Genomic DNA, 40,632 nt, shown 5'->3' on the forward strand with positions numbered 1-40,632 from the left:
CTAAGGGTGGTTACATCCTGAAAGATTGTGAAGGCAAACCAGAGCTTATCCTTATCGCTACAGGTTCTGAAGTTGAACTAGCGGTTAGCGCTGCTGCTGAACTAACAGCTGAAGGCAAGAAAGTACGCGTAGTATCTATGCCTGCTACTGACGCGTTCGATAAGCAAGACGCTGAGTACCGTGAGTCTGTACTGCCATCTGACGTTACAGCTCGTATCGCTGTAGAAGCTGGCATCGCTGATTTCTGGTACAAGTACGTTGGCTTTGGTGGCAAGATCATCGGTATGACAACGTTTGGCGAATCTGCACCAGCAGGCGAACTATTCAAGATGTTCGGTTTCACTACTGAAAACGTAGTAAACACAGCGAAAGAGCTTCTTGCTTAATCATTGATTGCTAGCCTAGTGTTAACAGTAAAATGAAAGAAAAAACCGAGCGTAGAGCTCGGTTTTTTGTATCTGGGATTTGTTTTCTCCTAGACTAATCCTTACAAGCAGCAGATCAATTTGTCCTAAGTAGACTGAGTTATTCAAGTAATGCCTTTTTGGTAGGATTCAGTTATCATCTGTTGCACGAAATTTTGGTTAGATGTACGGAACTATGCTAAAAGTCGCGATAAATGGATTTGGACGAATAGGGCGCAATGTATTGCGCGCTGTCTATGAAAGTGGCAAAAGCCAACAAATCAAAGTAGTAGCGGTCAATGAGCTTGCTCAACCTGACGCTATGGCTCACCTATTGCAGTACGACACCAGTCACGGCCGCTTCGGCAAGAAAATCTCTAATGATCAAGAGCACATTTATGTTCATCATGGCATTGGTGCTGAAGATAAAGGCGAGTTTGATACCATTCGTATCTTACACCTGGCTGATATTGAACTGTTGCCTTGGCGTGATCTTGAAGTCGATATTGTTCTCGATTGTACCGGTGTTTACGGTTGCCGAGATGATGGCCTAGCGCACATCGCTGCTGGAGCTAAAAAGGTACTGTTTTCACACCCTGGTGCTAACGACCTTGATAACACCATTATCTATGGTGTAAATCACGATACTATCGAAGCTGACCACCGAATCGTTTCCAATGGTTCATGCACCACTAACTGTATTGTCCCTATCATTAAAGTACTTGATGATGCCTTTGGTATTGAGTCAGGTACCATTACGACCATTCACTCTTCAATGAATGATCAGCAAGTTATTGATGCATACCATAGCGACTTGCGTCGTACTCGAGCAGCAAGCCAATCTATCATTCCTGTCGACACTAAATTGCATAAAGGTATTGAAAGAATCTTCCCGAAATTTTCTAACAAGTTCGAAGCGATATCTGTGCGTGTGCCGACGGTAAACGTCACTGCGATGGATTTAAGTGTCACAATTAATACAAATGTGAAAGTTAATGACGTAAATCAAACCATTGTTAATGCTTCCCAGTGTACATTACACAATATAGTTGACTATACTGAAGCGCCGCTCGTTTCCATCGATTTTAATCACGATCCCCATAGCGCAATTGTTGATGGTTCACAAACTCGAGTGAGCAACGGCCACTTAGTGAAAATGCTGGTGTGGTGCGATAATGAATGGGGCTTTGCAAACCGAATGCTGGATACGGTTCTTGCAATGGAAGCTTCTGAAGGCAAGAAGTAAGACCTGGAAGCAAATGTGCGGATTATTTATTTTTTAGCTTGAATTAAATGCTAAGCGTCCACATATTACTAGTAGTGAAAGAATTACCAGTTGAATAATTTATAGGCTTAGCAGGGTTGCTGAGTTTCCAAAACTTTATTTTTATTTAAATTTGAGAGGACAAATCATGTCTGTGATCAAGATGACTGACCTGGAACTTGCAGGTAAACGCGTATTTATCCGTGCTGACCTAAACGTACCAGTAAAAGACGGTAAAGTAACTTCAGATGCACGTATCCTAGCATCTCTACCAACTATCAAACTTTGCCTAGAAGCTGGCGCAAAAGTTATGGTTACTTCTCACCTTGGTCGTCCTACTGAAGGCGAATACAACGAAGAGTTCTCTCTAGCTCCTGTAGTTAACTACCTAAACGACGCATTAGACTGCGAAGTTAAGCTAGCGAAAGATTACGTAAATGGCCTAGAGCTAAACGCTGGCGAACTAACTGTTCTTGAAAACGTTCGTTTTAACAAAGGCGAGAAGAAGAACGAAGAAGCACTTTCTAAGCAATACGCTGCACTATGTGACATCTTCGTGATGGACGCATTCGGTACAGCTCACCGTGCTCAAGCTTCTACACACGGCGTTGGTACTTACGCTCCTGTAGCATGTGCTGGTCCTCTTCTAGCTGCTGAGCTTGAAGCTCTTGGTAAAGCAATGGACAACCCAGCTCGCCCACTAGTGGCTATCGTTGGTGGTTCTAAAGTTTCTACTAAACTAACCGTTCTAGAATCTCTTTCTAAAATCGCTGACCAACTTGTTGTTGGTGGTGGTATCGCGAACACGTTCATTGCTGCTGAAGGCCACAACGTAGGTAAGTCTCTATACGAAGCTGACCTAGTTGAAACTGCTAAGAAGCTAATGAAAGAGTGTGCTATCCCAGTAGCGACTGACGTTGCATGTGCTAAAGCATTCGACGAAAACGCAGAAGCTGAAATTAAGCACGTTTCTGAAGTTCAAGACGACGACATGATCTTCGACCTTGGCCCAGATTCAACTGCAGCTCTAGCTGAAATCATCGGCAACGCAAAAACGATTCTTTGGAACGGCCCTGTAGGCGTATTCGAATTCAAAAACTTCGAAGCGGGTACTGCTGGTATTTCTAAAGCAATCGCGGACTCTGAAGGTTTCTCTGTAGCAGGCGGTGGTGACACGCTAGCGGCTATCGACAAGTTCGGTATCAAAGCAGATGTTTCTTACATCTCTACTGGTGGCGGTGCTTTCCTTGAGTTTGTTGAAGGCAAAGTACTTCCTGCAGTAGCTATGCTTGAAGAGCGTGCTAAAGCGTAATTGATTTAGAAAGGCGAGATGTGAATCTCGCCTTTTAACGTTTGCTGCATATCACACTTATTTGCTAGAATAGCGGGAGTTGTGAGCAAACGATTGCAAATTTTTAAACTTAAGTTTTTTATCTTAAAACGAATAGAATAAATAGGACTATTTCCATGTCTAAGATCTTCGATTTTGTAAAACCTGGTGTAATTTCTGGCGATGACGTACAGAAAGTATTTGAAGTAGCAAAAGAAAACAAATTTGCTCTTCCTGCAGTAAACGTTGTTGGTACTGACTCTATTAACGCAGTACTAGAAGCGGCTGCTAAAGTTAAGTCTCCAGTTGTTGTTCAGTTCTCTAACGGCGGCGCTGCATTCTTCGCAGGTAAAGGCGTTAAACTTGAAGGTCAAGGCGCACAAGTTCTTGGTGCTGTAGCTGGTGCAAAATACGTACACGCTGTCGCTGAGTCTTACGGTGTTCCAGTTATCCTGCACACTGACCACGCTGCTAAGAAACTTCTACCATGGATCGACGGTCTACTAGACGCTGGTGAAGAGTTCTTCGCACAAACTGGTAAGCCTCTATTCTCTTCTCACATGCTAGACCTTTCTGAAGAGTCTCTAGAAGAGAACATCGAAACATGTGCTACTTACCTAGCTCGCATGGCTAAAATGGACATGACAATCGAGATCGAACTTGGTTGTACTGGTGGTGAAGAAGACGGCGTTGATAACTCTGATATGGACGCATCTGAGCTTTACACTTCTCCAGAAGACGTAGCATACGCATACGAGAAGCTAATGGCTGTTAGCCCACGTTTCACTATCGCTGCATCTTTCGGTAACGTACACGGTGTTTACCAAGCTGGTAACGTTGTACTTACTCCAACTATCCTACGTGACTCTCAAGCATACTGTGCAGAGAAGTTCGGTATTGCACCTAACGCTCTAAACTTCGTATTCCACGGTGGTTCTGGTTCTTCTGAAGCAGAAATCCAAGAGTCTATCGGCTACGGTGTTATCAAAATGAACATCGATACTGATACACAGTGGGCAACTTGGGATGGTATCCGTCAGTACTCTGCTGATAACTTCGATTTCCTACAAGGTCAAATCGGTAACCCAACTGGCGAAGCTGCGCCAAACAAGAAGTACTACGATCCACGCGTATGGCTACGTGCTGCTCAGTCTTCAATGGTTACTCGTCTTGAGAAAGCATTCGCTGACCTTAATGCTGTAGACGTACTATAATTCTTTGAATTAAGTACTCTTTAAGTTTTAAAAACCCGCTCATTGAGCGGGTTTTTTTATGTCTGATAAAAACTTGTATTAAATATGTGAAAAACCTAGCCTACGGTGAATAAATTTCGTAGTCTTTTAGTTATCGGTATTTGCGTTTATTGGTAAGTTTTATTAATTCAAAAGCTTACATAAATATGACTTTGCAATCGGTCAAAGATAGGATATCGTGCCGAAAAACTGGACCTGGTTCAGTTTATAAAAAGGACTTGGCTTTAATTTACTTTTAACACAGTGACTTAACAGGAGTTAAACTGTTTATTATTGTAAAAGTAAGTTTAGCTCATAGCATATTATATAGAGGATGCACATTATGGCTGATAGTTCGACAGCGCTTGAGACTCCAATTGTGGATGGTTTATCTCAGGCCGAGCAGTGGTTAACAAATAATTCAGATCTATTTATCCAATACGGTGTAAACATTATCTCTGCACTGATAATTCTATTTTTTGGTAACTTGATTGTTAAAGCAGTCGCGAATAGCGTATCTAAGGTTCTTGAGAAGAAGAAGATGGATCGAGCTGTTGTGGAGTTTATCCACGGTTTAGTTCGTTACTTTTTGTTTGTTATTGTTCTTATCGCTGCACTTGGTCGTTTAGGCGTTCAAACTGCGTCTGTAGTTGCTGTTATTGGTGCGGCTGGTTTAGCCGTTGGTCTTGCGCTGCAAGGCTCACTATCTAACTTTGCAGCGGGTGTACTTATCGTTGCATTCCGTCCATTCAAGTCTGGTGACTACGTGGAAATTGGTGGTGTAGCGGGTTCAGTTGATTCAATTCAGATCTTCCAAACTGTTTTAACAACACCAGACAACAAAATGGTTGTAGTACCTAACGGAAGCGTTATCGGTAGCCCAATCACTAACTATTCTCGTCATGCGACGCGCCGTATTGACCTAATGATTGGTGTTTCTTACAACGCTGATCTTCAGAAGACAAAAGCGCTACTGACTAAGATCTGTGAATCTGATGAGCGCGTATTGAAAGATCCAGGTGTTCAAGTAGGTGTTCACACGCTAGCTGATTCTTCAGTTAATTTTGTTGTTCGTCCATGGGTTAGCACTGCTGACTACTGGAATGTTTATTTCGACCTTATGCAAGCTATCAAAGAAGGCTTGGATAACGAAGGTATCGAAATCCCATTCCCGCAAATGGATGTACACATGAATAAAGTAGAAGCTTAATCTCCAATTAGTTTTTATAGCTATAAGCTTTTATAAGAAAAGGCGGGTAACTTAGGTTATCCGCCTTTTTGTTGGTTTTATGAAGCTAAATAGATTTACCAGTATTGCTCAATTAGTCCATTGGTAAGCACTGCTGCAATGGCAAACATCATAGTCGCGACTGCGATATCGATGCCTTTCTTAACCTTCGGCTTAGATAGCGTTGGGCCTAGCTTTGCAGCGCCCAATGACAAAGAGTAAAACCACACGAACGAAGCCAAGATCGTCCCCATAGCAAAAGCGATTCTGTCGTTGCCTTCAAACTGTCCGCCAATGGATCCTAGAATCACCACGGTATCCAAATAGAGATGCGGGTTTAATACAGTTACTGCTAATGCACCTAAAATAACGGTGCGCTTACCGCGAGCTAATATCTCACCTTTTGATTCATCACTGGCACGTGTTCTGAACGCACTGCGCAGTGATAGCAAGCCATAAACTGTAAGAAAGGCGATACCCCCCAATGTCACTGAGGTGAGCAATAATTCATTCTGTGACAAGATCGCTCCGCCACCAAAAATACCCAATGAGATGAACAAGGTATCGAGCAGGCTGCAAATCGTCGCTGTGGTTAGGTGGTGATTGCGTTTTATCCCTTGATTTAAGACGTACGCATTCTGAGCGCCAATAGGGATAATCATGCTTGCCCCTAGACCAAAACCTTGTAATAAAACCCAAAAATTCATTTTAACCTCCACTTAATTAACGATATTTACGTGCTATATGGCGAAGATACTCCGACCTTTTAAATAAGTATAATTAATGATTTTAATCTATTATTAGAGTTGCTAATGTTGATGGTGATTAGGTTAAAAAGGAAGCAAGTTGATGCGTGGATTGGATTATAAATGGATAGAAGCACTGGATGCTGTGGTGAAACAACGCAGTTTTGAAAGGGCTGCCGAGCAGTTATATATCTCCCAATCGGCGGTGTCTCAACGCATCAAACAACTGGAAAAATGGTTAGCCCAACCCGCGCTTGTGAGAGAAAGTCCGCCAAGGCCAACACCGGCAGGGAAAAAACTGTTGGGTTTGTATCGTCGTGTTCGTTTGTTAGAGCATGAGCTTGTCCCTGAATTGATGAATGAAGAGGGTACTCAACCTCTTTCCCTGTCCATTGCGACCAATGCTGATAGCTTGGCGACATGGCTGTTACCCGCGTTATCTGATGTGATGAACTCACGTCAAGTGGAGTTGAACCTTGCGATTCATGGTGAGTCTAGAACGATAGAAAAAATTAAGAGTGGGGAAGTCGCAGGGGCGATCAGTCTGGAATCACAGCCTATTCCTGGGTGCAGCGCTGACTATCTCGGTCGTATGGACTACGTGTGTGTGGCGAGTCCTAGCTTTCATCAACGCTACTTCTCTGATGGAGTGAACTATTCGACATTAACCAAAGCTCCTGCGGTTTCGTATGACCAATACGATGATCTGCATAAGAAGTTTTTGCATGATCATTTTAATGTTCCGAGAGACAGCGTTATCAATCATACGGTGGGAAGTTCAGAAGCTTTTGTGCGACTCGCTCTCTCTGGTGTCGCCTATTGTTTGATCCCTCGACTGCAGATTGTTGAAGAGTTGGAATCAGGGACACTGATTGATGTCACGCCCGGCTTCTTGCTGTCTTATCGTATCTATTGGCACCATTGGCAGCTTGAGAGTGGGGTGTTGAAGGAAATCTCTCAAGCCATATTAAGTTATGCTCACAATCACTTACCTCAGTAAGCTGTTGGTTTTTTCATCGTCAAAGTTCTGTTAGAAGTTGGGTATCAGGATTGGCTATGCGACAAATTGCTCTATGATAAAAGAACATTTGTTCAGCGTGGGTTTTCCTAATGAAGTTTGTACCAAAAATCTTAGCAACGTCTCTTACTCTTACTGCAGCGTTGAGTGCTGTGAGCTTTCCATCATTGGCAAACTCTCCCTCTTTTCCGCATATTTCAACGACGGGCTATGGTGAAGTGATCGCGACACCGGATATGGCAACATTCTCTGTTAGGGTTGTAGAATCAACAATGACGGCTGAACAAGCTAAAAATACTGTCGATAAAGTCGTGACAGGCTTTCTCAACAAGCTGCAAAAAGCAGGAGTTGATGAGGCTAGCGTACACAGCTCTAACCTGTATTTATCGCCTCAATACCATTACCCGAAAGATGGTAAGCCTGAACTGGTTGGCTACCGTGCTTCACGTAATGTGACAGTTCAAGTTAATGATTTAGCTAACCTAAATGATTATATGGATATTGCTATTGGTCAGGGCATTAATCAGATCGATAACATTCAACTACAAGTTCGCGACCAAGCCAAATATCAAGAACAGGCTCGCTTAGAAGCAATCAAGGATGCAAGAGCGAAAGCCAAATCATTGGCGAGTGGTTTTGAGCGTGATCTAGGTGATGTGTGGCGTGTGGATTATAACGCACAGTCTTCACAGCCTGTACTCATGCGTTCAATGGCGATGGATGCAAGAACAGAATCGAACTCTTATGAAGATTCAACGATCACCATTCGTGATCGTGTCAACGTGATCTACCAATTAGAAGAGTAGTGAACGCACCTTAAGAAGGTTTTGGATCATCATGATCTTTTTACCTACCATAGGCCAAATACTAAAAAGGCTCTCATTGCGAGAGCCTTTTCTATTTTTACTTATGATCTAATTCGATGATTAGTGAAGAAGACGAGCACGGATAGTGCCTTCGATTTCTTTCAATTTAAGCAGAGCTTCTTGTGAACGATCAGCTTCCACATCGATAACCACATAACCCATATCTGCGGCAGTTTGTAGATACTGACCTGCAATGTTGATCCCTTCTTCAGCGAAGATGGTGTTGATCTGAGTAAGAATACCTGGACGGTTCTCGTGGATGTGCAGCAAACGAGAAGTGCCTGTATGCAATGGCAGTGAAACCTCAGGGAAGTTAACACTTGATAGCGTAGAGCCATTATCAGAGTACTTAGCAAGCTTACCTGCTACTTCAACACCGATGTTCTCTTGTGCTTCCTGAGTTGAACCACCCACGTGAGGCGTTAGGATCACGTTATCGAACTGCATCAATGGTGACTCAAATGGGTCAGCATTGGTTTTTGGTTCCGTTGGGAATACATCGATTGCTGCACCTGAAAGGTGACCAGAATCTAGAGCGCCGCACAGAGCTGGGATATCGACTACCGTGCCACGTGCTGCATTGATAAAGATAGAACCAGGCTTCATGCGCTCGAACTCTTCTTTACCCATCATGTTCTTGGTTTCATTGGTTTCAGGTACGTGCAAAGAGATCACGTCACACTTGTTCAGCAAGTCAGTCATAGTGTGAACTTGAGTTGCGTTACCCAAAGACAGCTTGTTTTCGATATCGTAAAAGTAAACACGCATACCAAGGTTTTCAGCAATAATACCCAGCTGAGTACCAATGTGACCGTAACCGATGATACCTAAACGCTTACCGCGAGCCTCGTAAGAGTTGTCAGCACTCTTTTTCCAGATACCACGGTGAGCAAGAGCATTCTTCTCTGGGATACCGCGTAGTAGCAATAAAACTTGACCAAGAACCAGCTCAGCAACGCTTCGAGTATTTGAGAACGGTGCATTGAAAACAGGGATACCGCGTTTTGCTGCCGCTTGAAGGTTAACTTGGTTAGTACCAATACAGAAACAACCGACTGCAACTAGCTTTTCTGCTGCATCAATAACTTCTTGGGAGATGTTGGTGCGAGAACGGATACCAATGAAATGAGCATCTTTCACTGCTTCAAGAAGTTCATCTTCAGGTAGTGAGCCTTTATGGTACTCAATATTGGTGTAACCAGCGGCTTGCAGTACTTCTACAGAAGAAGGGTGAAGACCCTCTAGAAGTAGAATTTTAATTTTTTCTTTTTCCAGTGAAACTTTGGCCATTGTTCTCGTCCTTAAAATGGAAAGGTTGGGCAAATGCGGCGCACGTGCTACAAAACGGCTAAAAGAGGAACTTATTCACCATTTTGTCAGGAGACAAACGTTTTCCCTGTGCGTCTTCTGAACAATAAAGTAACAAAAAAAAAATGTTTTGGGTAAGAAAATTACGGAATAAGACATAATTTTACAGGCGAAAAGCAAAAAAAACGGCGCCCTTGGGCACCGTATGTAATGAAGTAACAGAAAAACTCAATCTTCTATTATTTATTCTTCAATTTTTGCCCCTTCAGGTGTGCCTGTGATAACCACATCAGCACCACGGTGAGCAAATAGACCAACCGTAACTACGCCAGCAATACCGTTGATGATATCTTCTAGTTGTTTCGGGTTTTCGATTGCCATGCCGTACACATCTAGGATTACGTTGCCGTTATCGGTTGTGCAACCTTCGCGGTAAACTGGGTCACCACCAAGCTTTACTAGTTCACGTGCAACATATGAACGTGCCATTGGGATAACTTCAACAGGCAGTGGGAATTTACCCAACACATCAACTGTTTTAGTACCGTCAACAATACAAATAAACTTATCAGAGATAGCCGCTACGATTTTTTCACGAGTCAACGCAGCACCGCCGCCTTTGATCATGTCGCGTGAACCGTTGATCTCATCTGCGCCATCAACATAGATGTCTAACTTGAATACGTCATTACACTCAAATACTTTGATTTCCAGCGCTTCTAGTTTTTCAGTAGAGGCTACAGAGCTTGAAACCGCACCTTTGATTTTTTCTTTCATTGTGCCTAGTGCGTCGATGAAGTGATTTACTGTAGAGCCTGTACCTACACCTACAATGCTGCCTTCTTCAACATATTGAAGTGCTGCCCAGCCAGCTGCTTTTTTCATTTCATCTTGAGTCATGCCATTCTCCTGAATAAGGTCTTGTACTTTGAATTAATCGTTTGCGTAATGATGAAGTTAACGTTTAGATATTGGGTTAGCGTTTGCATATCGAGGTTAACGTTTGCGGCGGGATTATAGCGCTTTAATGGTTGTTTTCCCATTGCCAAGTCTTACTCGGAGTCACGATTTTAGGTAACGGAATGTCCCATTCTTCAATTGGCAGTGTATCGACATGCTGGCAATCATGAGCCAAACCAATTGGCGTTGCGCCTTCACCAGTCTCAAACCATCGAGCCAAGGTACGATCGTAATATCCGCCGCCCATGCCTAAGCGATGCCCTTGAGAGTCAAAGCCTACAAGGGGAGTCAGAATGAGATCGAGTTGCTGACAAGGTTTGACCAGCATCTGATTGAGCTGAGGTTCGACAATGCCGTACTTATTCAAAACAGTGGATGTGGTTGGTGAGTAATGTAGAAACAGCAGATGTCCGGCAGAGAAGGGGTGTAATACCGGTAAATAAGTTTGTTTACCTTGCGCCCATAACCATTCAATTAAAGGCTGGGTATTGAGTTCGCCATCAATGGAAATATAGAGGGCGATATGTTGAGCTGACTGAATCTCATCAAGCTGAGAGCACTGCTTAACTAAGTCTATACCGGATTGAGTTTGTTGGTCGCCAGATAAGGTATTGCGTTTGATACGGATCTGTTTGCGAAATTCGCTGCGTGTGAGCGTCTTCATAAGAAGGGATACCCCAAAGTGCCGTTGAGAATAGATGGCCCTTGAACCAGCGAGTTCAAGGCGGATCAGCAATGATTACCGTAGGCTTCTCGGCGGGCCGAGCATGCTCAATAGCACTCAAGTACTAACCCTTAGGGATTGCTTATCGGCTCGGGGACGTGAATCCTCTGACAAACACTCCAGGGTAAATTTTGTGTACGCTATTGCTGTCCGTGCTTAACTTTACTGAGGACATCTGAAAGTGATGTCGTGAGCTGTTCCATTCGCTCGGTCAGTGCGTTTTGTTCATCATTCGCTTCAAACTTCTTGGTTTGTAATTCATAGCAAATGTTCAGAGCCGCGATCGTTAGCAGCTTCACTTCATTGGTTACCTTAGTACGTTCAGCCATCTCTTTCAATCGATTATCAAGATCGGCCGCCGCTGCAATTAATGACTCCTCTTGCCCTGGAGGACAATTAACTCGAGTCAGTTTTCCTAATATTTCAACGTCTACCGCTTGATTACTCATGATGGATGAACTCTTTAACGCGCTATTTTTAAGGCTGTTGCACTTTCTCATTTTTGAAAAAGAAAAAGAGCAAACACCGCTGAGGAAGCAATCTCCTCTGAGGGAGAAACTATAGGTAAACCGCTATTAAGATTCAAGCTTTTCAGAGTGACTGTTTGTAAATGAGAGCTTGAGCACACAGTAATTCAGCAAATTGAACATTTGGTAGTCAGTCATCCTTCAATTGCTGGGGATCGATGCTTACCAGAATTGGGGTGAAGTGGTACGATTATACTATCGATATAAAGAATAACTGAGCGAGCTACTGATGAGCGAAACTACTTTACCTGACTACCTAACGGTTGCGACTGAACTTCAATCGGCAAGCCTAGCCGTAACACCTGCTGAAATGCATGGTCTGTTAACGGGTATGTTAAGTGGAGGTTTAAACCTTACAGATAAAAGCTGGCAACCACTGATCTTTGATTACACCAATGAAGGCATGGGTTGGCCTGATCGTGTCTTAACGTTAGCAGAAGCTACATTAAAGGTGACGACCAGCGAAATTACTGGTTCTGGTATGGAATTATCTATGTTGTTGCCTGATGAAGACGCAAGTGCGAGCCTATTTGACCTTGCTGATGGTGTTTCTGATTGGATTAACCACTTTATTTCTGGTTTGGGTTTAGTGGGCGCTCCGTTAAACAAAGCGTCTGATGGTACCAAAGAAGCCTTGGCTGATCTGGAAGAGATGGCGAAGCTGGGTATTGATGAAGAAGACGACTTAGAAGAGCAAGCACAGCTTCTAGAACACGTTATCGAGCATGTTAAAGCGTGTGCATTAACGATTCATGCTGAGTTTGGTGCTCGTCCATCTGAAGATGCCGCTCCAACCATTCACTAATTCGTTTGCTCGTTTGAGGTTATGATGGCTCAGTATGATGTTGTAATTGCTGGTGGTGCAATGGCGGGGGCAACTTTGGCCCTTGCTCTGAATCACTTAAGTCAAGGCTCTCTGTCTATTGCGGTAGTGGAGCCTTATCAGGTTGATCATCAAGCTCACCCTGGATTCGATTCTCGTTCTATTGCTTTGTCTTATGGCACTGTGCAGATCCTTGACTCTTTGCAGTTGTGGCAATCTATCGCTCCCGTTGCAACCCCGATCAAAGATATTCATGTATCAGATCGAGGTCATGCTGGAATGACGGACATCTACAGTGAAGATCTTGCTGTTGATGCGCTTGGCTACGTGGTGGAGTTGGCGGATGTTGGTCGGATCTATCAGCAGAAATTAGAATCAGAAGCTGCAATTACGATGCTTTGCCCTGAGTCTGTTAGAACCGTTGAACGTGATGAATCGTTAACGACGATTGAGCTGACAAGTGGGCAAACAGTAACCACTAAGTTATTGGTTGCAGCTGACGGTGCTATCTCAACCTGTTGTCAGCAACTGAATATCCCATTGAGTGAACATGACTTTGAACAAGTTGCTGTGATTGCCAATATCGTTGCTAGTGAACCTCATCAAGGCCGAGCCTTTGAGCGTTTTACTCATCATGGGCCAGTTGCTCTGTTACCGATGAGCGACAACCGTTTATCGCTGGTTTGGTGTTTACCACCAGAGCAAGCGCAGCAAGTCACCGCTTTAAGCGATGATGAATTTCTTGAGCAGCTGCAGAAAGATTTTGGTTGGCGATTGGGTCGATTAGATAAAGTGGGCAAGCGTGCGAGTTACCCATTAATTCTTCGTCATCGCCAGCAGAATATTTCTCATCGTTTTGCGATCGTAGGCAATGCTGCTCAAACGCTTCACCCCATTGCGGGCCAAGGTTTTAACCTCGGCATTCGTGATGTCGCTTCTTTGGCTGAAGAGTTATGTAACCAACTGGATGATGTTGGGTGTTACACTGGTCTTGTTAACTTTAGAAAGCGTAGAGAACAAGACCGAGACACTACGATTACGTTGACTTCAAGCCTCGTTCATCTGTTCTCAAATGATTTTATGACCGCTCGTATTGGGCGTAATCTTGGGTTAGCCGTAATCGATAACCTCCCATCTCTTAAAGGTCCACTTTTGCGTCATACGCTTGGCCTAGTAGATAGATAAGGTAAAAAATAATGATGCAAAGTGTTGATATCGCTATTGTTGGCGGTGGCATGGTTGGCTTAGCGCTCGCGGCCGCATTGAAAGACAGTGACTTAAGAGTTGCGGTGATTGAAGGCAAAGCTCCCAGTGAAGGGCTTAGTGAATTACCCGATGTGCGAGTGTCGGCACTGAGCCGTTCGAGTGAAGTCATTCTGCGTAACCTAGGGGCATGGCAAGGTATCGAACAAAGACGTGCTGCGCCCTACCAAGCGATGGAAGTATGGGAACAAGACAGTTTTGCTCGCATCGAGTTTGACTCGACACGCTTAGCACAGCCTAACCTAGGCCATATTGTAGAGAACCGCGTAATTCAATTAGCGTTGCTTGATCAGGTTAAGAAGCAAGATAATGTCAGCCTATACATGCCAGCTACGTGCAAAACGATGGCGATTGGTGAGAGCGAAGCATGGTTAACGCTAGACAATGGCCAAGCGCTGACCGCTAAATTAGTTGTTGGAGCTGACGGTGCAAACTCTTGGGTTCGCAAACAGCAAGATATTCCGCTAACACATTGGGATTACGGCCACAATGCGATTGTCGCGAACATCAAAACAACAGAGCCTCACCACAGTGTCGCTCGTCAAATATTCACACCGCAAGGACCGTTGGCGTTCCTGCCAATGCAACCAACGAATATGAGCTCTATCGTTTGGTCTACGGAACCAAATCGTGCCGAGAAGCTTGTATCCATGTCGGATGCTGATTTCAATAAACAGCTCACGGCTGAATTTGATACCAAGCTTGGATTATGCGAAGTGGTTGGTGAGCGTTTCGCCTTCCCGCTACGTATGCGATATGCGCGAGATTTCGCGGTAGAGCGTGTAGCTTTGGTTGGTGATGCTGCTCATACGATTCACCCGTTAGCGGGGCAGGGTGTCAACTTAGGGCTATTAGATGCTGCAAGCTTAGCGCAAGAGCTGTTAACGCTGTGGGCTGCTGGCGAGGACATTGGTACCAAGCGTAACCTTCGTGGCTACGAGCGCTGGAGAAAAGCAGAGGCGGCGAAGATGATTGCGTCTATGCAGGGCTTTAAAGATCTGTTTGAAGGCGACAATCCAGCCAAGAAGCTGATTCGTGGCATCGGTATGAAGCTTGCGGGTCAACTGCCTGGTGCGAAAGATGAAATCATGAAAAGAGCACTTGGTTTATCTGGGAACCTTCCTGATTTAGCAAAACGTCCTGTGACTCACCGATAGTGATTTAATGGTTAAGTTGTTGAGCATTCATAACGAATAACTCGCGACAGAACAGGTTTTCAGAATCATAAGTACTAAAAAAGGGTTGGCATTAATATGCCAACCCTTTTTATTTCGAATTCTTTAGATAATCAGATTAGGCGTATGCACAACGCAGCTTCATGATTTCACTGTTGATCTCTTTCACGGTTTGAAAATGACGTTTCTCTGCTCGCTCCGGTAGTACGAGCTTGCCATTATCAAACTCAAATTTGCCGACGCCGTAAATGTAGATTCGTCCTTTGAAAAGTCGACTTACATGTTTAGCAATCATACCCGGTGTATAGCGCTTAAACAGTCTCATTCTTAATTATCCTTATATTTACCTAGCCTGCATATTATAGAAAAAATCCGTGATAATAATTGTGATAAGCGTGGATTAATATGCAGCAGAGTTGACGTTTATTAGATATTTGTGCTGTTCTAAGCACTTCCTGTAGTAAATATCTATTTTTACGTGAGCTTCTCCTCAAAATAATAGTGAGTAGGGAAACTGCCATGAACTTTCCTGTTCGGTATTAAGCAGTAGAGATGTTACAAGTATAAGAATAGGCGGGATTTTTTTATTTGTGTAATCAAATTGTAAATTTTAGACATAAAAAAAGCCCGTCTAAAACGGGCGAATAGTCACAGATGCATTACACAAAAGTGGATACTGATGTTACTCAGTGGATTCACTTGTACTGATTTACCTAAAGGCTAGTCAGTAAATTAACAATAACGCAGATTTAACATCATGACTACTTATGCTTTTAATTTGATTAAATATTTACTATTAATGTGTTTTTCTTATGACGAACTTCACACAAAATATGTATTTAATGAAAACTTTAAGTGAGGTTTGCGATCAATTGCGCCTTAGAGTGGATCATCGACAGATCTCTGCGACGATAGGGGCACACAAAGCCATAAGATCATCGAGATCCAATGCGACGCCAGCCATTCGATCACCAGAGCTGATCGTCACGAAGGCGTTGTTCTGCAGGGAAGGATCAAAAATGATCGGCATGTGTCTCTTCAGAGCAAGCGGCCCGACACATCCAGCCTTAAAGCCAGTGATGGCTTCAACATCTTTCAGTGATACGCAGGTCATTCGACGGCAATTCAGTACCGAGCGTACTTTCTTAGGGTCGACAGAGCGATCACCAGCAATACAGGCTAACGCATACTGGTTTCCCATATCCTTGAGCAGGATGCACTTGACCATTTGAGAGGCATCGATGCCTCGTTCTTGCGCTGTCTCTTCGATGCTGGTGGTTGGTTTGCTTTGCATCAGCAGGCGATAATCCACCTGCTGTTGATCCAACCATTGTGTAATCAGAGTTTCCAAGTGGTTACTCTTCGTCAAGGCTGTAAGGCAGTGGCAGAATGTTCCACACTTGATCAGGCTGCGCAGTCAATCGAAGCTGAACATCGTCATCAAGGTTGTTTGGCAACACCATCAAACCCATCGCGTGGTTATCAGCAAATTGATACACGTTTAATAGTCGGCCTGCGCCACGCCAGTTTTCACCCACGCTGCGTTCTAGTTCAATCGTATTTTCAAGAGACAGTACATCTGAAGTCGTTCCTGAAACAATGCGCATTTCACGCTTGTTCATGCCACGATACTTAGCGCGAGCAACCGTTTCTTGACCTGTGTAGCAGCCTTTTGAAAAGCTGATACCGCCAATCGCTTGCAGGTTAAGTGCTTGAGGAATGTGCTCGTTTTGCTCTGCTTTCGATAGGTTCGGCTGAGCATCAAGAATTTCATGATACTGCCAAAGTGCTTCCGATACTTTTTCTGCAGTGCTGCTTGAAACCAAGGCTTCAGCGGCTTCTTCTGTCACAAGTAGAGCCCAACGGTTGTCAGAGACTTGAACAGCGGTGCCACCAGAGATTACACGCACTTTACCTTGGCTTTCTGAAATTGAGTCAATGTATTGATCAGCTGACGAGCCCATCACACCGATAACAACGTCAGACGTTTGCTCGATATCAACCTTAGAGAATACGGCGTATTTCTTGATTTCAACTAGCTCGACTTCAATTGCCGATTTAGGCTGCATGAGTGCGTAGCCACCGTTGTGGTGGAACAAGCGAAAGATACTCCATACCTTTCCTTTCGCATCACAATGCGCACCTAATGTAGATTCATCATTAGGAAGAGTGACGACATCGCACGTAACTTGACCTTGTAGGTACGACTTTTTGTCATCGCCTATCATGGTAATTGCGCTCCAATCTGACACGTGTGTCATCATTAGTTCTGGAAGCGATTCATTTTGCGTATGAGCGAGCGGCTGAAATGTGTTTTTCCAATCCATTTTATCTTTCCTAAGAATTTTATTTGGCTCTATGTTAATCCGGTTCTGTTTCTTTGTCAGCCTAGGTTTTTTTGTGAGCTTAGATAGGGACTGTGACTCACATAGTAGTTGCAGAGCGTATGACTTGTTACACTCCGAGAAAGAAAAATTATAGGTGAGGATAGCCAATGTACACTGCAGAGCAGAAAGCACGAATTAAATGGGGTTGCCGTCGCGGCATGTTAGAACTTGATGTCGTCATCATGCCATTTTTTGAAGAGTGTTTTGATTCGTTGCAAGAGCAGGAACAGCGCGAGTTTGTTTCTCTATTAGAGTGTGATGACCCAGATTTGTTTACTTGGGTGATGGGACACGGGCGTAGTGAAAACCTAGGTCATGCATCAATGGTTGATAAAATTGTCGCGCATAACCTCAGCAAGGTTCGTTAGGCTTCAGCTTAACCCTTCATATTCCGCATTATTTGCAAAAGGCACTATTTTTGGGTGCCTTTTGTTTTTCATCGTATTCTCCTCCATCCCTCTTGTTGCCAGTCTCTACTGTTTGTACCTCATGATCTCTTTATTCAAAACTGATACGGTTGTGGTTAATGCGGCTCAAGGTTGTTTCGATTACAAGCACGATGGGGAAGTTAGGTTGAATGACCAACCTTATGTTCTCAAGACCGTCAATAAGGTTTGGGCGCAATTTTTCGTTAAGCTGAGTTTTGAATGTGGGCATTCGGTACTGTTATGGCGAGACAGTTGTGATGAGCGTGAGTATCGACATTTTCTGGCAAACCTACAACGAGCCCGCGAGATAAGCTAGAGCATCAAATAAAAGAAAGCGTAGATAAAAAAAAGAGAGCACTTGGCTCCCTTTCATCTAATTGCTTTTAGTTAACGCACTAAGCCGCTAATAACTTTTAACCAATGGTTATGATTGGTTTCTCTCTGGTGTGAGAATGGTTGGGCCGCTGTCTTCTGCAAGCTCTGGGTAATCCAACGTATAGTGCAGGCCTCGGCTCTCTTTACGTTGCATCGCACAACGCACCATCAGTTCAGCCACTTGCAATAAGTTACGCAGTTCAAGCAGGTTGTTCGAAACCTTAAAGTAGCTGTAGTACTCATGAGTTTCTTGCTGCAGCATCTGAATACGGCGCATTGCACGTTCTAGACGTTTATCCGTTCGAACAATACCCATGTAATCCCACATGAACAGTCTTAGCTCGTGCCAGTTGTGCTGAATGATCACCTCTTCATCACTGTTGGTGACTTGGCTTTCATCCCATGCTGGAAGTTCTGCACACAGTTGAGATTGGTCGATGTTCTCAACGATATCTTTCGCTGCTGCCCATGCGTATACAACACACTCAAGCAATGAGTTTGAAGCCATACGGTTCGCACCGTGCAGGCCGGTGTAGCTCACTTCGCCAATCGCATATAAGTTAGTTAAGTCGGTTTGACCTTGCTTATTCACCATGACACCACCACAAGTGTAGTGGGCAGCCGGTACGATAGGGATCGGCTCTTTGGTCATGTCGATACCCAAATCCATCAAACGCGTATGGATCATTGGGAAATGCGCGGTAATGAATTCTTCAGGCTTGTGGCTGATGTCAACATACATGCAGTCTGCGCCTAAACGCTTCATTTCGAAGTCAATCGCACGAGCAACCACATCACGAGGAGCCAGTTCACCACGCTCGTCGAAGTCCTTCATGAATCTTGAACCATCAGGACGACGTAAATAAGCGCCTTCGCCACGCAATGCTTCTGTCAGAAGGAAGTTACGCGCCTCTGGGTGGAATAGACATGTTGGGTGGAATTGGTTGAATTCGAGGTTTGCGACACGACAACCCGCACGCCAAGCGATAGCAATACCATCACCTGAAGAGACATCCGGGTTTGAAGTGTATTGGTAAACCTTGGAAGCGCCGCCAGTTGCAAGTACCACAAATTTAGCACGCACGGTTTCTACGTGTTCTTGGTTACGGTTCCAGATGTAGGCACCGATAACTTTGTCTTTCGAACCACCGACTTTATCTTCTGTGATCAAATCAAGCGCATTGTGACGCTCAAAGATCTCGATGTTGGGGTGATTATTGACGTTGTCTTGTAATGAGGTTTGCATCGCCATGCCAGTTGCATCGGCAGCGTGCAAAATTCGGCGGTGGCTGTGTCCACCCTCACGGGTGAGGTGATATTTAGGTTGGCCTTCGGTGCTGTTCTCATCTTTATCAAATGGAACACCGCCATCAATTAGCCACTGCACACACTCTTTTGCGTTTTCAGCAATGAATTGAACTGTATCTTCTTCACATAGCCCAGCACCAGCAATTTGAGTATCTTCTACGTGAGACTCAATACTGTCTGATTCATCGAATACCGCGGCAATACCACCTTGTGCGTAATACGTCGATCCTTCGCTACGTGGTCCTTTGCTTAATACAATTACTTTTGCATGTTCTGCTACACGTAAGGCTAATGACAAGCCTGCCGCACCACTTCCTACCACTAATACATCACACTGATGTTCACGGTTTGCGTTCATAAAACTTATTCAATCCCGGGCTATAGTCGAGTTGCCCACTCTCAATTGACCTTGTCTTGTTTTAGGAGTTGCGGTAAGACTGTTATAATCTCCCAAGTCATCCTAAAACGTTACGCAGAATCAAGATATAGACAGCTATCTAGAAATATTTAATTGCTCAATACCATTGCTTTTGCTCAAGTTTCCCCAAATTGATAGGGATAACTATTTTTATTACATCACATTGTGAAACAATAATGGCAAATAATTTTAAGAAAGTTGGAACTTTCAGTATTTGGCTTAGTCACAATAGTGCTCTTGTAGACGGTGGTGTCAATACTACATTTCGCATAATTAGTACCCATATCTGTGAAGGTAAGGGCTATAACAATAGGAGTACCCGCTCGAATGAACGAGCAGCTAACCGATCAAGTGTTGATTGAGCGAGTTCAGAGTGGAGATAAGCAGGCATTTAACTTATTAGTAGTTAAGTATCAAAACAAAGTCTGTAATCTTATCTCTCGATACGTGAATAATTCCGGTGATGTACCAGATGTAGCACAAGAAGCTTTTATTAAAGCTTACCGCGCGATACCTAACTTTCGTGGCGAGAGTGCCTTCTATACATGGTTGTACCGAATTGCCGTGAACACCGCTAAAAATCATATCGTTGCCCAGAGCCGTAGGCCGCCAGCAACAGATGTAGATGCAGAAGATGCAGAATATTACGAAACAGGCAGCGCGTTAAAAGAAATATCGAACCCTGAGAACTTAACGCTGTCAAACGAATTGAAACAAGTCGTTTTTGGAGCGATTGAAGCGCTACCAGAAGACTTAAAAACTGCAATGACGTTGCGTGAGCTCGAAGGTTTGAGCTACGAAGAGATTGCAGAAGTAATGGATTGCCCTGTAGGAACCGTACGTTCGCGTATTTTCCGAGCTCGTGAAGCAGTGGAAAAGAAAATTAAACCTCTTTTACAACGCTAGAACTTGTAATAATTATGGTGAAAATAATGGCTGATAAAGAAAAGCTTTCGACACTCATGGATGGAGAAATGATCGACAAAGCTCTGATTGCAGAGTTGGAGTCTGATCAAGAAAGCATGGATACCTGGCAGAATTACCATTTAATTGGTGATGTAATGCGTGGGGATGCGCCAGAAAGTCAAGGTTGGAACATTGCTAACAGTGTTGGCGCTGCGCTTGAAAGCGAGCCAGCACACGGTTCAATGTCGAACTTGCACCAAGTGAATGTAGAACCTGTTGTTGCTCCAATTGAAGAACAACCGAAACCTCAACAAGCGAAGCGCCAGCTTCCAGCTTGGTTACAACAGTTTGGACAAGTTGCCGTTGCAGCCTGTGTTTCTCTAGCTGTTGTGTTAGGTGTTCAACAATATGGTGGCAGTGACCCAGCAGCACCAGAACAGCTGCCTGTACTCCAGACGATTCCGTTTGCGGGTTCTGCTGAACCAGTAAGCTTAACGCGTGACTCTGTTGAGAAACCAGCATCTGAAGCTAACTTGCAAGAGCAGCGCAAACGTGTTCATGCATTGTTAGAAGATTATGAGTTACAGCTAAGATTAAACAGTGATGCATCGCCAATGCAAGATGCACATCTAGAATCGGACATTGAATGAAGAAAATCCTGGTCAGTGCACTGACACTGTTCAGCTTGATGTCTCCAACGGCCTTTGCAGAGGAAATTACTGCAAAGGCGTTATTGCATCAAATGAACGAGGCCAGTCAGCATCTAAATTACGAACTCTCCTATATTTTGATAAAGAAGAGCAGTATTGAACCTCTGCTTTATCGTCATGCAGTTAACGACGACCAACAACTCGCACACCTTGTTTACTTAAGCGGGCCCGTTCGCGAAGTCATTCGACGTGGCGACGAAGTTAGCTATATAGAACCGGGTACAGAACCATTCACTATCCAGTCTGGCAGTATGGTTGCACCTGTCATTCCTATGATTAACCGAGGTATTGACGCGCTCAACGATTACTACGATTTCGTGAAAGTGGGTCGAGCTCGTGAAGCTGGAAGTACTACACAAGTATTGCGAGTGGTTCCGAAAGATGGGCTTCGCTATTCTTATGTCGTTTGGGTTGACGAAAAAACGAGTCTACCTTTGCGTGCCGATCTGTTGGATCGTGATGGCGAAGTGCTTGAACAGTACCGCACCATTTCTTATGTGGTGAACGATAAGATTGCTGAGGCAATGGGTGGCTTGAACCAAGCTCAATTACCGAAAGTCTTATCACTGCCGGAAGGCCTAGTGAGTGAAACTAATTGGCAAGCCTCTTGGATACCGGAAGGGTTTAAGTCAAAAGAGCTTAGCCGTTATCAAATGGCAGCGACCGATAAAATGGTTGAAAGCCAACTTTTCAGTGATGGATTGTTTAGCTTTTCGGTTTATATCGCCGATAAAGACGAACATTCATTGAAAGGGCAGTTGGTACGCCAAGGGCGCAGAACCTTACACAGCTTAGTGATTGGCGACAAAGAAATCTCTGTGGTTGGTGATATTCCGCCAGCAACCGCCAAACGTATTGCTCAATCAGTTACGTTCAATAAACCGGTATCAGCGCAATGATGACTGCGCTGGCAACGGTTAGTTCGGTTGAACAAAGCGGTCAACAATACTTTGTTCAACTGAGCTGCGAACAACAAACCAGTTGCAGCAGCTGTTCCTCTCAAAAAAGCTGCGGAACGGGTATTGTTACCAAGGCTGTTGGCAATAAATCCTTGTTTTGGCAGCTTAAAACCAAAAGCTCAGTCAAAGCAGGACAAATCGTAGAAATTGGCTTTCCAGAGAAAAGCCTACTTCAGTCGGCTGCGATCGTTTATCTCATCCCACTTTTCATGTTGATGATTGGTGCTGGTTTTGGACAACTCTTGTTACAACCCTTACTCCAAGGGGGCGAGGGGATAGTCATACTCAGTGCCGCGCTGTTCACTGCTGGTGGGATTGCCTTAGCGAAGCGCTTAGCCAAACCAATGGAAGACAAATCTAAGCAAGAAGTCGTCTTGATTCGAATCCTAGGTAAGCCTCTCGTCTAATTTATGATGCTTCTTGCCCTTAAATTGGGTAGAATCTGCCAACTTGATTGAAATGCCGCCACCAATGCTGAATCTAGATTGGACGTGTCGCGGCTTTCTTATTATCCCTATTCAAAGAGTTTAGTCACACCAAGCCTATGAAGCACATTCGTAATTTTTCGATTATCGCCCACATCGACCACGGTAAGTCGACCCTTTCTGACCGCTTAATCCAAGTTTGTGGAGGGTTAAGTGAACGTGAGATGGCAGCTCAAGTCCTCGATTCTATGGATATAGAACGCGAGCGTGGTATTACAATTAAAGCGCAGAGTGTGACTTTAGATTACAAAGCGAAAGATGGTGAAACTTACCAACTTAACTTTATCGACACTCCAGGACACGTAGATTTCTCTTACGAAGTATCTCGTTCTCTAGCCGCTTGTGAAGGCGCGCTATTGGTTGTGGATGCTGGTCAAGGTGTTGAAGCACAAACTCTAGCAAACTGTTACACCGCGATCGAAATGGAACTGGAAGTAGTGCCAATCTTGAACAAGATTGACTTACCTGCAGCTGAACCTGAGCGTGTTGCTGAAGAAATCGAAGAGATCGTTGGTATCGATGCGATGGAAGCGACTCGTTGTTCTGCAAAAACCGGTATCGGTGTTGACGACGTTCTTGAAAACATCGTAACGGCTATCCCACCACCAGAAGGTGATCCAGAAGCGCCACTGCAAGCGCTGATCATCGACTCTTGGTTCGATAACTACTTAGGCGTTGTTTCTTTGGTTCGTATCAAGAACGGTAAGCTGAAGAAGAACGACAAGATTAAAGTAATGTCGACAGACCAAGTTTGGGGTGTTGACCGTCTAGGTATCTTCACACCTAAGCAAATCGACACAACTGAGCTAAATACTGGCGAAGTTGGTTGGGTTGTTTGTGGTATTAAAGACATCCTTGGCGCACCTGTTGGTGATACGTTGACGCTTGCAAAAGGCGGCAGCACAGAACGTCTACCTGGTTTCCAAAAAGTGAAGCCTCAGGTATATGCAGGCCTATTCCCAGTATCGTCTGATGACTACGAAAACTTCCGTGACGCACTAGGCAAACTAAGCCTGAACGATGCATCACTGTTCTACGAACCAGAAAGTTCAGCAGCACTTGGCTTTGGTTTCCGTTGTGGCTTCTTAGGAATGCTTCACATGGAGATCATCCAAGAGCGTTTAGAGCGTGAATACGACCTAGACCTCATCACAACGGCACCAACCGTAGTGTACGAAGTTGTAAAAACGGATGGCAGCATTCTTTACGTTGATAGCCCGGCTAAACTGCCTGCGACTAATGATGTAGAAGAAATTCGTGAGCCTATCGCTCGTTGTAATATCCTTGTACCGTCTGACTACCTAGGTAACGTCATTACCTTATGTGTAGAAAAACGTGGTGTTCAAGTTGATATGGTTTATCACGGTAAGCAAGTTGCTGTGACTTACGACCTGCCAATGGCAGAAGTGGTTCTAGACTTCTTCGATCGTTTGAAATCAACATCTCGTGGCTATGCGTCACTGGATTACAACTTCCAACGTTTTGAAGTGTCGAACATGGTTCGTGTAGACGTATTGCTTAATGGCGAAACGGTTGACGCACTGGCTATCATTACGCACAAAGACATTGCACAGTCTCGTGGTCGTCTATTGGTTGAGAAGATGAAAGAATTCATCCCTCGTCAAATGTTTGATATCGCGATTCAAGCCGCGATTGGTAACCACATCATTGCTCGTTCTACAGTGAAACAACTGCGTAAGAACGTAATCGCAAAATGTTACGGTGGTGATATCAGTCGTAAGAAGAAACTTCTTAAGAAACAAAAAGAAGGTAAGAAGCGTATGAAGCAGATCGGTAACGTTGAACTGCCTCAAGAAGCATTCTTAGCGATTCTTCATGTTGGTAAAGACTAACTTTATCCAGCATTAAACGAATAATTGAAAGTGGAAGAGTAGCTCGCTATTCTTTCACTTTCGTTATTTTTAAAGAAATGAAATTTAAGGGATATCAATGGCTAATACATTTTCGCTTATCTTAGTGATCGTAACTCTAGTGACTGGCATTGTATGGGCGTTGGAAAAGTTTGTGTGGGCGAAGAAACGCCAACAAAAACTGGCTGACGTTGAAGCACAATCGAATGGCCTAGACGCTGAAACCAGCGCAAAAGTTACGGCTCAGCCTTGGTGGGTTGAGAACAGTGTGTCCATTTTCCCGGTAATTGCATTTGTTTTGATCTTGCGTTCATTTATTTATGAACCGTTTCAAATCCCATCTGGTTCGATGATGCCAACCCTTTTGGTTGGTGATTTCATCTTAGTAGAGAAGTACGCGTACGGTCTAAAAGACCCAGTATGGCGCACTCAGTTGGTAGAAACAGGCAAGCCAGAGCGTGGTGATTCAATCGTATTTAAGTACCCACCTCAGCCGAATATCGACTACATCAAACGTGTGGTTGGTATGCCGGGCGACACAATTCGCTACAGCAGCCGCAAAGAGGTCTGCATTCAAGCGAAGGGCACAAGTAGCTGTGAACCAGTGAAATTAAGTCACGTTGAAGAAAGCCAATTTATTCAAGACGGTGTGCCTCTGATTCAGCTGAATGAACAGCTGGGTGATGTGGAGCACCAAATTTTAGTTAACCCATTACGACGTGATCGTGTGCAAGCATATCAACCTCGCAATGGTGTTAACGAGTGGATCGTTCCAGAAGGCCAATACTTTGTGATGGGTGATAACCGTGACAACAGTGCTGATAGCCGTTACTGGGGCTTTGTCCCTGAAGCAAACCTTGTTGGTAAGGCCGTTGCTATTTGGATCAGCTTCGAATTCGAACGCGGTTCAGACAGTGTACTTCCAGCATGGATTCCTACTGGTGTGCGTTTTAATCGCATCGGTGGGATTCACTAATCGATCACATAACACATCGAGAGAGCATGAATTCTCCAATTGATAAACTAGAGAGAAAGATTGGCTATCAGTTTAATGATGCCGATCTTATCCATCTGGCGCTGACTCACCGCAGCGCCGCAGGTAAACACAACGAACGTCTTGAGTTTCTGGGCGATTCAATTTTAAGTTTTGTTATCGCTGATGATCTTTACCACCGTTTCCCTAAGGTAAACGAAGGTGATATGAGCCGCATGCGCGCAACATTAGTACGTGGTCATACATTGGCAGAACTAGGTCGTGAATTCGAACTAGGAGATTACTTAAAATTAGGTCCAGGTGAGTTGAAGAGTGGCGGTTTCCGTCGTGATTCTATTCTAGCGGATGCAGTAGAAGCGATCATCGGTGCTGTCTATTTAGATAGTGATACCGAGGTTGTTCGCCGCATTATTTTAAGCTGGTACCAATCTCGCCTAGAGTCTATTCAGCCTGGTGTATCTCAAAAAGATCCGAAAACTCGCCTACAAGAGTTTTTACAAGGTCGAAGAAATCCCCTACCTGTCTACACAGTGACTAATATTAAAGGTGAAGCACACAACCAAGAGTTTACGGTTGAGTGTGAAGTGGCAGGTGTGGATAAACCTGTTATCGGTAAAGGCACTAGCCGCCGCAAGGCAGAACAAGCGGCTGCTGAAACAGCATTAGAGCAACTAAGCAATGTCTGATAACAATCAAGATTTCGATATCGATGCATTCTTTTCATCTGATAGCAAAAAAACGGGCCTACCGGAAAACCAACACTGTGGCTTCATCGCTATCGTGGGTCGACCAAACGTAGGTAAATCGACGCTTCTGAACCATATTTTGGGTCAGAAAATCTCGATCACATCACGTAAACCTCAGACGACACGCCACCGTATTATGGGTGTAGAAACTGAAGGTGATTACCAAGCGATCTACGTTGATACTCCTGGACTTCACATCGAAGAAAAGCGTGCAATCAACCGTTTGATGAACCGTGCGGCGAACAGCTCACTGAGTGATGTGAACCTAGTATTTTTCCTTGTTGACGGTACTCACTGGACTGACGACGATGAAATGGTACTGAACAAGCTGAGAAAAACAGATTTCCCAGTAGTCCTTTGTATTAACAAGGTAGACAACGTTCAAGACCGTACCGACGTGATGCAACACATGATGGAAGTGTCTAAGAAGATGGACTTCCTTGATGTTGTGCCAATCTCGGCGAAGCAAGGTAAGAATATCGATGTACTGCGTAAGCACGTTCGTAATTCTTTACCAAAAGCGACGCACCACTTCCCTGAAGAGTACGTAACGGATCGCTCACAGCGCTTTATGGCCTCTGAAATCATCCGTGAAAAACTGATGCGCTTCACAGGCGAAGAGCTACCTTACTCAGTAACGGTTGAAATCGAGCGTTTTGATTACAACCCAGATAACGATGGTTTCCACATCAACGCTTTGATTCTTGTTGAACGTACTGGTCAGAAGAAGATGGTGATTGGTAAAGCGGGCGAGAAGATCAAAACGATTGGTCGTGAAGCTCGTATCGATATGGAAGAACTATTCGGCCGTAAGGTTTACCTAGAGACTTGGGTTAAAGTTAAGTCTGGTTGGGCTGACGATGAGCGTGCACTTCGCTCGTTAGGCTACATCGACGATCTATAATATATTGAACGTCACTTTCTGATATTAAGAAAGTTGAATTGAATATAAATACAAGAGAGAGTGCGAACTCTCTCTTTTTGTATCTGTAAGAAGGGTAAGTTATTGAGCGAAGGGTTACAGCGATGCTTTGTGTTGCACCGTCGACCATACAGTGAGTCGAGCCTGATTCTGGACGTCTTCAGTGAAGAGTACGGTCGGGTGACGTTGATGTCTAAAGGTGCGCGGAGTAAGCGTTCTAATTTGAAAGGTGCATTGCAACCTTTTACGCCGCTGCTGCTTAAGTGGTCTGGCAATGGTTCAATGAAAACGTTGCGCCAAGCTGAACCCATCAGCTTGGGGCTTCCTCTTACCGGTATCAATCTGTATTCAGCCATGTACGTCAATGAGTTAGTTGGGCGAGTGTTGATGGCCGAAGTGGCTATGCCCGCATTTTTTCATGACTATCTTCATGCCTTAACAGAACTCGCTCATAATGAGAATCCTGAGCCAGCGCTACGTCGTTTTGAATTGGCTCTACTTTCCGCTATGGGGTATGGCGTCGACTTTTTACACTGTGCTGGCACCGGTGAACCGATTGATCCGAGCATGACTTATCGTTATCGAGAGCAGAAAGGTTTTATCGCATCGGTACGTCGAGATAACCTAACTTTTATGGGCGATGAACTTATCGCAATCAGTGAACGTAGGTTTATCACTAAAGAGCAGTTAAAAGCGGCAAAACGCTTTACACGCATAGCCTTAAAGCCGTATCTTGGCGGCAAACCATTAAAAAGTAGAGAGCTATTTATGCCAACAATAGCCCTCTCTAGAGCACGGAGTATTGGAAAATGAGCTCAATCCTTTTAGGCGTTAATATCGACCATATTGCAACACTACGTAATGCACGTGGTACTAAATATCCAGACCCAGTACACGCAGCTGAAATTGCTGAACGTGCTGGTGCTGACGGCATCACTATTCACCTACGCGAAGATCGCCGTCATATCGTTGACCGTGATGTGCGTATTCTTGCTGAGACAATCCAAACTCGCATGAATCTTGAGATGGCCGTGACGGACGAGATGGTTCAAATCGCACTCGATACCAATCCTGAGTTCGTTTGCTTAGTTCCAGAAAAACGCGAAGAGCTAACGACTGAAGGTGGCTTGGACGTGGTCGGTCAACTAGAGAAGATCAAAGCGGCGACCGAAAAACTGTCGGCTGCGGGTATTAAGGTCTCTCTATTTATCGATGCAGATCGTGAGCAAATCGATGCAGCAAAAGCATGTGGTGCGCCGTTTATTGAGCTTCATACTGGTCATTACGCTGATGCGAAAACAGAAGAAGATCAGCAAGATGAACTTAAAAAGATTGCTGCAGGCGCAAGCTACGCAGATGATCTTGGTATTACAGTCAATGCGGGCCATGGCCTGACTTACCACAACGTAGCGCCAATTGCGGCACTCCCTGAGATCTACGAGCTGAACATCGGTCACTCGATCATGGGACGCGCAGTGTTTGATGGTTTGAACAAAGCTGTTGCAGACATGAAAGCAATCATGGAAACAGCACGTAACAACGCTTAATTAGTTAATTAGGTAAGTGGTTAATCAAAAACCAATAGAATCAATAAATCGAAGTTTAATAGTAAGGTAAACATGGCTGTTGTTGGATTAGGTACAGATATCGCAGAAATAGAGCGTGTAGAAAAAGCATTGTCACGAAGTGGGGAGGCTTTCGCTCAACGTATTTTGACGGATTCTGAATTTGAAGTATTCCAGCAGCTTAAGCAAAAAGGGCGTTACCTTGCGAAGCGTTTTGCGGCTAAAGAAGCGGCATCGAAAGCGCTTGGCACGGGCATTGCGCTTGGTGTGACCTTTCATGACTTTGAAATATCGAACGATGAGCATGGCAAGCCCGTTTTGAGCTTACATAACAAAGCTCAGGAAATCGCACTGGCGAATGGAACAAAGTCGATTCATCTAACTATTTCCGATGAACGCCACTACGCGGTGGCGACGGTATTACTTGAGTCGTAAGCTTTGGATTGAACCATGTGTTTAGTCGTCTGCTTAGACAGCGAGCGTGTTTAGGCAGCGAACGAATTGATTAACACTGACCAAATATTCAAGTTAAAAAAAGCAGAGCTCATGGCTCTGCTTTTTTATTATCTGAACGCGTTCAATTTACTGCTAACTGCTAACTGCTAACTGCTAACTGCCTTCAGCCAGCAGCCAGCAGCTAACTTTTAACTGTTAATCGGCTGCAAGTAATGAATCGCTGTTGCCTGAACCTTATCTAATTCATCCTGCAATTCAAATAGCTCCGGCTCAATCGCCTCAATGGAAGTGCCTGAGCGCAACTCTTTCTCTATCGTTGCACATACCGATTTTAGTCTTGGTACGCCGCTGTATGAGCTGCTGCCGTGCATCTTGTGGATGATATGTATCAGTTCTTCAACAGGGAAGTCGTTGTCTTCTATCGCTTTCTCTGCGGCTTCGTAAACCTCAGGAATAAAGTCCACTAACATTCGCAGCATATCGCGTGCAAGATCCTCTTTGTTAGCGGCTTGCTTCATTGCGGCTTGCCAATCAATGATGATGTTTTTGTGCACGTTCGCTTCTGTTTCTTGTGGCTGGCTATTATCTATCTCAACCGCGACCGCAGGATGTTCAGGGTCTATTTTATTGATATGCTCAACCTCTGAAGCTGGGCTCCAATGAAGCAGAACCTGCTGTAAGACATGCTCTTCGATAGGCTTGGTTAGGTAATCATCCATGCCCGCAGCTAGCAGTCGATCTCGCTCACCCATCATGGCGTGCGCGGTCACTGCGATAATCGGTGTGTTGGCGTTGTTAGCGAGTTTCTTAATGTGCTTACAAGCGGTCACTCCATCCATTTGTGGCATTTGGATATCCATGAAGATGATATCAAACGGTGTGCTAGTCGCTTTGTCGATCGCCTGTTGACCATTAGTACAGCTGATCACGGTTTCCACTCGCTCTTTCAATAACGCAGTAATCAACTTCAGGTTGGCTGGGTTATCGTCGACCGCCAGTACCGTTAACGGTAGCTTCTCTTCTGAGTGCGTTTCAATCGCTGGAGCAATCAAGGTTGGTGCTTGATTAGAGATCAGAGTTTGCAGCAGTTTCTTACGAGAGAGAGGCTTGGTGATGCACTGAACATCAACCTCTTTCATCAGTTGCTCACCCAATGCAAGTTCAGTACTTGGCGTACCAATAATCACGTTCTGAGCAATCTTCTTCGCACCAATTGCCCAACCACTGACGGTATCAAGTTGGTACTCTTGGTTCGCGGCTAAGTTAAGTAGAACGTAGTCATATGAGGTAGATTCGTCAGGCATAACCGAACGGTACGTTACCACTAAGCCTTCTTGGGTTAGGATCTGCTGAGTAATCGATGCCGCTTGCATGTTCGGCTCGATCAACAGTAACTGTTTGTCTTGTAGGCATTGAGTTTCGATAAGCTCGGTCATTGGCATATCAGTCGTTGATAGCCTTAAGGTAAACCAGAAGGTTGAACCTTGGTGCAGGCGACTAGTGAGGCTGATCTCACCGCCCATTTGGCTTACCAATTTCTGTGTGATAACGAGACCAAGGCCTGTACCACCATAACGACGAGAGATACTCGCATCTGCTTGGCTGAAGGCTTGGAATAGCTGAGCCTGTTGACGTTCTGAGATACCTATACCGGTATCTCGAACCATGAATTGAAGTTCGATGTTGTCTTCGGTCTGCGAACGAAGCTCAACACTGATATCGATATTGCCACGCTCGGTAAACTTGATTGAGTTACCAACAAGGTTGGTTAGGATCTGCTGAATACGCAGCGGATCACCAACCACGCCTGGTGGCACTTTCGGGTCTATTTTTAGAGTCAGCTCCAGGCCTTTCTCATGAGCGTTGGTGGCTTGAAGGTTCACAACCTCTTCAAGGCTGGCTTGGAATTCAAATGGAATGTTTTCGAGTGCTAGTTTACCAGCTTCTAACTTCGAGAAATCAAGAATGTCGTTGATGATGCTGAGTAGGTTATTGGCAGAGCGCTCAATGGTCTGCAAGTAATCGGTTTGGCTGGTCGATAGGTGGGTCTTAAGCATCTGACGAGTAAAGCCAATCACACCGTTGAGCGGTGTTCTCAATTCGTGAGACATGTTAGCCAAGAACTCAGACTTAACACGTGCTGCTTCTTGAGCGCGTTTTTTCGCAATGTCCAACTCAACGTTTTGAATCTCTAATTGCTCTAGGGTCTCACGCAGATCAGACGTGGCTTGGTCGATGCTGTGTTGCATCTCTACGTGATATTCTGATAACGATACCGCCATCGCGTTGATACCGTTTTTCAGTGAATCTAGCTCACCATGCATCTTGCCTTCGATACGCACATCGAGGTGACCACGTCGAATCCGGTCAACCATGTTTTTCATGTGCGTGATCGGCTGAGTTACATCGTGCATTAAGCGGAACGCAAACACGCCCGATAAACCTAGTCCCAGAATCAACACCAAGAAAGCAGAGAACACCTCTTGATACTGCTGCAATCGCAATGAAGATAAGTCGAGCTCAATCGCTATATAGCCAATGGCTTGGTTCGCTTGCGATTGCCCGTTGGCTGAGTTGATGTATTGCCCCTCAGCGATGATGGGTGTCCTGAGGATCAGCGTGTTATCGAGCAGGTTCGAAGAGCTCAAATGCGGTATCGGCTTATCTTTGGGATAAGTGAGGCTTTCAAAGTCGGGGTGGAAGTTTGAGGTTACGAACAACTCATGGCGATCATCAAATACCGCGATACTGCGCACAAGGTTAGAGTTTTTTCGATGCGCATAGCTGATGAGCTGGCGAACAGACTCTCGGCTTTCGAGTTGCATGCCAGATGCGCTCGCAATCGCAAGCGGTTCTATAATGCTAGTACCAGTGTTAACCACCTGACCCTCAAGGTCTTGATAGCGGTTAAATGAGAAAAATGCACTCAATAGCAGCCCAATAATTAGGGTTGGAACTAGAGTTAAGGTAATTACACGGGCTCTTAAGCCATATCTGGTCATGTTCTTTAATTACATCGAGGTCTGGATATGGGAAAATAACGCGCACAATGGCGGTTAAGTGAACGGTAAGCTTAATCAAAGCCGTGACGTTCGACAATGATTCCAAGGCATAATAGTGAGTCCTGGATACAAATTACTTATTAAAAGATACATTAGGCACAAGCAATGGCACGTTTTTTTCAACCAAAAAAGAAAACTCAATTCGAGACCAAGCACCAATCGGTTTTGGTTGAACGAATGGATCACAATGGGGCAGGGATTGCTTATCAGAAGAATAAGCCTGTTTTCATTGATGGTGCATTGCCGGGTGAGCAGGTTGTTATTCAGCTCATCGAGAGTAAGAGTAAATTTGCGCGAGCAAAACTGATTAAATTACTGGAGCCAAGCGAACTGCGTTTGAAGCCTTTCTGTAAACATTTTAATCAGTGCGGTGGCTGTCATCTCCAGCACCTTGGCTACTCTTCTCAGGTAGAACATAAAGCGCAGTCTTTGAGCCATCTGATGAGCCAATACCAAACGGATAAAACAGACGTTGTTGAACCGATTATTGGTCATGAAACAGGTTATCGTCGCCGTGCGCGCATCAGCTTATTTGTCGATAAAAAGACACAGCAGCTTCAATTTGGTTTCCGTAAAAAGCAAAGCAAGCAGATTGAAAATATTACCGATTGTGCGGTGCTTGACCCTCGTCTCAATATCTTGCTGCCAAAGCTGAAAAGTTTACTGAATACTTTCAGCAACCTTACTTCTTTAGGACACGTTGAATTAGTGATCGGGGATACTGGTCCAGTCATGGTGCTACGCCACCTTAAGCCTTTGGTTGAAAAAGATGAGCAATCTTTGATTGAGTTGGCTCTGGCAGAAGGCGCTACGCTGTATTCTATGCCAGAAACTGACAAGTTGATTCGTTTGGTGGGTGATACGCCAAGCTATAGCGAAACTGGCGTAACCTTACCTTTTGAGCCAAACCACTTCATTCAAGTGAATCAAAAGGTCAATAAACAGATGGTAACTCAAGCGATTGAATGGTTAGAGCCTCAAGCCGATGAGCGAGTGCTCGACCTGTTTTGTGGCTTGGGCAACTTTAGTCTGCCTATCGCACAACAATCTGCGTTTGTGGTGGGGGTTGAAGGTGTCGATGAAATGGTTCAGCAGGCAACGTCTAACGCAGCTTTGAATCAATTAAATAATACAGAATTCTACCAAGCGAACCTTGAAGAAGAGCTGTCTTCACAACCTTGGGCAAAAGAAAGATTTGATAAAATCTTACTCGATCCAGCTCGTGCTGGAGCGAGTGGGATCGTTGATCAAATTTCAGGGTTAGGAGCGAAGCGTGTGGTTTATGTTTCGTGTAATCCTGCTACTCTAGCTAGAGATTCAGAGAGCTTAGAAAAACAAGGCTACCAATTGGCTAAGCTAGGCATGTTGGACATGTTCCCTCATACCAGTCATCTCGAATCGATGGCTCTCTTTATCAAGGCTTAGAAGCCCTTAAATAAGGCTTGAAAATGTATTACAAAGGTGCGGGGCAGCCTGCACTGATATCAATATGAGTCGAACTAACGTGGAACCAGTTAGTCATATTGAATTGGGTATAAAACATAATAACTAGGAAGGCATGATGGTTGCGGTACGAAGCGCACATTTAAACCCAAGCGAACAGTTTGAGCTAGATAATTGGATTGCGTCATTGAATCAAGACGCAAAAACCTCGAATAAACTGACCAAAGTTTATCGTCACTGTGAAGAGCTATTAAAAGATCACGAGCAAGGTGAGCTTTTACTTTGGCGTGGTCGCGAGATGATCGAAATCTTGGTCACCTTGTCGATGGATCGCGCTACTTTAGTGGCGGCACAACTCTTCCCTGTCGTATCAAGCGGTGTTTTTGAGCGTGAAGCGTTTGAAGAAAGTTACGGAAAGGAAACCGTAAAGCTGATTGATGGCGTGGAAGAAATGGCGGCTTTGGGCCAGCTAAATGTCACCCTTGAAGGCAGTGCTGCCTCGGGTCAAGTCGATAATGTTCGACGAATGCTATTGGCAATGGTGGATGATTTCCGCTGCGTAGTCATTAAACTAGCAGAGCGAATTTGTAACCTCATAGAAGTGAAAAAGGCCCCTGATGCTGTGCGCCGTGCGGCAGCAAAAGAGTGTGCCAACATCTATGCGCCTCTTGCAAACCGTTTAGGTATTGGTCAGCTAAAGTGGGAAATTGAAGATTACGCTTTCCGCTACCAACAACCAGATACATACAAGCAGATTGCTAAACAGCTGTCTGAACGACGTATTGTGCGCGAACAATACATCACCGACTTTGTTGACGATCTCACGTCAGAAATGAACCGTTCAAGCATCAATGCTGAAGTCAGCGGTCGACCAAAACACATCTACAGTATCTGGCGTAAAATGCAGAAAAAAGGCTTAGAGTTTGATGAGCTTTTTGACGTGCGTGCGGTGCGTATTATCGCCGACCAACTGCAAGACTGTTATGCCGGCTTAGGTGTGGTTCACACCAAATATAAACATCTACCTAGTGAATTTGATGACTACGTGGCGAACCCTAAGCCGAATGGTTATCAGTCGATTCATACCGTAGTTCTTGGCCCTGAAGGCAAGACCATTGAAATTCAGATTCGTACCAAGCAGATGCATGAAGACTCTGAATTGGGCGTTGCTGCGCACTGGAAATACAAAGAAGGTGCATCTAGCGGCGTACGCAGTGGCTACGATGAGAAAATTACTTGGTTGCGTAAGCTTATCGACTGGCAAGAAGAGATGTCGGATTCTGGCGAGATGCTGGATGAAGTCCGTAGCCAAGTCTTTGATGATCGTGTCTATGCCTTTACACCTCGCGGTGATGTGGTCGATTTACCAATGGGTGCAACACCGTTGGACTTTGCTTACCACATCCACTCGATGGTTGGACACCGTTGTATCGGTGCCAAAGTCGCAGGTCGAATCGTTCCATTTACTCATAAGTTGGCGATGGGTGATCAAGTTGAAATCATCACTCAAAAAGAACCGAATCCATCACGCGATTGGTTGAATCCGACGACAGGTTTTGTTCATTCAAGTCGAGCTCGAGCAAAAATTAACGCTTGGTTCCGTGCTCAGAGTCGTGAGAAAAACCTCGAAGCGGGGCGAGATATTCTAGAAGTCGAGCTGGGCAGAGTCGGCGCTACACTGAAAGATGCTGAGCAATACGCGCTGAAACGATTCAACGTCAACACTCCAGATGAATTGTATGCGGGTATTGGTAGTGGCGATTTGCGTATTAACCAAGTCGTTAATCACATCAATGCTTTGGTCAACAAACCAACGGCGGAAGAAGAAGATAAGAAAGCGCTAGAGAAGCTGCTTGAGTCTGACAATAAGCCAGCGCATCAGAGTCGTCCGAAAAAGGATGCTGTCGTTGTTGAAGGTGTCGATAACTTAATGACCCACTTGGCTCGTTGTTGTCAGCCTATCCCGGGCGATGTGATCAAAGGTTACATTACTCAAGGGCGTGGTATCTCAGTACACCGCAGCGATTGTGAACAGTTAAGTGAACTTAACCTGCATGCTCCCGAACGTATCATTGATACTGTGTGGGGCGATGGTTTTGTAGGCTCGTATATCTTAACGCTGCGTGTAGAGGCGCTAGAACGTACCGGCTTGTTGAAAGATATAACATCCCTGTTCTTAAACGAAAAAGTCAGTGTGACGACAATGAAGAGCCGTATTGACTATAAACGTCAGCTGTCGGTGATGGATTTCGATTTGGAAGTGACCAACATTGAAATTCTGAGTCGAGTAACGAGCCGTGTCGAGCAAATCAAAGATGTTATGAGTGTTAAACGCCTAGGCTAAAATTCTCGTCATACTTGAAGCTGATGGCGTTGTTGCCTGCGCGCACTCGCTCAATCACATAGACAAGCTATGCTCAGGAGTCTCGCTTGCTTGTCGCCTAGCCACAGTTTCAATTATTTAGAGAATTAGACAGTATCAACAAAGGTGAGTGGTTTTGGCTGCTCACCTTTTTTAGTATCAGTACCTTTTAGTTTTAGAAGACGTTATAAATTTAAAAATCAAAGACAGTGAATAGGAAGAAAACGATGAATCACCCGATTGAACAACTTGAACAGATTATGACTAAGCTGCGCGATCCAGAAGGTGGCTGTCCTTGGGATTTGAAACAAAATTTTGAAACAATTGTGCCGCATACTATCGAAGAGACCTACGAGGTGGTGGACGCGATTCACAACAAAGATTGGCCGAACCTACAAGAAGAGTTGGGTGACCTGTTGTTTCAGGTAATCTTCTACAGTCAATTAGCAAAAGAGCAGGGCTTGTTTGAGTTCTCTGATGTGGTCGACGGTATCAATGAGAAACTGACGCGCCGTCATCCACACGTATTTTCTGATACAGAGTTTGCCAGCGATGAAGAAATTAATGCCAATTGGGAAGCTGAAAAAGCCAAAGAGAAAGCACAGGCAGGCAAAACTCAAGAAAGTATTCTAGACTCAATACCAAACTCTCTACCTGCACTTTCGCGTGCTACAAAAATTCAAAAGCAAGTCGCGAAATTTGGCTTTGATTGGGACACTATTGGCCCAGTCGCTGATAAGGTTTTAGAGGAAGTTGATGAGGTGTTAGAAGAAGCGCTTCAAGTAACGCCAAACGAAGATTTAGTTGAAGAAGAACTGGGTGATTTATTGTTTGCGACGGTCAATTTAGTGCGACATTTGGGTAAAAATCCAGAAACGGCTCTTAATAAAGCCAATCTGAAATTCTCACGCCGCTTTAAAGGTGTGGAACAAAAAGTTCGTCAGCAAGATAAAATTCTGACCGACTTTTCTCTACAACAGCTTGATTCCATGTGGGATGAAGTCAAAGTGGCGGAGAAAAGATCATCAAAGCTTTTATCATGAATTGATTTGAAGCAAAAAATAAAAAATTGCAGTGTGATAGATTTCACGTTGTGGCGATAAGGGGCTTCTGGTATATTTTCATCCCGTCCAGAAGTAATCCATTTCCCTCATTCAACCAATTTCAGGTTAAACATGACGACAAATTACATTTTTGTTACTGGCGGGGTTGTATCCTCTCTAGGTAAAGGTATTGCAGCAGCATCTCTTGCGGCTATTTTAGAAGCTCGTGGTCTTAAAGTGACTATGATGAAGCTTGACCCTTACATCAACGTTGATCCAGGCACTATGAGCCCGACTCAACACGGTGAAGTGTTCGTTACGGAAGATGGCGCTGAAACAGACCTTGACCTTGGTCACTATGAGCGATTCATTCGCACCAAAATGACTAAGCGTAACAACTTCACAGCAGGTCGTGTTTATGCTGACGTTCTACGTAATGAACGTCGTGGTGACTACCTAGGTGCAACAATCCAGGTTATCCCTCACATCACTAACTCTATCAAAGAACGCGTAATCTCTGGTGCTAAAGGCCACGATATCGCGCTTGTTGAAGTTGGTGGTACTGTAGGTGATATTGAATCTCTACCATTCATGGAAGCGATTCGTCAGTTAGCAGTAGAACTAGGCCGTGAACGCGCAATGTTCATGCACCTTACTCTAGTGCCATACCTAGCAGCTGCGGGTGAAGTGAAAACTAAGCCAACGCAACACTCTGTAAAAGAGCTACTGTCTATCGGTATTCAACCTGACATCCTAGTTTGTCGTTCAGATCGTGTTATCCCAGCAAACGAACGTAAGAAAATTGCTCTTTTCTGTAATGTACAAGAAAAAGCAGTTATCTCGATGAAAGACGTAGATTCAATCTACAAGATCCCACAATTAATCCGTGCTCAAGGCATTGATGATCTTGTATGTACGCGTTTCGGTATCAATGCACCAGAAGCTGATCTGTCTGAGTGGGAACAAGTAATTTACGAAGAAGCTAACCCAACGGGTGAAGTGACGATTGGTATGGTTGGTAAGTACATTGAACTGCCTGACGCATACAAATCAGTAAATGAAGCGCTGAAACACGCAGGCTTGAAAAACCGCCTAAGTGTCACAATTAAATATGTAGATTCACAAGATGTTGAATCTAAAGGCACAGAAATTCTACAAGACCTAGATGCAATCCTAGTTCCTGGTGGCTTTGGCGACCGTGGTGTTGAAGGTAAGATCCTTGCTGCACAATACGCTCGTGAAAACAAAGTACCTTACTTAGGTATCTGTCTAGGTATGCAAGTTGCTCTTATTGAGTACGCTCGTAACGTTGCGAAGATGGAAGGTGCACACTCTTCTGAATTCTGCAAAGAAACTAAATACCCTGTTGTTGGCCTAATCACTGAGTGGATTGACGGCGAAGGTAAAGTTGAAGAGCGTACTGAGAAATCAGACCTAGGCGGCACAATGCGTCTTGGTTCACAGCTTTGTCACCTAGCGAAAGGGACGAAAGCTTACGAATTATACGGTAGCGCGACGATCCATGAACGTCACCGTCACCGTTACGAAGTGAACAACAATCTTCGTCCACAAATCGAAAAAGCGGGCCTAAAAGTATCGGGTCTGTCTGCGGACAAGAAACTGGTTGAAGTTATTGAGAACCCGAACCACCCATGGTTTGTTGCTGCTCAGTTCCACCCAGAGTTCACTTCAACACCTCGCGATGGTCACCCATTGTTTGCAGGTTTCGTTAAAGCGGCTGGCGAATTCCAGCGCGGCGAATTAGAAAAGTAAAAAGGAATCCAGGTAGCTGCGTAAGTTGTGCTGCTACCTTTAAATTTGACATTTATATATTCAACGAGAAGGAAACATTCAATGTCTAAGATCGTTAAAGTTCTAGGTCGTGAAATCATCGATTCACGTGGTAACCCAACTGTAGAAGCTGAAGTACACCTAGAAGGCGGTTTCGTAGGTATGGCTGCTGCTCCATCTGGCGCATCTACTGGTTCTCGCGAAGCTCTTGAGCTACGTGACGGCGACAAATCACGTTTCCTAGGTAAAGGTGTTCTTAAAGCAATTGAAGCTGTAAACGGCCCAATCGCTGACGCTCTAGTTGGTAAAGACGCTAAAGCACAAGCTGACGTTGACCAAGTTATGCTTGATCTAGACGGTACTGAGAACAAGTCTAAGTTTGGCGCTAACGCTATCCTTGCTGTTTCTCTAGCTAACGCAAAAGCTGCTGCTGCTGCGAAAGGCATGCCTCTATACGAGCACATTGCTGAGCTAAACGGTACTGCTGGTCAGTTCTCTATGCCTCTACCAATGATGAACATCATCAACGGTGGCGAGCACGCTGATAACAACGTTGACATCCAAGAGTTCATGATCCAACCAGTTGGCGCTAAAACTCTTAAAGAAGGTCTGCGTATCGGCGCTGAAGTATTCCACAACCTAGCTAAAGTTCTTAAGTCTAAAGGCTACAGCACTGCAGTTGGTGATGAAGGTGGTTTCGCTCCTAACCTTAAATCTAACGCTGAAGCTCTAGAAGTTATCGCAGAAGCTGTTGCAGCTGCTGGTTACGAACTAGGTAAAGACGTTACTCTTGCTATGGACTGTGCAGCATCTGAGTTCTTCGACAAAGAAGCTGGCATCTACAACATGAAGGGCGAAGGTAAAACTTTCACTTCTGAAGAGTTCAACCACTACCTAGCTGAACTAGCTAACAACTTCCCAATCGTTTCTATCGAAGACGGTCTTGACGAGTCAGATTGGGATGGCTTCAAGCACCAAACTGAACTTCTAGGCGACAAGCTTCAAATCGTTGGTGACGATCTTTTCGTTACAAACACTAAGATTCTTGCTGAAGGTATCGAGAAAGGCGTAGCTAACTCTATCCTTATCAAGTTCAACCAAATCGGTTCTCTAACAGAGACTCTAGCTGCTATCAAGATGGCTAAAGACGCTGGCTACACTGCAGTAATCTCTCACCGTTCTGGCGAAACTGAAGATGCAACTATCGCTGATCTAGCGGTAGGTACAGCTGCAGGTCAAATCAAAACTGGTTCTATGAGCCGTTCTGACCGTGTTGCTAAGTACAACCAACTTATCCGTATCGAAGAAGCTCTAGGTTCTAAAGCTCCTTTCAACGGTCTTAAAGAAGTTAAAGGTCAATAATTCCTAGCGAATTATTAATCTAAGCTTTTGAAAACGCTCTACTTCGGTAGGGCGTTTTTTTTGCTTAAAATATGTCATTCCCTAGACTGACGAAGGAAGGAGTAGGGAACTTCATTGTGTACGCCCAGCATGGGCATGAACTAATGAGGTGAAAGTCCTCTGTAGGAAGAT

Annotated in this window: 38 protein-coding genes and 1 other RNA gene; 28 read left to right on the forward strand and 11 right to left on the reverse strand. The window is 44.6% G+C overall.

All coding sequences use genetic code 11. The features are described from left to right. The 5 genes from ED652_RS15605 to mscS form a co-directional block, all read left to right on the forward strand. On the forward strand, positions 1-386 hold a 386-nt coding region (locus tag ED652_RS15605; protein ID WP_301951208.1), incomplete at its 5' end, for a transketolase C-terminal domain-containing protein. A gap of 214 nt (positions 387-600) precedes the next feature. Beyond that, the gene (gene epd / locus ED652_RS15610) at positions 601-1,650 is read left to right on the forward strand and encodes an erythrose-4-phosphate dehydrogenase (RefSeq protein WP_122055417.1); all 1,050 of its coding nucleotides are present in this window, start codon (positions 601-603) and stop codon (positions 1,648-1,650) included. Positions 1,651-1,816: 166 nt separating this feature from the next. Further along, a complete protein-coding gene (locus tag ED652_RS15615; protein ID WP_029223491.1) occupies positions 1,817-2,980 on the forward strand; it encodes a phosphoglycerate kinase in 1,164 nt (387 codons plus the stop codon). A 155-nt stretch (positions 2,981-3,135) separates the two neighbouring features. Beyond that, positions 3,136-4,212 carry a class II fructose-bisphosphate aldolase gene (fbaA, locus tag ED652_RS15620; protein ID WP_009847671.1) on the forward strand — a complete coding sequence of 359 codons (1,077 nt, stop codon included), beginning with the start codon at positions 3,136-3,138 and terminating at the stop codon, positions 4,210-4,212. Between the two features lie 361 nt (positions 4,213-4,573). Then, a complete protein-coding gene (gene mscS, locus ED652_RS15625; protein ID WP_122055418.1) occupies positions 4,574-5,440 on the forward strand; it encodes a small-conductance mechanosensitive channel MscS in 867 nt (288 codons plus the stop codon). A 95-nt stretch (positions 5,441-5,535) separates the two neighbouring features. Here mscS and ED652_RS15630 read toward each other — a convergent pair whose 3' ends face one another. Then, a complete protein-coding gene (locus ED652_RS15630) occupies positions 5,536-6,165 on the reverse strand; it encodes a LysE/ArgO family amino acid transporter (protein ID WP_122055419.1) in 630 nt (209 codons plus the stop codon). 142 nt (positions 6,166-6,307) lie between these two features. Between ED652_RS15630 and ED652_RS15635 the strand changes: the two genes are divergently transcribed. Both ED652_RS15635 and ED652_RS15640 read left to right on the forward strand, forming a co-directional pair. Then, the gene (locus ED652_RS15635; protein ID WP_102383526.1) at positions 6,308-7,204 is read left to right on the forward strand and encodes a LysR family transcriptional regulator ArgP; all 897 of its coding nucleotides are present in this window, start codon (positions 6,308-6,310) and stop codon (positions 7,202-7,204) included. Positions 7,205-7,314: 110 nt separating this feature from the next. Beyond that, positions 7,315-8,028 (forward strand): oxidative stress defense protein, encoded by a 714-nt coding sequence (locus tag ED652_RS15640; protein WP_122055420.1) that lies wholly within the window; start codon positions 7,315-7,317, stop codon positions 8,026-8,028. 120 nt (positions 8,029-8,148) lie between these two features. Here the strand turns inward: ED652_RS15640 and serA are convergent, their stop codons facing one another. The 5 genes from serA to zapA form a co-directional block, all read right to left on the reverse strand. After that, positions 8,149-9,378 carry a phosphoglycerate dehydrogenase gene (gene serA / locus ED652_RS15645; protein ID WP_122055421.1) on the reverse strand — a complete coding sequence of 410 codons (1,230 nt, stop codon included), beginning with the start codon at positions 9,376-9,378 and terminating at the stop codon, positions 8,149-8,151. 261 nt (positions 9,379-9,639) lie between these two features. After that, entirely contained in the window at positions 9,640-10,296 is a 657-nt protein-coding gene (gene rpiA / locus ED652_RS15650) for a ribose-5-phosphate isomerase RpiA (RefSeq protein WP_122055422.1), read from the reverse strand. A gap of 124 nt (positions 10,297-10,420) precedes the next feature. Then, positions 10,421-11,020 (reverse strand): 5-formyltetrahydrofolate cyclo-ligase, encoded by a 600-nt coding sequence (locus ED652_RS15655; protein ID WP_122055423.1) that lies wholly within the window; start codon positions 11,018-11,020, stop codon positions 10,421-10,423. Between the two features lie 6 nt (positions 11,021-11,026). Beyond that, positions 11,027-11,209: non-coding RNA, 6S RNA (gene ssrS / locus ED652_RS15660), on the reverse strand. Positions 11,210-11,220: 11 nt separating this feature from the next. Continuing rightward, positions 11,221-11,529 carry a cell division protein ZapA gene (zapA, locus tag ED652_RS15665; RefSeq protein ID WP_004735366.1) on the reverse strand — a complete coding sequence of 103 codons (309 nt, stop codon included), beginning with the start codon at positions 11,527-11,529 and terminating at the stop codon, positions 11,221-11,223. A gap of 307 nt (positions 11,530-11,836) precedes the next feature. Between zapA and ED652_RS15670 the strand changes: the two genes are divergently transcribed. Genes ED652_RS15670 through ED652_RS15680 form a run of 3 tightly spaced genes read left to right on the forward strand, consistent with a single transcriptional unit; the run spans position 11,837 to position 14,850 of the window. After that, entirely contained in the window at positions 11,837-12,412 is a 576-nt protein-coding gene (locus tag ED652_RS15670; protein ID WP_017108131.1) for a YecA family protein, read from the forward strand. A gap of 24 nt (positions 12,413-12,436) precedes the next feature. After that, positions 12,437-13,615, forward strand: a complete 1,179-nt coding sequence (ubiH, locus tag ED652_RS15675) for a 2-octaprenyl-6-methoxyphenyl hydroxylase (RefSeq protein WP_122055424.1) — start codon at positions 12,437-12,439, stop codon at positions 13,613-13,615. A gap of 11 nt (positions 13,616-13,626) precedes the next feature. Beyond that, entirely contained in the window at positions 13,627-14,850 is a 1,224-nt protein-coding gene (locus ED652_RS15680; protein ID WP_122055425.1) for an FAD-dependent 2-octaprenylphenol hydroxylase, read from the forward strand. 136 nt (positions 14,851-14,986) lie between these two features. Here the strand turns inward: ED652_RS15680 and ED652_RS15685 are convergent, their stop codons facing one another. The 3 genes from ED652_RS15685 to ygfZ all read right to left on the reverse strand — a co-directional run bounded on the left by ED652_RS15685 (position 14,987) and on the right by ygfZ (position 17,195). Next, positions 14,987-15,193, reverse strand: a complete 207-nt coding sequence (locus ED652_RS15685; protein ID WP_017108134.1) for a DUF1107 domain-containing protein — start codon at positions 15,191-15,193, stop codon at positions 14,987-14,989. Positions 15,194-15,757: 564 nt separating this feature from the next. Beyond that, on the reverse strand, positions 15,758-16,219 hold the full coding sequence (locus ED652_RS15690) for an aminoacyl-tRNA deacylase (protein ID WP_017108135.1): 462 nt from the start codon (positions 16,217-16,219) through the stop codon (positions 15,758-15,760). 4 nt (positions 16,220-16,223) lie between these two features. Continuing rightward, complete coding sequence (gene ygfZ, locus ED652_RS15695; RefSeq protein WP_122055426.1) at positions 16,224-17,195, reverse strand: tRNA-modifying protein YgfZ; 972 nt, start codon at positions 17,193-17,195, stop codon at positions 16,224-16,226. A 167-nt stretch (positions 17,196-17,362) separates the two neighbouring features. Here ygfZ and ED652_RS15700 point away from each other — a divergent pair, with 167 nt between their 5' ends. Together ED652_RS15700 and ED652_RS24155 are read left to right on the forward strand one after the other, a co-directional pair. Continuing rightward, on the forward strand, positions 17,363-17,623 hold the full coding sequence (locus ED652_RS15700) for a succinate dehydrogenase assembly factor 2 (protein ID WP_004735374.1): 261 nt from the start codon (positions 17,363-17,365) through the stop codon (positions 17,621-17,623). Continuing rightward, positions 17,571-17,999: a protein YgfX gene (locus ED652_RS24155; protein WP_367889462.1), complete on the forward strand. Its 429-nt coding sequence runs from the start codon at positions 17,571-17,573 to the stop codon at positions 17,997-17,999. The genes ED652_RS15700 and ED652_RS24155 overlap by 53 nt, the downstream gene beginning before the upstream one ends. A 108-nt stretch (positions 18,000-18,107) precedes the next feature. Here ED652_RS24155 and nadB read toward each other — a convergent pair whose 3' ends face one another. After that, positions 18,108-19,724, reverse strand: a complete 1,617-nt coding sequence (nadB, locus tag ED652_RS15710; RefSeq protein ID WP_017108682.1) for an L-aspartate oxidase — start codon at positions 19,722-19,724, stop codon at positions 18,108-18,110. 387 nt (positions 19,725-20,111) lie between these two features. On the opposite strand from nadB, the gene rpoE reads away from it, so the two are divergent. The 11 genes from rpoE (at position 20,112) to acpS (ending at position 29,377) form a co-directional block, all read left to right on the forward strand. Continuing rightward, entirely contained in the window at positions 20,112-20,690 is a 579-nt protein-coding gene (gene rpoE / locus ED652_RS15715) for an RNA polymerase sigma factor RpoE (RefSeq protein ID WP_004735377.1), read from the forward strand. A gap of 26 nt (positions 20,691-20,716) precedes the next feature. Continuing rightward, on the forward strand, positions 20,717-21,340 hold the full coding sequence (locus tag ED652_RS15720; protein WP_122055428.1) for a sigma-E factor negative regulatory protein: 624 nt from the start codon (positions 20,717-20,719) through the stop codon (positions 21,338-21,340). Next, positions 21,337-22,299: a sigma-E factor regulatory protein RseB gene (gene rseB, locus ED652_RS15725; RefSeq protein ID WP_122055429.1), complete on the forward strand. Its 963-nt coding sequence runs from the start codon at positions 21,337-21,339 to the stop codon at positions 22,297-22,299. Before ED652_RS15720 ends, rseB begins: the two co-directional genes overlap by 4 nt. After that, entirely contained in the window at positions 22,296-22,766 is a 471-nt protein-coding gene (locus ED652_RS15730; RefSeq protein ID WP_122055430.1) for a SoxR reducing system RseC family protein, read from the forward strand. The genes rseB and ED652_RS15730 overlap by 4 nt, the downstream gene beginning before the upstream one ends. Positions 22,767-22,903: 137 nt before the next feature. After that, positions 22,904-24,697 (forward strand): translation elongation factor 4, encoded by a 1,794-nt coding sequence (lepA, locus tag ED652_RS15735; RefSeq protein ID WP_122055431.1) that lies wholly within the window; start codon positions 22,904-22,906, stop codon positions 24,695-24,697. 97 nt (positions 24,698-24,794) lie between these two features. Further along, positions 24,795-25,691, forward strand: coding sequence for a signal peptidase I (lepB, locus tag ED652_RS15740; RefSeq protein WP_122055432.1), 897 nt, complete (start codon positions 24,795-24,797; stop codon positions 25,689-25,691). A 26-nt stretch (positions 25,692-25,717) separates the two neighbouring features. After that, the gene (gene rnc / locus ED652_RS15745; protein ID WP_004735383.1) at positions 25,718-26,395 is read left to right on the forward strand and encodes a ribonuclease III; all 678 of its coding nucleotides are present in this window, start codon (positions 25,718-25,720) and stop codon (positions 26,393-26,395) included. Beyond that, entirely contained in the window at positions 26,388-27,359 is a 972-nt protein-coding gene (gene era / locus ED652_RS15750) for a GTPase Era (protein WP_004735384.1), read from the forward strand. Before rnc ends, era begins: the two co-directional genes overlap by 8 nt. A gap of 102 nt (positions 27,360-27,461) precedes the next feature. Then, entirely contained in the window at positions 27,462-28,190 is a 729-nt protein-coding gene (recO, locus tag ED652_RS15755; RefSeq protein WP_122055433.1) for a DNA repair protein RecO, read from the forward strand. Next, entirely contained in the window at positions 28,187-28,924 is a 738-nt protein-coding gene (gene pdxJ, locus ED652_RS15760) for a pyridoxine 5'-phosphate synthase (protein ID WP_017108145.1), read from the forward strand. The genes recO and pdxJ overlap by 4 nt, the downstream gene beginning before the upstream one ends. Before the next feature lie 72 nt (positions 28,925-28,996). Then, positions 28,997-29,377 (forward strand): holo-ACP synthase, encoded by a 381-nt coding sequence (gene acpS, locus ED652_RS15765; RefSeq protein ID WP_076672301.1) that lies wholly within the window; start codon positions 28,997-28,999, stop codon positions 29,375-29,377. Between the two features lie 209 nt (positions 29,378-29,586). Here the strand turns inward: acpS and barA are convergent, their stop codons facing one another. Beyond that, the gene (gene barA, locus ED652_RS15770; protein ID WP_122055434.1) at positions 29,587-32,400 is read right to left on the reverse strand and encodes a two-component sensor histidine kinase BarA; all 2,814 of its coding nucleotides are present in this window, start codon (positions 32,398-32,400) and stop codon (positions 29,587-29,589) included. 165 nt (positions 32,401-32,565) lie between these two features. Between barA and rlmD the strand changes: the two genes are divergently transcribed. From rlmD to eno, 5 genes are all read left to right on the forward strand, one after another. Continuing rightward, positions 32,566-33,885: a 23S rRNA (uracil(1939)-C(5))-methyltransferase RlmD gene (rlmD, locus tag ED652_RS15780; protein WP_122055435.1), complete on the forward strand. Its 1,320-nt coding sequence runs from the start codon at positions 32,566-32,568 to the stop codon at positions 33,883-33,885. 136 nt (positions 33,886-34,021) lie between these two features. Further along, positions 34,022-36,247 (forward strand): GTP diphosphokinase, encoded by a 2,226-nt coding sequence (gene relA, locus ED652_RS15785; RefSeq protein ID WP_029223233.1) that lies wholly within the window; start codon positions 34,022-34,024, stop codon positions 36,245-36,247. Between the two features lie 245 nt (positions 36,248-36,492). Next, entirely contained in the window at positions 36,493-37,308 is an 816-nt protein-coding gene (gene mazG, locus ED652_RS15790) for a nucleoside triphosphate pyrophosphohydrolase (RefSeq protein ID WP_065102955.1), read from the forward strand. Positions 37,309-37,440: 132 nt separating this feature from the next. Then, a complete protein-coding gene (locus tag ED652_RS15795) occupies positions 37,441-39,081 on the forward strand; it encodes a CTP synthase (RefSeq protein WP_017108150.1) in 1,641 nt (546 codons plus the stop codon). Positions 39,082-39,162: 81 nt separating this feature from the next. Then, positions 39,163-40,461 (forward strand): phosphopyruvate hydratase, encoded by a 1,299-nt coding sequence (eno, locus tag ED652_RS15800; protein ID WP_004735393.1) that lies wholly within the window; start codon positions 39,163-39,165, stop codon positions 40,459-40,461. Positions 40,462-40,632: the final 171 nt, after the last annotated feature.

The organism is Vibrio sp. Evd11 (assembly GCF_900382755.1).
Taxonomy (GTDB): domain Bacteria; phylum Pseudomonadota; class Gammaproteobacteria; order Enterobacterales; family Vibrionaceae; genus Vibrio; species Vibrio lentus.

Coding starts and splice junctions, on each gene's coding strand:
- rnc (WP_004735383.1), top strand. CDS start 25,718: ATGAATTCTCCAATTGATAAACTAGAGAGAAAGATTGGCTATCAGTTT.
- ED652_RS15795 (WP_017108150.1), top strand. CDS start 37,441: ATGACGACAAATTACATTTTTGTTACTGGCGGGGTTGTATCCTCTCTA.
- ED652_RS15640 (WP_122055420.1), top strand. CDS start 7,315: ATGAAGTTTGTACCAAAAATCTTAGCAACGTCTCTTACTCTTACTGCA.
- ygfZ (WP_122055426.1), bottom strand. CDS start 17,195: ATGGATTGGAAAAACACATTTCAGCCGCTCGCTCATACGCAAAATGAA.
- zapA (WP_004735366.1), bottom strand. CDS start 11,529: ATGAGTAATCAAGCGGTAGACGTTGAAATATTAGGAAAACTGACTCGA.
- relA (WP_029223233.1), top strand. CDS start 34,022: ATGGTTGCGGTACGAAGCGCACATTTAAACCCAAGCGAACAGTTTGAG.
- ED652_RS15730 (WP_122055430.1), top strand. CDS start 22,296: ATGATGACTGCGCTGGCAACGGTTAGTTCGGTTGAACAAAGCGGTCAA.
- rseB (WP_122055429.1), top strand. CDS start 21,337: ATGAAGAAAATCCTGGTCAGTGCACTGACACTGTTCAGCTTGATGTCT.
- ED652_RS15635 (WP_102383526.1), top strand. CDS start 6,308: ATGCGTGGATTGGATTATAAATGGATAGAAGCACTGGATGCTGTGGTG.
- mazG (WP_065102955.1), top strand. CDS start 36,493: ATGAATCACCCGATTGAACAACTTGAACAGATTATGACTAAGCTGCGC.
- ED652_RS15680 (WP_122055425.1), top strand. CDS start 13,627: ATGATGCAAAGTGTTGATATCGCTATTGTTGGCGGTGGCATGGTTGGC.
- ED652_RS15670 (WP_017108131.1), top strand. CDS start 11,837: ATGAGCGAAACTACTTTACCTGACTACCTAACGGTTGCGACTGAACTT.
- barA (WP_122055434.1), bottom strand. CDS start 32,400: ATGACCAGATATGGCTTAAGAGCCCGTGTAATTACCTTAACTCTAGTT.
- rpiA (WP_122055422.1), bottom strand. CDS start 10,296: ATGACTCAAGATGAAATGAAAAAAGCAGCTGGCTGGGCAGCACTTCAA.
- ED652_RS24155 (WP_367889462.1), top strand. CDS start 17,571: ATGCATCAATGGTTGATAAAATTGTCGCGCATAACCTCAGCAAGGTTC.
- serA (WP_122055421.1), bottom strand. CDS start 9,378: ATGGCCAAAGTTTCACTGGAAAAAGAAAAAATTAAAATTCTACTTCTA.
- ED652_RS15720 (WP_122055428.1), top strand. CDS start 20,717: ATGGCTGATAAAGAAAAGCTTTCGACACTCATGGATGGAGAAATGATC.
- epd (WP_122055417.1), top strand. CDS start 601: ATGCTAAAAGTCGCGATAAATGGATTTGGACGAATAGGGCGCAATGTA.
- acpS (WP_076672301.1), top strand. CDS start 28,997: ATGGCTGTTGTTGGATTAGGTACAGATATCGCAGAAATAGAGCGTGTA.
- ubiH (WP_122055424.1), top strand. CDS start 12,437: ATGGCTCAGTATGATGTTGTAATTGCTGGTGGTGCAATGGCGGGGGCA.
- lepB (WP_122055432.1), top strand. CDS start 24,795: ATGGCTAATACATTTTCGCTTATCTTAGTGATCGTAACTCTAGTGACT.
- eno (WP_004735393.1), top strand. CDS start 39,163: ATGTCTAAGATCGTTAAAGTTCTAGGTCGTGAAATCATCGATTCACGT.
- fbaA (WP_009847671.1), top strand. CDS start 3,136: ATGTCTAAGATCTTCGATTTTGTAAAACCTGGTGTAATTTCTGGCGAT.
- ED652_RS15630 (WP_122055419.1), bottom strand. CDS start 6,165: ATGAATTTTTGGGTTTTATTACAAGGTTTTGGTCTAGGGGCAAGCATG.
- ED652_RS15685 (WP_017108134.1), bottom strand. CDS start 15,193: ATGAGACTGTTTAAGCGCTATACACCGGGTATGATTGCTAAACATGTA.
- nadB (WP_017108682.1), bottom strand. CDS start 19,724: ATGAACGCAAACCGTGAACATCAGTGTGATGTATTAGTGGTAGGAAGT.
- ED652_RS15700 (WP_004735374.1), top strand. CDS start 17,363: ATGTACACTGCAGAGCAGAAAGCACGAATTAAATGGGGTTGCCGTCGC.
- ED652_RS15615 (WP_029223491.1), top strand. CDS start 1,817: ATGTCTGTGATCAAGATGACTGACCTGGAACTTGCAGGTAAACGCGTA.
- era (WP_004735384.1), top strand. CDS start 26,388: ATGTCTGATAACAATCAAGATTTCGATATCGATGCATTCTTTTCATCT.
- rpoE (WP_004735377.1), top strand. CDS start 20,112: ATGAACGAGCAGCTAACCGATCAAGTGTTGATTGAGCGAGTTCAGAGT.
- ED652_RS15655 (WP_122055423.1), bottom strand. CDS start 11,020: ATGAAGACGCTCACACGCAGCGAATTTCGCAAACAGATCCGTATCAAA.
- pdxJ (WP_017108145.1), top strand. CDS start 28,187: ATGAGCTCAATCCTTTTAGGCGTTAATATCGACCATATTGCAACACTA.
- lepA (WP_122055431.1), top strand. CDS start 22,904: ATGAAGCACATTCGTAATTTTTCGATTATCGCCCACATCGACCACGGT.
- mscS (WP_122055418.1), top strand. CDS start 4,574: ATGGCTGATAGTTCGACAGCGCTTGAGACTCCAATTGTGGATGGTTTA.
- rlmD (WP_122055435.1), top strand. CDS start 32,566: ATGGCACGTTTTTTTCAACCAAAAAAGAAAACTCAATTCGAGACCAAG.